54 protein-coding genes and 3 pseudogenes (1 of these 57 running past the window's edge) are annotated in these 56,656 nt (G+C 61.5%); 38 read left to right on the forward strand and 19 right to left on the reverse strand.

Annotated features, from left to right (window positions below; genetic code table 11):
• The 3 genes in view from BM133_RS31005 to BM133_RS31015 are tightly spaced (at most 26 nt apart) and all read left to right on the forward strand, a layout consistent with a single transcriptional unit that may run on beyond the window.
• Positions 1-107: the end of an NAD(P)/FAD-dependent oxidoreductase gene (locus BM133_RS31005; RefSeq protein WP_093442797.1), read on the forward strand. Its footprint begins 1,129 nt before the window's first position; only the last 107 of its 1,236 coding nucleotides appear in the window; the start codon falls outside the window, past its left edge; its stop codon occupies positions 105-107.
• A 26-nt stretch (positions 108-133) separates the two neighbouring features.
• Positions 134-1,597, forward strand: coding sequence for an N-acyl-D-amino-acid deacylase family protein (locus BM133_RS31010; protein WP_093442799.1), 1,464 nt, complete (start codon positions 134-136; stop codon positions 1,595-1,597).
• Positions 1,594-2,040 (forward strand): YybH family protein, encoded by a 447-nt coding sequence (locus BM133_RS31015; protein ID WP_093442801.1) that lies wholly within the window; start codon positions 1,594-1,596, stop codon positions 2,038-2,040. The genes BM133_RS31010 and BM133_RS31015 overlap by 4 nt, the downstream gene beginning before the upstream one ends.
• A 287-nt stretch (positions 2,041-2,327) precedes the next feature.
• Here the strand turns inward: BM133_RS31015 and BM133_RS35285 are convergent, their stop codons facing one another.
• Both BM133_RS35285 and BM133_RS31025 read right to left on the reverse strand, forming a co-directional pair.
• Entirely contained in the window at positions 2,328-2,567 is a 240-nt protein-coding gene (locus tag BM133_RS35285) for a hypothetical protein (RefSeq protein WP_093442803.1), read from the reverse strand.
• A 73-nt stretch (positions 2,568-2,640) separates the two neighbouring features.
• On the reverse strand, positions 2,641-3,618 hold the full coding sequence (locus BM133_RS31025) for a GlxA family transcriptional regulator (protein WP_093442805.1): 978 nt from the start codon (positions 3,616-3,618) through the stop codon (positions 2,641-2,643).
• 84 nt (positions 3,619-3,702) lie between these two features.
• Here BM133_RS31025 and BM133_RS31030 point away from each other — a divergent pair, with 84 nt between their 5' ends.
• From BM133_RS31030 to BM133_RS31050, 5 genes are read left to right on the forward strand one after another with little or no spacing between them, the layout of a single operon-like run.
• Entirely contained in the window at positions 3,703-4,398 is a 696-nt protein-coding gene (locus BM133_RS31030; RefSeq protein ID WP_093442807.1) for a DJ-1/PfpI family protein, read from the forward strand.
• 33 nt (positions 4,399-4,431) lie between these two features.
• Complete coding sequence (locus tag BM133_RS31035; RefSeq protein ID WP_093442809.1) at positions 4,432-5,658, forward strand: ABC transporter substrate-binding protein; 1,227 nt, start codon at positions 4,432-4,434, stop codon at positions 5,656-5,658.
• Complete coding sequence (locus tag BM133_RS31040) at positions 5,658-6,419, forward strand: ABC transporter ATP-binding protein (protein WP_093442810.1); 762 nt, start codon at positions 5,658-5,660, stop codon at positions 6,417-6,419. The genes BM133_RS31035 and BM133_RS31040 overlap by 1 nt, the downstream gene beginning before the upstream one ends.
• 2 nt (positions 6,420-6,421) lie before the next feature.
• Positions 6,422-7,132, forward strand: coding sequence for an ABC transporter ATP-binding protein (locus BM133_RS31045; RefSeq protein WP_093442812.1), 711 nt, complete (start codon positions 6,422-6,424; stop codon positions 7,130-7,132).
• Position 7,133: 1 nt separating this feature from the next.
• A complete protein-coding gene (locus BM133_RS31050; protein ID WP_093442814.1) occupies positions 7,134-9,059 on the forward strand; it encodes an ABC transporter permease in 1,926 nt (641 codons plus the stop codon).
• A gap of 716 nt (positions 9,060-9,775) precedes the next feature.
• Here the strand turns inward: BM133_RS31050 and BM133_RS31055 are convergent.
• A pseudogene (locus tag BM133_RS31055) lies at positions 9,776-10,918 on the reverse strand (2-isopropylmalate synthase); the annotation flags it as partial.
• Positions 10,919-11,856: 938 nt separating this feature from the next.
• Here BM133_RS31055 and BM133_RS31060 point away from each other — a divergent pair.
• Positions 11,857-13,227, forward strand: a complete 1,371-nt coding sequence (locus BM133_RS31060; RefSeq protein ID WP_143100250.1) for a hypothetical protein — start codon at positions 11,857-11,859, stop codon at positions 13,225-13,227.
• A gap of 228 nt (positions 13,228-13,455) precedes the next feature.
• Here BM133_RS31060 and BM133_RS31065 read toward each other — a convergent pair whose 3' ends face one another.
• From BM133_RS31065 to BM133_RS31075, 4 genes are all read right to left on the reverse strand, one after another.
• Entirely contained in the window at positions 13,456-13,704 is a 249-nt protein-coding gene (locus tag BM133_RS31065; protein ID WP_093442818.1) for a hypothetical protein, read from the reverse strand.
• Between the two features lie 149 nt (positions 13,705-13,853).
• Entirely contained in the window at positions 13,854-14,105 is a 252-nt protein-coding gene (locus BM133_RS35640; RefSeq protein WP_371286372.1) for a hypothetical protein, read from the reverse strand.
• A 167-nt stretch (positions 14,106-14,272) separates the two neighbouring features.
• The gene (locus tag BM133_RS35645) at positions 14,273-14,821 is read right to left on the reverse strand and encodes a thiolase family protein (protein ID WP_256219404.1); all 549 of its coding nucleotides are present in this window, start codon (positions 14,819-14,821) and stop codon (positions 14,273-14,275) included.
• A gap of 147 nt (positions 14,822-14,968) precedes the next feature.
• Positions 14,969-15,892, reverse strand: a complete 924-nt coding sequence (locus BM133_RS31075) for a LysR family transcriptional regulator (RefSeq protein ID WP_143100251.1) — start codon at positions 15,890-15,892, stop codon at positions 14,969-14,971.
• Between the two features lie 200 nt (positions 15,893-16,092).
• Between BM133_RS31075 and BM133_RS31080 the strand changes: the two genes are divergently transcribed.
• The 9 genes from BM133_RS31080 to BM133_RS31120 all read left to right on the forward strand — a co-directional run bounded on the left by BM133_RS31080 (position 16,093) and on the right by BM133_RS31120 (position 23,860).
• Positions 16,093-17,295: a pyridoxal phosphate-dependent aminotransferase gene (locus BM133_RS31080; RefSeq protein WP_093442822.1), complete on the forward strand. Its 1,203-nt coding sequence runs from the start codon at positions 16,093-16,095 to the stop codon at positions 17,293-17,295.
• A gap of 22 nt (positions 17,296-17,317) precedes the next feature.
• Positions 17,318-18,184 carry a serine O-acetyltransferase EpsC gene (epsC, locus tag BM133_RS31085; RefSeq protein ID WP_218158411.1) on the forward strand — a complete coding sequence of 289 codons (867 nt, stop codon included), beginning with the start codon at positions 17,318-17,320 and terminating at the stop codon, positions 18,182-18,184.
• Positions 18,181-19,080, forward strand: coding sequence for an amino acid ABC transporter substrate-binding protein (locus BM133_RS31090; protein WP_093442824.1), 900 nt, complete (start codon positions 18,181-18,183; stop codon positions 19,078-19,080). Before epsC ends, BM133_RS31090 begins: the two co-directional genes overlap by 4 nt.
• A gap of 94 nt (positions 19,081-19,174) precedes the next feature.
• Positions 19,175-19,900: an amino acid ABC transporter permease gene (locus tag BM133_RS31095; protein WP_256219405.1), complete on the forward strand. Its 726-nt coding sequence runs from the start codon at positions 19,175-19,177 to the stop codon at positions 19,898-19,900.
• A 1-nt stretch (position 19,901) separates the two neighbouring features.
• Complete coding sequence (locus BM133_RS31100; protein ID WP_093442826.1) at positions 19,902-20,585, forward strand: amino acid ABC transporter permease; 684 nt, start codon at positions 19,902-19,904, stop codon at positions 20,583-20,585.
• Between the two features lie 8 nt (positions 20,586-20,593).
• Positions 20,594-21,331 (forward strand): amino acid ABC transporter ATP-binding protein, encoded by a 738-nt coding sequence (locus BM133_RS31105; RefSeq protein ID WP_093442828.1) that lies wholly within the window; start codon positions 20,594-20,596, stop codon positions 21,329-21,331.
• A gap of 11 nt (positions 21,332-21,342) precedes the next feature.
• The gene (locus BM133_RS31110; protein ID WP_093442830.1) at positions 21,343-22,137 is read left to right on the forward strand and encodes a Bug family tripartite tricarboxylate transporter substrate binding protein; all 795 of its coding nucleotides are present in this window, start codon (positions 21,343-21,345) and stop codon (positions 22,135-22,137) included.
• 196 nt (positions 22,138-22,333) lie between these two features.
• The gene (locus BM133_RS31115) at positions 22,334-23,119 is read left to right on the forward strand and encodes an SDR family oxidoreductase (RefSeq protein ID WP_093442832.1); all 786 of its coding nucleotides are present in this window, start codon (positions 22,334-22,336) and stop codon (positions 23,117-23,119) included.
• 18 nt (positions 23,120-23,137) lie between these two features.
• Positions 23,138-23,860: a ribonuclease activity regulator RraA gene (locus BM133_RS31120; RefSeq protein ID WP_093442834.1), complete on the forward strand. Its 723-nt coding sequence runs from the start codon at positions 23,138-23,140 to the stop codon at positions 23,858-23,860.
• A gap of 218 nt (positions 23,861-24,078) precedes the next feature.
• Here BM133_RS31120 and BM133_RS31125 read toward each other — a convergent pair whose 3' ends face one another.
• Both BM133_RS31125 and BM133_RS31130 read right to left on the reverse strand, forming a co-directional pair.
• Entirely contained in the window at positions 24,079-25,125 is a 1,047-nt protein-coding gene (locus BM133_RS31125) for a LacI family DNA-binding transcriptional regulator (RefSeq protein WP_218158412.1), read from the reverse strand.
• 39 nt (positions 25,126-25,164) lie between these two features.
• Entirely contained in the window at positions 25,165-26,424 is a 1,260-nt protein-coding gene (locus BM133_RS31130; protein ID WP_093442838.1) for a M20/M25/M40 family metallo-hydrolase, read from the reverse strand.
• 282 nt (positions 26,425-26,706) lie between these two features.
• Here BM133_RS31130 and BM133_RS31135 point away from each other — a divergent pair, with 282 nt between their 5' ends.
• The 7 genes from BM133_RS31135 to BM133_RS31165 all read left to right on the forward strand — a co-directional run bounded on the left by BM133_RS31135 (position 26,707) and on the right by BM133_RS31165 (position 34,885).
• The gene (locus BM133_RS31135) at positions 26,707-27,588 is read left to right on the forward strand and encodes an amino acid ABC transporter permease (RefSeq protein ID WP_371286369.1); all 882 of its coding nucleotides are present in this window, start codon (positions 26,707-26,709) and stop codon (positions 27,586-27,588) included.
• An 11-nt stretch (positions 27,589-27,599) separates the two neighbouring features.
• The gene (locus BM133_RS31140) at positions 27,600-28,364 is read left to right on the forward strand and encodes an amino acid ABC transporter ATP-binding protein (RefSeq protein ID WP_093442842.1); all 765 of its coding nucleotides are present in this window, start codon (positions 27,600-27,602) and stop codon (positions 28,362-28,364) included.
• Positions 28,365-28,381: 17 nt separating this feature from the next.
• A complete protein-coding gene (locus tag BM133_RS31145) occupies positions 28,382-29,215 on the forward strand; it encodes an ABC transporter substrate-binding protein (protein ID WP_256219406.1) in 834 nt (277 codons plus the stop codon).
• An 11-nt stretch (positions 29,216-29,226) separates the two neighbouring features.
• Complete coding sequence (locus tag BM133_RS31150; RefSeq protein ID WP_256219407.1) at positions 29,227-30,462, forward strand: Zn-dependent hydrolase; 1,236 nt, start codon at positions 29,227-29,229, stop codon at positions 30,460-30,462.
• Positions 30,463-30,554: 92 nt separating this feature from the next.
• The gene (locus BM133_RS31155; RefSeq protein WP_093442846.1) at positions 30,555-31,949 is read left to right on the forward strand and encodes an aspartate aminotransferase family protein; all 1,395 of its coding nucleotides are present in this window, start codon (positions 30,555-30,557) and stop codon (positions 31,947-31,949) included.
• A gap of 14 nt (positions 31,950-31,963) precedes the next feature.
• A complete protein-coding gene (locus BM133_RS31160; RefSeq protein WP_093442848.1) occupies positions 31,964-33,457 on the forward strand; it encodes an aldehyde dehydrogenase family protein in 1,494 nt (497 codons plus the stop codon).
• 48 nt (positions 33,458-33,505) lie between these two features.
• The gene (locus BM133_RS31165) at positions 33,506-34,885 is read left to right on the forward strand and encodes a class-II fumarase/aspartase family protein (protein WP_093442850.1); all 1,380 of its coding nucleotides are present in this window, start codon (positions 33,506-33,508) and stop codon (positions 34,883-34,885) included.
• A 216-nt stretch (positions 34,886-35,101) separates the two neighbouring features.
• On the opposite strand, the pseudogene BM133_RS31170 reads toward BM133_RS31165, so the two are convergent.
• From BM133_RS31170 to metC, 4 genes and pseudogenes are all read right to left on the reverse strand, one after another.
• Positions 35,102-36,641, reverse strand: a pseudogene (locus BM133_RS31170) (IS3 family transposase).
• A 79-nt stretch (positions 36,642-36,720) separates the two neighbouring features.
• Positions 36,721-37,491: an amino acid ABC transporter ATP-binding protein gene (locus tag BM133_RS31175; protein ID WP_093442852.1), complete on the reverse strand. Its 771-nt coding sequence runs from the start codon at positions 37,489-37,491 to the stop codon at positions 36,721-36,723.
• A complete protein-coding gene (locus tag BM133_RS31180) occupies positions 37,488-38,138 on the reverse strand; it encodes an amino acid ABC transporter permease (RefSeq protein ID WP_093442854.1) in 651 nt (216 codons plus the stop codon). Before BM133_RS31180 ends, BM133_RS31175 begins: the two co-directional genes overlap by 4 nt.
• A 21-nt stretch (positions 38,139-38,159) precedes the next feature.
• Positions 38,160-39,326 carry a cystathionine beta-lyase gene (gene metC, locus BM133_RS31185; protein WP_093442856.1) on the reverse strand — a complete coding sequence of 389 codons (1,167 nt, stop codon included), beginning with the start codon at positions 39,324-39,326 and terminating at the stop codon, positions 38,160-38,162.
• Between the two features lie 112 nt (positions 39,327-39,438).
• On the opposite strand from metC, the gene BM133_RS31190 reads away from it, so the two are divergent.
• The 4 genes from BM133_RS31190 (at position 39,439) to BM133_RS31205 (ending at position 43,214) form a co-directional block, all read left to right on the forward strand.
• Complete coding sequence (locus BM133_RS31190) at positions 39,439-40,392, forward strand: LysR substrate-binding domain-containing protein (protein ID WP_093442858.1); 954 nt, start codon at positions 39,439-39,441, stop codon at positions 40,390-40,392.
• Between the two features lie 118 nt (positions 40,393-40,510).
• A complete protein-coding gene (locus BM133_RS31195; protein WP_256219408.1) occupies positions 40,511-41,362 on the forward strand; it encodes a transporter substrate-binding domain-containing protein in 852 nt (283 codons plus the stop codon).
• Positions 41,363-41,373: 11 nt separating this feature from the next.
• A complete protein-coding gene (locus BM133_RS31200; RefSeq protein WP_177224997.1) occupies positions 41,374-42,183 on the forward strand; it encodes a transporter substrate-binding domain-containing protein in 810 nt (269 codons plus the stop codon).
• Positions 42,180-43,214: a succinylglutamate desuccinylase/aspartoacylase family protein gene (locus tag BM133_RS31205; protein WP_093442862.1), complete on the forward strand. Its 1,035-nt coding sequence runs from the start codon at positions 42,180-42,182 to the stop codon at positions 43,212-43,214. The genes BM133_RS31200 and BM133_RS31205 overlap by 4 nt, the downstream gene beginning before the upstream one ends.
• A gap of 176 nt (positions 43,215-43,390) precedes the next feature.
• On the opposite strand, the gene BM133_RS31210 is transcribed toward BM133_RS31205, so the two are convergent.
• The 3 genes from BM133_RS31210 to BM133_RS35830 all read right to left on the reverse strand — a co-directional run bounded on the left by BM133_RS31210 (position 43,391) and on the right by BM133_RS35830 (position 45,509).
• Positions 43,391-44,101 carry a DsbC family protein gene (locus BM133_RS31210; RefSeq protein WP_177224998.1) on the reverse strand — a complete coding sequence of 237 codons (711 nt, stop codon included), beginning with the start codon at positions 44,099-44,101 and terminating at the stop codon, positions 43,391-43,393.
• 66 nt (positions 44,102-44,167) lie between these two features.
• Positions 44,168-45,217, reverse strand: a complete 1,050-nt coding sequence (locus BM133_RS31215) for a hypothetical protein (protein WP_177224999.1) — start codon at positions 45,215-45,217, stop codon at positions 44,168-44,170.
• A 28-nt stretch (positions 45,218-45,245) separates the two neighbouring features.
• Positions 45,246-45,509, reverse strand: coding sequence for a hypothetical protein (locus tag BM133_RS35830; protein ID WP_371286373.1), 264 nt, complete (start codon positions 45,507-45,509; stop codon positions 45,246-45,248).
• Here BM133_RS35830 and BM133_RS35650 point away from each other — a divergent pair.
• Both BM133_RS35650 and BM133_RS31225 read left to right on the forward strand, forming a co-directional pair.
• Positions 45,502-45,693 carry a hypothetical protein gene (locus BM133_RS35650; protein ID WP_256219409.1) on the forward strand — a complete coding sequence of 64 codons (192 nt, stop codon included), beginning with the start codon at positions 45,502-45,504 and terminating at the stop codon, positions 45,691-45,693. The genes BM133_RS35830 and BM133_RS35650 overlap by 8 nt on opposite strands.
• A 912-nt stretch (positions 45,694-46,605) precedes the next feature.
• Positions 46,606-46,995 carry a RidA family protein gene (locus BM133_RS31225; protein WP_371286370.1) on the forward strand — a complete coding sequence of 130 codons (390 nt, stop codon included), beginning with the start codon at positions 46,606-46,608 and terminating at the stop codon, positions 46,993-46,995.
• Positions 46,996-47,033: 38 nt separating this feature from the next.
• On the opposite strand, the gene BM133_RS31230 is transcribed toward BM133_RS31225, so the two are convergent.
• Positions 47,034-47,870, reverse strand: coding sequence for an IclR family transcriptional regulator (locus tag BM133_RS31230; RefSeq protein WP_093442872.1), 837 nt, complete (start codon positions 47,868-47,870; stop codon positions 47,034-47,036).
• A 62-nt stretch (positions 47,871-47,932) separates the two neighbouring features.
• Here BM133_RS31230 and BM133_RS31235 point away from each other — a divergent pair, with 62 nt between their 5' ends.
• The 3 genes and pseudogenes from BM133_RS31235 to BM133_RS31245 all read left to right on the forward strand — a co-directional run.
• The gene (locus tag BM133_RS31235) at positions 47,933-49,129 is read left to right on the forward strand and encodes an aminotransferase class V-fold PLP-dependent enzyme (RefSeq protein ID WP_256219410.1); all 1,197 of its coding nucleotides are present in this window, start codon (positions 47,933-47,935) and stop codon (positions 49,127-49,129) included.
• Between the two features lie 39 nt (positions 49,130-49,168).
• Positions 49,169-50,638, forward strand: a complete 1,470-nt coding sequence (locus tag BM133_RS31240; protein WP_093442876.1) for a M81 family metallopeptidase — start codon at positions 49,169-49,171, stop codon at positions 50,636-50,638.
• 352 nt (positions 50,639-50,990) lie between these two features.
• Positions 50,991-51,149, forward strand: a pseudogene (locus BM133_RS31245) (IS3 family transposase); the annotation flags it as partial.
• Between the two features lie 280 nt (positions 51,150-51,429).
• On the opposite strand, the gene BM133_RS31250 reads toward BM133_RS31245, so the two are convergent.
• Positions 51,430-52,668 carry an FAD-dependent monooxygenase gene (locus BM133_RS31250; RefSeq protein WP_093442878.1) on the reverse strand — a complete coding sequence of 413 codons (1,239 nt, stop codon included), beginning with the start codon at positions 52,666-52,668 and terminating at the stop codon, positions 51,430-51,432.
• 138 nt (positions 52,669-52,806) lie between these two features.
• Here BM133_RS31250 and BM133_RS34945 point away from each other — a divergent pair, with 138 nt between their 5' ends.
• From BM133_RS34945 to BM133_RS31270, 4 genes are all read left to right on the forward strand, one after another.
• On the forward strand, positions 52,807-53,436 hold the full coding sequence (locus BM133_RS34945) for a TetR/AcrR family transcriptional regulator (RefSeq protein ID WP_177225000.1): 630 nt from the start codon (positions 52,807-52,809) through the stop codon (positions 53,434-53,436).
• A 24-nt stretch (positions 53,437-53,460) separates the two neighbouring features.
• The gene (locus BM133_RS34950) at positions 53,461-53,667 is read left to right on the forward strand and encodes a tripartite tricarboxylate transporter substrate-binding protein (RefSeq protein ID WP_143100254.1); all 207 of its coding nucleotides are present in this window, start codon (positions 53,461-53,463) and stop codon (positions 53,665-53,667) included.
• Between the two features lie 604 nt (positions 53,668-54,271).
• Positions 54,272-54,742 carry a helix-turn-helix domain-containing protein gene (locus BM133_RS31265; RefSeq protein WP_093443059.1) on the forward strand — a complete coding sequence of 157 codons (471 nt, stop codon included), beginning with the start codon at positions 54,272-54,274 and terminating at the stop codon, positions 54,740-54,742.
• A 28-nt stretch (positions 54,743-54,770) separates the two neighbouring features.
• The gene (locus BM133_RS31270) at positions 54,771-55,469 is read left to right on the forward strand and encodes a nucleotidyl transferase AbiEii/AbiGii toxin family protein (protein ID WP_256219411.1); all 699 of its coding nucleotides are present in this window, start codon (positions 54,771-54,773) and stop codon (positions 55,467-55,469) included.
• 125 nt (positions 55,470-55,594) lie between these two features.
• Here BM133_RS31270 and BM133_RS31275 read toward each other — a convergent pair whose 3' ends face one another.
• A complete protein-coding gene (locus tag BM133_RS31275; RefSeq protein WP_093442884.1) occupies positions 55,595-56,224 on the reverse strand; it encodes a YkgJ family cysteine cluster protein in 630 nt (209 codons plus the stop codon).
• Positions 56,225-56,656: the final 432 nt, after the last annotated feature.

A 56,656-nucleotide genomic window follows, 5' to 3' on the forward strand; every position in this document is an offset into this window, starting at 1 on the left:
ACCAGGGCTTCACGCTGGGGCCGGCCAGCGGCCGGTTGATGGCGGAAATGATCGAAGGCACGACGCCCTTCGTCGATCCAGCGCCCTATTCGGCGCTGCGGTTCTGAGTGCCGACAAACAGAGGGGAACGGAAATGACCGAAAAGCTTGCGCACTACGACCTCCTAGTCTGTGGAGGCACCGTCATCGACGGGACCAAGGCGCCGCGCTTCCAGGCGGATATCGGCATCACCGACGGCCATATCGCTGCCATCGGAAGGCTCGACGGCCACGGTGCCGCCCGGACCATCGACGCCACGGGACTAATCGTCGCGCCGGGATTCATCGACTCGCACACGCACGACGACCAGGCGGTGCTGTCGCAGGCACTGATGCCTTTCAAGATCTCCCAGGGCGTGACGACAGTGATCACCGGCAACTGCGGCATCAGCGCCGCGCCGCTGCGCGCAGATATGGACCTGCCCATGCCGCTGAACCTGATCGACGCACCGGCAGAGGGTCGCTTCACGACCTTCGCGGCCTATCTCGATGCGCTGCGGCACGCGCCTTCTTCCGTGAACGTTGCAGCGATGGTGGGCCATTCGACCTTGCGCGGTGTCACGATGAGCTCGCTCGACAGGCCCGCCAGCGCGGCGGAAACGGCTGCGATGCGTGCCCACGTGGAAGAAGCGATGGCGGCCGGCGCCATCGGCATGTCCACCGGCACCTTCTACGCGACCGCCGCGAACGCGACGACCGAGGAGATCATCGAGGTCGGTCGACCGCTAAGTGCGCGTCGCGCGGTGTACGTAACCCACATGCGCGACGAGTCCGACAAGATCATGGAAGCACTGGAGGAGTCGTTCGCAATCGGCCGCGCGCTCGGTGTGCCGGTTGTGCTCTCGCACCACAAGGCCATGCACGCACCCAACTTTGGCAAGACCCGGGTGACGCTCCCGCTGATCGCGGAGACCATGAAGCACCAATGCGTGGCGCTCGACTGCTACCCCTATACGGCCGGCTCGACCATGATCCGCGCTGATCGCGGCATGCTCGACGGCCGCGTCCTCATCGCCAGCAGCGAGCCCCATCCGGCATGCGCGGGCCGCGATCTTGCCGATATCGCCGCGGAGTGGGGCATGTCGAAACACGACGCGGCGCTCCGGCTTCAGCCGGGCAGCGCGATCTATTTCATGATGGACGAAGAGGACGTACAGCGCGTGCTCGCGTTCGAAGAGACCATGATCGGCTCCGACGGCATTCCGCTCGGCGACAAGCCGCATCCCCGTCTGTGGGGTACCTTCCCGCGCGTGCTCGGCCACTACAGCCGCGATGTCGGCCTGTTCCCGCTCGAGACGGCCGTGTGGAAGATGACGGGGCTGACCGCGCGCAACTTCGGCCTTCATCGCCGCGGCACCTTGAAGGTCGGACAACACGCGGACGTGGTGATCTTCGACGCCGCATCGATTCGCGATGCAGCGAACTACGAAACTCCTGCCCGGCAGGCCGAGGGCATCGACACCGTGATCGTCAACGGTGCAGTCACCTGGCAGCAAGGCGCACACACCGGCGCGCGCAGCGGGCAGGTGATCACACGCATGGAGAAGGAAGCCGGATGAGTGCGCGGGAAGAAGCGAACGAACACAGGATTCGTGCGGCACGCGCGGCCTCCAACCTGGCGATCGCGAAGCAGGATATCGACGGGATCGCGAGCATGTGGATGGAGGACGTGCTAGTCCTGAGCTCGACCTCCGTGCAACTGCTGGGTGCAGAGGCGAATCGGCGCTACTACCAGGCCCAGTTCGCGCGCCGCCCCGATACGCTGTGGGTTCGCACACCCACGTCCGTCTCCGCCACGTCTTCGTGGCGCATTGCGCATGAAGAAGGCGACTGGACGGGCCAGTGGACCGAGCCCGACGGGCCCCTGCAACTGTGCGGGCGCTACATGGCGCAGTGGGTGCTCATCGGAGACGATTGGTGCATTCAAGGTGAGGTCTATGTGCCGACGTCGTGCATCGGCGGCGCGTACTGCGCCCGGCTTCAAGGCAGCGTGCACGCGTAGTTGGCACTGAAGCCGCCGCGGCGCCATCACCGGCCAGTCCGAAGTATCGCGGGTACTCGGGAAAGCGGCTGGCTGCCTTGGACCCCAGTCGGCGACCTTCGTGACGCTGTGCAGGTCCGTCCGGTCGACACCCGGGCCCGCCATCGCAATGGCCCATACCCGGCGCTATGTAGTAATGCATGAGTTCCTCCGTCGCATCCCGACCGCTCACGGCCGCCGTGACGGCTTGGTAGAAGTCGGTCGCGACCTTGGGACTCACGACGGATCGCTGCCGCTGTGCCAAAGAATCAACCTGGCGCTGCTGCGCTTGAATGGCGCAGGTCGGTGTTCGTCGCATCGTTGAGCGCCGGCAGGCCGTGCAGCGCGGCAAGGTTCGATTCGTAGGCATAGGCGGGCAAGTCTTGTTCCGGATCCCGTGCGAGGTAGTTCGTGACCGTGGTGTCCTGGAACAGGAAGTGGAGCGGGTTACGCTCGTTGCCGACGCTGGTGGCCCACATCTCCCAACCGGCGAAGAGATCGAAAGCCAATCTTGCGTTGAATTACGCCAAGTCAGATAGAGGGAAAAACGAGGCGGCCGAGCGATCCCGTTTCGCAAAAAAACTACTCGACGTCGCTGCGGCAATGCAGTTCCCTGAACAGCATCGGCGTCATGCCAAATCGCCGGCCGAAGGCTTTCGAGAGCTGGGTTCCTGTCGAGTAGCCCGTCCGCACTGCTATCTCCTTGAGCGTCATGCCGGCGGCGAGAAGGTTGCGGGCTAGGTCCAGCCGCAGGGTCTCCACGAAATGCGCAGGCGTCTCGCCGGTGCTCTTGGTGAACCTTCGAAGGAAGGTGCGCTCGGACATCGAGACTCGCTCCGCCAAACGGGGCACATCCAGCTGCTGCGAGAGGTTCTCGCGCATCCAGTAACTCAACGCAGCAAAAGGTGCATCGGCATCGGACTGCGCTCTCAGCACGGCGCTGAACTGCGACTGGTAGCAGGGGCGGCGCGCGTACAGCACCAAGCGCTTGGCGATAGTGTTCGCCACCGCGTTGCCCAGATCCGCAGCGACCATCTCCAAGCTCATGTCGATGCCGGTGGTCACGCCGGCCGATGTCCAAAGCCTGCCGTCGTTGACGAACAGCGCATTGGTGTCGACCTCGATGTCCGGGCATTTCTCCGCGAGGTTGGCACATGCAGACCAATGCGTGGCGACGCGTTTGCCGCCGAGCAATCCGAATTGGGCCAACGCGAATGTTCCGGTGCAGATGGAGCCGTACCGGCGCGCGTTCTTGCACACTCTCACGGCCCATTTGCGCACCGCCTCGTTGTCTGCCAGGAGCTTGAGCCCGGAGTCATCGCCACCGGCAATCAACAAGGTATCTATGGCGCTCGCAGGCAGATCCTCGATGGACTTGGTGACCAACGCCACTGCGCTGCTGGTCTGGATGACGCCGCCATTGCCGGAGCAGATGTGGACCCTGTAGTGAGCCTTTCCGAGCGCGTCGTTGCCTGCCTCGAACACCATCGCCGGTCCCGTGACGTCAAGCACCTGGCACCGCGGAAAGGCGAGTATCGCGACGTTGAGAGCCGTTGCCATTGGCGAATATTAGCTCGCGATTGTCATTTACGCCAAGTTCCGTGACTTCCACAATCACTCATCGACCGACCATTCACAGCCTCAATGAACGACATCATTCACATCGGATTCCTGATCTTCCCGAAGGTCACTCAACTCGACCTCACGGGTCCGGCGCAGGTGCTCAGCCGCGTGCCGGGCGCCAAGGTGCATCTGGTGTGGAAGGCGATCGAGCCGTTGATGACGGACGTGGGTTTCAGCATCAATCCGACCGTCGCATTCGAAGCGTGCCCGCAGCTCGATGTGCTCTGCGTGCCCGGTGGTTTCGGCGTGGTCGATCAGTTGAGCGACAGCGATACTCTGGCGTTTCTGCGCGCGCAGGGCAAGACCGCCCGCTATGTAACCTCGGTCTGCAACGGCTCGCTGCTTCTGGGAGCTGCAGGACTGATCACGGGCTACAAGTCTGCCTGTCACTGGATGTGGCGGCACTATCTTCCGCAGTTCGGCGCGGAGCCTGCGGCGGCTCGCGTCGTGCGCGATCGCAACCGCCTGTCGGGCGGCGGGGTGACTTCCGGCATCGATTTCGCTTTTACCTTGGCGGCTGAGCTGGCCGGGGAAGAAGCGGCGCGAATGATCCAACTGGGCCTCGAGTACGACCCGCAGCCACCGTTCGATTCGGGATCGCCCGAGAAGGCTGGCGCGGAGCGGGTGGCCCGCGCGCGTTCGGCGCAGGACGCCTGGCGGGAGGGCGTCGAGGCCCAGATCGCTCAGGCGGCACAACGCCTTTCGCTCCAGCGCTGAACACGATCCCTTCACTTCAATCGAGGAAGCACCATGAAACCCGGCATCTGCAAATTGACGCTCGCTGTGGCCTCTGCCGCGGCGTTCCCTGCCTTCGGCCAGATCTCCGACGGGGTCGTCCGATTGGGTGTCATCAACGATCAGTCGGGACCCTACGCCGCGTTGACCGGGCCCGGCTCCGCGCTCGCCGTGCAGATGGCGGTGGAAGACATGAAGCCGCAACTCGGCGCGATCAAGGTGGAGGTGCTGGTGGCCGACCATCAGAACAAGCCGGACATCGGCTTGACGATCGTGAAGCGTTGGTTCGATGTGGACAAGGTGGATGCGGTCCTGGACATCGCAAATTCCGCCGTGGCGCTGGGCGTTCAATCGGTCATCAAGGAGAAGAACAAGATCGCCCTGTACGGCATCGTCGGCACGACCGAGCTGACGGGCAAGCAATGCGCGAAGACCGGCTTCTCCTGGGTGCACGATGCCTATGCGCTGGTGTCCGGCCCGGTCAAGGCGTTGTCCAAGAGCGGGCTCGACACTTGGTACTTCGTCGGCGCCGACTTCGCGTTCGGCAAGAACATGGTGCAGGAAGCCAAGACGCTTGTGGCGGCCAGCGGCGGCAAGACCCTGGGCGAGGCCTTCCATCCCATGGGGACCTCGGACTACAGCTCGTACCTGCTGCAGGCCCAGAGCTCGGGCGCGAAGGTCGTCGCATTCGCCAACGGTGGCGGCCAGCTGGTGAACTCCATGAAGCAATGGAAGGAGTTCGGCATGCAGGACGGCAAGCAACGGCCGGTCGCGACGTTGCTGTCCGTAGCCGACGTGCATGCGGCGGGAATCGACGTGATGCAGGGCCTGTCGGCCACCACCGCGTGGTACTGGGATCTGAACGAAGAGACCCGCGCATTCTCGCGACGCTTCTTTGACCGCTTCAAGGCGATGCCGACCGAGTCGCAGGCCGGGATGTACTCGGCCACCAGCCACTACCTCAAGGCCGTCGTCGCAACCAAGACCGACGCCACGGAAGCGGTGGCGGCGAAGATGCGCAGCACGCCTGTGAACGACATGTTCGCCAAAAACGCGCTGCTGCGCGAAGACGGAAAGCTGGCGCACGACTTCCTACTGGTCACGGTCAAGACGAAGGCCGAATCCAAGGCGCCTTGGGACTACTACAAGGTCAACGGCGTGGTCTCCGCCAACGATGCGTTCACGCCCTTGAGCGCGAGCGATTGTCCGTTGGTCGCCAGCGCCGCTAGCAAAGCCAGGTGATGGGGTCTGCCATCGCGGGCGCTCCCGCCCTGCTCACTGCGCGTGGCCTCACGCGCAGCTTCTCGGGCTTTACGGCGGTCAGGAATGTCGACCTGACGGTTCGCCCGAACACGGTACATTCAGTGATCGGACCCAACGGCGCGGGAAAGAGCACGCTGTTCAATCTGCTCACCCGTTTTCTGGAGCCCCATGCCGGCAGCATCCTCTACAAGGACGTAGACGTCACGCGCATGCCGCCCGCGCAGCTGGCCCGGCAAGGGGTCGTGCGTTCGTTCCAAATCTCGGCCGTCTTTCCGCATCTGACCGTGGCGCAAAATGTGGCCGTGCCCCTGCAGCGGCTGTCGGGGCTGCAGAAAGTTTTCTGGCGTTCGACCGCGTGTCTGAGCGAACTCGATGACCGGGTGCATGCGTTGCTGCTCCAATTCGGCCTCGGTGAATGGGCTCACGTCGCGGCGGGGGCGCTGCCCTATGGGCGCAAGCGGGCACTGGAGCTGGCGACGACCTTCGCGCTGGAGCCGGAGCTGGTGCTGCTGGACGAACCGATGGCGGGCCTCGGCATCGAAGACGTGGCCCGGGTCGCCGATCTTATTGCCGGCCTTGCAAACGAGAAGACCATCGTCATGGTCGAGCACAACCTGAAGGTCGTCGAGCGGCTCTCGGACACCGTCACCGTGCTTTGCCGCGGCGAAGTCCTCGCAGAGGGTCCCTATGAAGAAGTCGCCGTCGATGCGCGCGTCCTCGAAGCCTACATCGGCCATTGACCATGAATGAAACGACCACAGTTCTTGCAGTCGAGCGCCTGAGCGCGGGTTACGGCGGCAACCAGGTCCTCGATGGTGTCAGCTTCGACCTGCGGCGCGGGGAAGTCGTCACGCTGCTCGGGCGAAACGGGGCGGGCAAGTCCACCACCCTGAAATGCCTCATGGGATTCATCACCGAGAAAACGGGCACCATCGACTTCGAAGGCACGCCGATCGCGCGGTGTCTCCCCGAGCAGATCGCTAGGTTGGGCATGGCGTACTGCCCGGAGGAGCGTGGCATCTTCTCGCAGCTGAATGTGCGCGAGAACCTGACCCTGCCGCCCGTGATCCGGGAGGGCGGGCTCACGCTGGACGAGGTCTACGCGCTCTTTCCGAATCTGCGTGAACGCGGCGCCAGCCAGGGCACGAAGTTGTCGGGCGGCGAGCAGCAGATGCTGGCGATCGGACGCATCCTCAGGAGCGGCGCGAAATGCCTCCTGCTGGACGAGCCGAGTGAAGGGCTGGCACCGGTGATTGTCAAGTTAATCGCCAAGACCGTTCACGAACTCAAGCGCCGCGGCTTCACCATTCTTCTGGTGGAGCAGAACCTGCGCTTCGCCACCGAACTGGCTGACCGGCACTACGTCATGGAGACCGGGCGCGTAGTCGACATGCTGACCCGCGACGACATGCGGCATGGCAACGATCGCGTCGAAGCCTACCTGGGAATTTGACATGCTCGAATCGCTGGGACTGCTGTCCCCCGCCCTGTTCGGACAGCTCCTGCTCGGGCTGATCAACGGCTCCTTCTACGCCATGATGAGCCTGGGGCTCGCCATCATTTTCGGGTTGTTGAACGTCGTCAACTTTATGCACGGCGCGCAGTACATGATGGGTGCGTTCACCGCATGGATGCTGCTGCAGTGGCTTGGCATCGACTACGGCTTCGCGCTGGTGTTGGCACCGCTCATCGTCGGCGTGAGCGGCATCCTGCTGGAGCGGCTCTTCGTGCGCCGGCTCTATCACCTGGACCACGTCTACGGGCTGCTGCTGACCTTCGGGCTCACGCTCATAGTCGAAGGCCTCTACCGAAAGTCTTTCGGGTCGGCCGGCTTGCCCTATGCGAACCCCATGCCCGGTGGCTTCCGGACGGCCCTGGGGTACCTGCCTTACTACCGACTGTGGGCCCTGTCCGCTTCGCTGGTGGTGTGCATCGCCACCTGGTACATGGTGGAGAAGACGAAGCTTGGCGCGTATCTGCGTGCCGCGATCGAGCGTCCCGACCTGGTGCGCGGCTTTGGCATCAAGGTGCCGCGGATGGTGACGCTGGTCTATGGGTTCGGTGTGGGGCTGGCCGGGCTAGCCGGCGTGTTCGCCGCGCCGATCTACAACGTCAGTCCGACGATGGGCTCCAACCTGATCATCGTGATCTTCGCGGTGGTGGTGATCGGCGGAATGGGCTCAATCAAGGGCGCAATCATCACCGGGTACCTGCTGGGCCTGGCGGAAGGCCTGATGCGCTATTACTACCCACCTCTGTCCGATACTGTCGTCTTCATCATCATGGCCGCAGTGCTGCTCATCAAGCCTGCAGGACTGTTCGGCAAGGGCGTCATCAGCCAGCACGTGGCCGTCGCTATGGAGAGCCGCGCCGGCGTCGCGCCGAGGAAGATGCGTGCGGGCCTGAGTTGGGTGCTTCTGTTCCTGTCCGTGGCCGCCCTCGTCATCGCGCCCTTCGTGATGTACCCGGTGTTCCTGATCAAAGTTCTGTGCTTCGCGGTCGCCGCCAGTGCGGTCAACCTCCTGCTGGGTTACATGGGGATGCTGTCGTTCGGCCATGCCATGTTCTTCGGCTTCTCGGCCTATGTGGCGGGACACTTGGCCAAGGTGGGGGGCGCGTCGCCCGAGTTGGCCATCCTGGGCGCGACCCTCGCATCGGTCGTGCTCAGCAGTGTCGTCGGCCTCATCGCTATTCGCCTGCAGGGAATCTACTTCGCGATGTCTACCCTCGCTCTGGCCCAGATGGTGTACTTCTTCTGCCTCCAGGTTCCGTTTACGAACGGCGAGGATGGCATCCAGAACATCCCACGCGGCATGGCCTTCGGCGTATGGGACTTGAAGAGCGACCTCTCTGCTTACTTCTTCGTGCTGCTGATCTGCGGCGCCGCCATTCTGGCAGTTGCACGGCTGGTGCATTCACCCTATGGCCGCATCGTCGCTGCAGTGCGTGACAGCGAACCCCGTGCGATCTCGCTCGGCTACAACGCCAATCGCTACAAGTTCGCGGTCTTCGTGTTCTCGGCGGGCATCACCGGGCTCGCGGGTGCGACCAAGGCCATCGCGGTGCAGATCGCCACGCTCACTGACGTGAGCTGGCACATGTCCGGCGAGTTTCTGCTGATGACACTGGTCGGCGGCCTGGGCACCATCACGGGCCCGATCTTCGGCGCGCTGGCCCTCATCAGCATGGAGACCTACATGTCCGAATTGCGGGACTGGGTCACCGTGGCACAGGGCGCGGTGTTCTTCGTGGTGGTGCTCGCCTTCCGGGAAGGCATCATCGGGAGCCTGTCCAGCATCTGGCGTAAGAGGGCGGTGGCGCGAGACGACGTGGCCCCCAAGCTCGAACCATCCGACGGACAGACAGCGCCACGCTACTAGTGTTGAATCTGTGGGAGCTTCGTAAGCGCGTGGTGATCGCGTCTTGACGGCAGTCGCAGATCAGGCTGGCGACAACACCCAGCGATGCGGCAGCAGTTCGACGAAGACTGGCTGGCAAGTCTTATATAGACGTACAGCATTGCGACGGATGCATCCCGCGTCACGCCCATGATCTCGCTCACCGGTATGCCAGCCGTCGCGCGGACTCCTTAAGCATTCCCGATCGGAGCAAATATGCAGCTACAGTCCAGAAATCTCGTTCTCTTCGCAGCCCGGACAGCAGCCCGGACCATTTGGGCCACGGCCTGCGGCGTAAGGCCCCTTTTTCACACGTCAGATAGTCGTGACAGCTCACCTGTCTAAAGAGAAGCCCAGCAGTGATGCCTACTAACTGCAACCACTCATGCAGTGCTAGCACGGGGCATCTGTCCTTCGACTTGGCCATCGGCGCAAACGCCGTCTGCGCGACCCATCGTCCCCCCCTGTCCGCGCGGCAAAGCGCTGCCGGTTCGACCATCGGCCGCGCCCTTGCGAGCAACCGAAGATTCATGAAGGCCGAAGACGTCAGTGTCGCAACGGAGCCAGTACCAACGCGAAAGATGGCGTTCTGAATGACTATCGACAAAGAACTTGAGCAACTACAAGAGCCGAAGCAACGCTTCAGCCTCATGTTCAGCGGCCTACACCTGGGGTTGGATATCTAACGCGGCTGGGTTAACGAGCATTCGGAGGTCTTCGTCCGTAATCTCGACCTTTCCATCAGCTAGCTGTTTGAAACGAAGGAAAGCGGCGTTTAGATCCGCTTCGCTTTGCATGGTTATACCCAGATCCTGGAGACGCTGCGTGAAGGCACTGCGACCACTGAGTTTGCCAAGCACGATTCTGTTCGCAGCCCAGCCTACGTCTTCGGCTCGCATGATCTCGTAGGTGTCGCGCGCCTTGAGCACGCCATCCTGGTGAATGCCAGAGGCGTGTGCGAAGGCGTTGGCACCCACGATGGCTTTGTTTGGCTGCACCGCGAAACCGGTGGTCTGGCTCACTAGGCGGCTGGCGGCGACCAAGTGCTGAGTGTCGATACTGAGATCGAGTCCGAAATAATCCCGGCGGGTTTTTACCGCCATGACCATTTCTTCGAGCGAGCAGTTCCCTGCGCGCTCGCCCAGCCCGTTGATCGTGCACTCCACCTGGCGCGCGCCGCCGATCTTCACGCCGGCCAGGGAGTTCGCCACGGCCATGCCTAGATCGTTGTGACAGTGAACGGACCAAATCGCCTTGTCGCTGTTAGGAATCCGTTCGCGAAGCGTCTTGATGAAACTGCCGTAGAGCTCCGGGATGGCGTAGCCGACCGTATCGGGTACGTTTATGGTGGTCGCGCCCTCATGAATCACCGCCTCCAGGACACGGCACAAGAAATCAACGTTGCTACGGTACCCGTCCTCCGGACTGAACTCGACATCGCTCACAAGGTTCCGGGCGAAGCGCACGGCTTTTTTTGCCTGCTCGCATACCTCATCAGGTGACATGCGCAGCTTTTTCTCCATATGCAGCGGCGAAGTTGCGATAAAGGTGTGGATTCGGCTGCTGGCCGCTCCCTTCAAAGCCTCTGCGGCACGGGAGATGTCGCGATCATTGGCCCGCGAAAGGCCACAGATGGTCGATTCCTTGATGGTCCTGGCGATCGCCGCGACGGCTTCAAAATCACCATTGGAACTGGCCGGGAAGCCAGCCTCAATGACGTCGACCCGCAGGCGCTCCAGTTGGCGAGCGATGAGCAACTTCTCGTCCCTGGTCATAGAAGCACCGGGCGACTGCTCGCCATCGCGCAGAGTGGTGTCGAAAATGATAAGTTTGTCAGCCATGTAGTTTGTTCCTTGATCTGGTCGTAGTGGCAGTCACATTTCCGAAACCTTGGCCGGGTTGCTTTTGTCCACACCGCAATTCTTCCCCTATTCATCTAGATTGAGCTTCAGAATTTCAACCTAACCGGAGGCCTTTGCAGGAGGATCTTTGGATAAATGGTCACTACTCGGAATATTTTTCGAGGACTGGGCGTCAGGAGGAATTGACCTTGACTCAATGTCACTGTGGCTTGGTTGATTGAACGTCAGTACAGGGACCGCCCGAAAGCCGCAGCCACGCTAGTGGGACCGGATAAGGACGGTGGCAAAGCCCGCAGCCCTGGACAGCGGCCCGTGCGCGCTATGCGTTGGTCAATGGGCGACCCCGAAGGCAGACGTCGATTGGCACACCCGGCAACCAGCGCAGAACTGGCCCCGCGCCGCCCAAGCGGCGCTCCCTTGACGCCGCTGCGAAGCACGCGCATCCACCTAAACACCAAGACCGCCCAACACAGGGCGGGCGGCATGATCGATCACTGCCGTGCAAGCACGGCCACTCGGTTCGATCTCAGAGCCGACAGCAGCGGCCCCTAGTGGCTTTATCCAGCTCTCCAGCCCGTTCGGCCGCCGCACGATGTTCTGGACGATCTCCCATTGAAATGGGGACCAATTCTTCGCGAAGTCGAGTTGGGCGGCGCATTGCGCCGCGTTTGTGATCGGGTAAAGCGACGTGGCAGGCGGTCTGTCGATGCCGCCGTAGGTCAGCTTATATTGAGTATCAGAGAAAGTTTCATGGACCCCTTTCATTCGATCAACGGGCTTTGTTAGTGTCTCGTGATCCGCTAGACCCAGGTTGACTGGGAACTTCGCCGAGAGAACTATTCCTTCGGCTGGGAGCACTTGGGTGTGGAGCACAACTGCTACGTTCGATCCTCAGTCCACTTGTAGTTCGCTGAGCCATGGTTGACAGTGTTTCCGGGCGTTCGACCTCGCCGACCATTTCGATGCGGCAGGCGAGCACGCCCAAGCGTGACCCCGATGGCGAAGTCGTATCGCCACGCGCAGAGAAACGGCCAGCGCATGCTTTGAGCGATGCGCTCGCTGCGGCGGGCTCGCGGCGTGGCGCAAATGCCGCGGCCGCGTCGCAGAGCGATCGCCGCGCCGACACCGGAATGTTGCAGGCGTTTTTCGCGCGCGAAGCGGGAGCCGTTGCGACGACCGGAGCGACGTTGCAGTCCACAGCCGCCGTGCACCGGTCCAGGACCCTCGGCGGTAAGCCACACGCCGCGTCGTCGCTGGCGGATAACCGATTCGTGCACGCGCTCAAGCCCGTCGCGGCGGCGCCCGAAGCTTTTCCCGCGGCTCAGGCAACGTTGCTGGAACCGCGCGCGCACTTAGACAGCATCCTCTCCGGCGTGCTGCAAGACGATCCGGCACGGATGGCGCAGATCCAGCAAAAGACACGCGATGCGTTCGCCGCTTTCGCGGCGTCTTCCCATCCGGATCGCGCAGAACTCACAGACGCGCTGATGGACTATGTCTCGCCGTCGACCGGCTATCACGTGCTAATGAACGCTGCGGCATGCGGCCACCGCAGCATTGACGACTTCGTGCACGCGATGAACCATAAGGACTATCGCGGTGCCGACGGCGTCGAGAAGTATTGCGCCGATTTCATCGGCTTCTATCGCTTGGACGGCGATGTGACGGACAGCGACTCCGATTCTGGCGACGAGGCGGAAAGATTCACGTCCTTCGATCTTGAGTCGGCCTACGACGACCTCACGGGTAGGACGCGCACGTTGCAGGACTTTCTTAGCGCCCACGCAGTCGACCTCTCGGGAGTGAAGCTGGTGCATGGCGTGGCCGCAGGAAATTCCGCACCGTATTCGGTGGCCGTGGATCCTCGCAGCTACCTCAAGGCTTTCATCGAGAAGAGCCCGATCGTTTACGACAGTTTCATTAGCACGACCAGTGACACGGCAACCGCGCTGGCCTTCACAGGCTACAGCAAGTTGCCGGGTGTCCCGGCGGGCGCCCTCGACCTGTCCGACACGTCGAGCGCGGCGAATGCTCATCGCCGAGCCTTGCTGGACCAATTGTCAAACCCAGCGACGGATCCCAACAAGGCGGCTATCCTGCTGGTAATGGACTGCGACGATGCTAAGGGCGTATACCTAGGCCCGGAAACGACCGGCCAACGCTTGGATGAGCAGGAACTACTGCTCGGCCCGAATCACGTCGTTCAACCGCAGAGCCTCGTGTATGGCGACGGCTTCTATGTGCTCTCCGCGAAACTGACAGCAGCTGACGACCGAGGAATCGCTTAATGGCGACCCACAGACAGGCATCGACCGATGCCGACTTCATCGCCGATGTGCCCAAAACAGGGACAGGGGTGTCGACTATGGCCGGCTTTGGTTAGCGAGATGATGCCGCAGGGGTAGTTGGCTTTCAAGTTTGGTTTGGCCTGCGATGCCTGACGGCGCCTGCTGCCCGAGCGTTCGATCAGGAGGCCCTGAGCTTCTTGCTTCACTCCGAAAAGGCGTCATGACCATTCATGCTCGGCGACGGATCGGCGCTCGATCACCAATCCAGCTATCGAGCTTGGCCGTCCCCTCCTCCGTGATGCAGATTACTGTCGCGGCCTGCGACGGGATATACCGTCCGATCGATTCGAGAGCGTGAATCTCCGCTTCGATCAGGCCGGTTGCCTTGAGCACCGACACGAGCCTGATCTCTTCAGGCGTGTTGACACGCAACGGCAGTTGAACGTGCTTGAGCTTCATCAAGAAATAGAGGGGCATAGATCCCTCTACGCTTCGGGCGGCCCTAGGGTTTCGCTATAGAGCGGTTAGCGCGACATATCGTGAACAAAGTCACGTTCGCTGCTTACGCGCCCCCGCCCAGCGCACCGTGAGCATCCAGCGACCATCTTGAACGACCAGACCGATCCTCAGAGCGGATTGATCTCGTCAGCGGGCTCGTCGGTCTCGTAGCACCTGCCGATCGCCCGGTCCAAGCGCTTGAGCAGAGAAGTGAGAGTTTCGCCCTCGCGGCTGACGAGCATGGCCATCGAGTTGTGGCTGTCAGCCGCTGTCGCCGCTCGTAGCCCCATCGCCTCATCCGTCAGCAACTCGGCGATGGTGATGCAGTCATGTACCTCGGCGAATGACAGGTCATGCACCGTCAACTGCGCTGCTTCCAGGGCCGCAGGCCATGCGCGGCGAGGCCCTTCGAATTCGGCGGCCTGTCGGCTTGCAAGCGGGAGATAGTCGTTGACCTGTGTGTGTGACGGAACGCCACGTACCGAGAGAAATTCCGCGCGGCGGCGGCGCGATCAATAGGTTCTTGTCCGAGACGCTGTTGCAGAATTCAAAGCCCAGGTCCTTGCGCATATGTGCCCACGGATTCAGGACCCCATTGGCATGGCTCTTGGCCGCATGCGGGCAAGCGCTTCGGACTTGTCCCCCATCTGCGGAAGTAATCCAGGGCCAATTGCGCGAAGATGCCGGGGAAGCCTGCCGGATAGAAGCCTGACTCCTTGACGTAGCCGCAGTCGCCGAGGATCCGGGTGGTTTCGGCGCCTGCGACCGCCGTCATTTTCTCGGCACCGACCACCAGCGCGATGTGGACACGTCCCGATTCGATGGCGTTACAGGCTGCGTAGATGGCGGCGGAACCGGACGCACAGGCGTTCTCCACCTGGGTCGCCGGCTTCCGTCTCAAAGCTGGATCGGCCTGGCTAACGAGCGAGGAGGCAAAAATGTCGCGGGTGAACCCGCCGTTCAGATTGCCAAGCCAGATTCCATCTACATCTTTCCTTCGATGCCCGAATGCGCGAGCCGCTCGCGCAGCATCGACGATGAGATCATCCAGGTCGCGGTCCCCGTGACGTCCAAACGGGTAAATGACATCAACCAACGATAGCTACTGGCACGGAGCGTGCTCCAAATGATGACGATTGAAAGATCCATTGGGCCAAGCCGCCGAAGATCGTCCTCTTCACCAGGTAGGAGGCGCGGTGGTTCCAGGCCTTAAGGCGCTTGCCGATCGTGCATACCTGGTAGGTTAGAACGTCATTCGTCCTGAAAAGTACGCGGGTAAGGTACGGGTGAAATCGCAGGTGTCGGTTGCAACAGCGGTGACGAAGCGCAGGAAGTCGTCAGCCTTCGATTTCTCGTAAAGCACCACGTACGGCACGCGAGGAATTGCCGGTGTGCTGCGAATCACGCGAAGCTGTCCCAGCGAGATCACGTCATCAAAGATGCGTCGCGGCAGGTAGCAGATACCTACGCCGGACAACGTCAGTGACGCCGAGGCCGTGAGGTTGCTGCTCGCGAGCGTGTTCTGGAACTTCACGTTGTGGTCGTTGAGCCAGTGCCCGATCATGTTGCCGAGTCCGGACGCATGCGATTGCTCGATGATGGTGTATTGCGCCATCGCTTTCAGCGGCAGGCGCTCCACATCGGCCAGGTATGACGGACTGCAGACCCACGAATATTCGACTGAGTCGAGCGGCACGATCTCGAAGTGCGATTCGCGAAATGCGTCGGGCACCACCACCAAGTCCAGCTCGTTCGCCTTCAGCTTGTTGACCAAGCTCACGCTGGTATCGACAACGGGCTCGAGCGTGACTTGTGGATGGCTGCCGCGAATGCGCTGCACCATGCTCGGCAACCATGTCATGGCGGTTAGTTCCGTCACGCCGAAGCGGAACGTGCGTGGAGCGAACTGCGCCGCCTTGCTCATGTCCATGATCCGCGTACGAAGACTCAGCATTTCCCAAGCTAGGGAACGGAGCTCCTCGCCGCGAGGCGTGACCTGCGCCTTGCGGCGGCTCCGGTCGAACAGGGCGAAACCCAAGGTGCCTTCCAGTTCTTGCAGGCGCTTGGAAACGGCCGATTGCGTGGTGTTGAGCCGTTCCGCGGCTGCTTCGAAGCCAGCCAGTTCCGTCGACCAATAGAAGGCCTCGAGTTGCTTGATGGTGATCAACGGATTCTTCGTTATGTCGCCTATGGCTGGCGGCGCCGAGCCGCCAGCGCGCTTTGGGAGCGACGGCGAACGATGTTGGTGCAGCCGCCACAAATAAACGAATTTTATTCGTATGAGGAAGGAAAACTATTCGTTTGTGGAATGTTACTGGCATTCCTAAGATCCCGACAGCCCTTCCATCTGCCGAAATCTTCTCGCACATGACCTTCATCGCCGACCGCATGGATCTGATCCAGCCATCCCCCAGCATCATGGCCATGGCGCGGGCCAAAGAACTGATCGCCGCCGGCGTCGATGTCTGCAACATGGCCGCCGGGGAGCCCGATTTCCCTACGCCGCCACACATCGTCGAAGCCGCCCACGCTGCGTTGCTCCGGGGTGAGACCCGCTACACGGCGGTCGACGGCACCGCAGCACTCAAGCGCGCGATCTGCGCCAAGTTCGAACGCGAGAACGGTCTGCCATACACGCCCGAACAGATTTCCGTGGGCGCGGGCGCCAAGCAGGTGCTTTTTAACGTGCTGAGCTGTACCGTCAATGCGGGCGACGAGGTCATCATCCCCGCGCCGTATTGGGTGTCCTATCCCGATATCGTTCGCCTTAACGGCGGTGTGCCGATAGTCATCGCGACAACAGCTGACGTCGGCTTCAGGATCACGCCAGCCCAGCTTGAAGCGGCGATAACGCCACGTACCAAGTGGTTGGTGCTGAATTCGCCAAACAACCCAAGTGGGGCCATCTACTCGGCGCAGGAACTCGTGGCGATCGGCGCGGTGGTGGGGCGCCATTCAGCGCTGCATGTGCTGACCGATGACATCTACGAGCACTTGATCTACGACGGTGCACGCTACACCTCGTTCGCGCAGGCCAACCCGTCGCTGTTCGAGCGCACCGTCACTGTCAACGGCGTCTCCAAGGCGTTCGCCATGACCGGCTGGCGCATTGGCTACGCCGGCGCGCCGAAGGCCCTGGTGAAGGCGATGGAGAAGCTTCAGTCGCAAACCAGTGGCAACCCCGCAGCTGTGAGCCAAGCCGCGGCGCTGGCCGCACTGTCGGGACCTATGGATTTCTTCGAGGCTTGGCGCCAAGAGTTCGAGGCACGGCGTAACCTGATCGTTTCGCGCCTGGACGGCCGCTTCGACTTGAAGTGTCCGGCACCGCAGGGCGCCTTCTATGTCTACGTTTCCTGCGCGGCACAGATCGGCAAGATCACGCCGGCCGGTCAGACAATCCGCGACGACAGCGACTTTGTGTTGTACCTGCTCGACGCCTACCAGGTCGCCACCGTGCAAGGAGCAGCGTATGGAGTGTCCCCCGCGTTCAGGATTTCGTTCGCCACATCGATCCCCACGATCGAGCTAGCTTGTGGGCGCATCCTCGCCGCCTGCGAGGCGCTGCAGTGAGGCATCTTCCCCGGAGTCGGCCATGATCGTGTCTCTCATTTCGCACCCCGGCATCGCCACGCAACGGTTGATGACGGCGCTGCAAGCGCAGGCGCAGCGGACGGCGCAAACCGAGCCAATCCTTGCACCGGTGCTCGATCGCCTGGTTCTGTCGCAGTCCACTTGGGGCGGTGTGCTCTCGGCCCTTCTTGCCACGCGACTGGCCTGCAACGATCTGCCGTTCGACACACTGGAATTGTTGTTCGGCGGCCTGCACGCATCGTCTGCCGTGCTCGGCGACATTGCCGCGCTCGACGTTGCCGCGGTGCTGCGACGCGATCCGGCGAGTGATGAGGCTCTGTCGGTCGTACTGCATCAGAAGGGCTTCCAAGCCATCCAGGCGCATCGCATTGCGCATGCGTTATGGGTAGCCGGCAGGAAAGAATTGGCGAGGTGCCTGCAAGCGCTCTCCAGCCTGGCCTTTGGCGTCGACATCCATCCCGGTTGCTCGCTCGGCCATAGCGCCATGTTCGACCATGCGACGGGCATCGTGATCGGCGAAACCTGCGTCATCGGCCATGGGGTCTCGCTCATGCAGGGCGTCACGCTGGGCGGCACCGGCAAGGCTGCGGGATTGCGGCATCCGCAAATCGCACAAGGGGTGTTGATCGGCGCGGGTGCCGTACTACTCGGGGCCATCCGCATAGGTGCACACGCCAAGGTCGGCGCCGGCAGCGTGGTGCTAGCCGACGTGCCGCCGCGCAGCACTGTGGTTGGCGTACCAGCGCGCGTGGTGGGCAAAGCAAACGCATCGAATCCCGCGGAAGAGATGGATCAACTGGTCCCATCCGATTCTCAGGCCCCTCAATCTCCGGTTCATCGTCCCCTTTCAGCAGGAGCTTCCCAATGAAAAAACAGCTTTCGGCGATCGCTATTGCACTTGTGTTCGCCGGCTCCGCAGCGGCACAGGCGAACGACACGCTCGCAAAAATCAAGGCGAGTGGCAGCGTCACCATGGGCGTGCGCGAATCGACGGCCATGTCGTACGCCTTAGGAGATGGCCGCTATACGGGCCTCCACTACGAGGTGTGCTCGAATATCATCCGCGACATCCAAAAAAGCCTGGGTTTAACGAAGCTGGACACCAAGTACCAGTTGGTGACTTCGCAGAACCGCATTCCGCTGGTGCAGAACGGCGGCGTCGACCTCGAGTGCGGCGCGACCACCAACAACGCTGCGCGCCAGCGCGATGTGGCTTTCGCCATGACGACGTACGTGGAAGAGGTCCGCATGGCCGTGCGCGCCAACTCGGGCATCAACTCGATCAAGGACCTCGCGGGCAAGACGGTTGTGACCACTACGGGCACGACCTCGGTGCAAACGCTGCGCAAGAACGAGCGCGCCGGCGGCATCGATTTCAAGGAGCTGTTTGGCAAGGACCACGCCGAGAGCTTCCTGCTGCTAGAACAGGCTCGCGCCGACGCCTACGTGATCGACGCCTCCACGCTGGCGGCGTTGATCGCCAAATCGAAGACGCCGAAGGACTTCAAGATCGTTGGCGAGCCGCTGAGCGTAGAACCAATTGCCATCATGATCCGCAAGGACGACCCGGCCTTCAAGAAGGCCGTGGACGACAGCATCAAGGCGCAGATCAAGTCGGGCGAACTGGTGCAGTTGTGGGACAAGTGGTTCATGAAGCCGATTCCGCCGAACAACGTGACCGTCGGTCTGCCGCTGTCACAGGCCACGAAGGACGCTTGGGCCAACCCCACAGACAAGCCCGCCGAGGACTACGCCCGCAAGTAGGCGTTCGCCACCATCCATCGCTGCGGCCCTGGCCATATAGACAGAGGCCCGCCCCCGGGCGTGGTTCGCTCATACTCCTCAAAGAGGCTTTTCCTTGAATGCATTCGACTGGCGGGTGTTCCTGCTGGACCCCGGTGGCGCGCACCCCTCTTACCTGCAGTGGATGCTGTCCGCTTGGGGCTGGACCGTCGGTGTAGCGTTGAGTGCGCTCGCTGTGGCGCTGGCGGCGGGGTTCGTGGTCGGAACACTTCGAACCTTGCCCGACCACCCGTGGATCGTGCATATCGGCGACGCTTGGGTCGAGCTGTTTCGCAACGTGCCTTTGCTTGTGCAACTATTTCTCTGGTACTACGTGGTGCCGGCGTTGGTGCCCACGATGAAGAACGTACCTGGGTTCGTCATGGTCGTGCTGGCGCTCGGGCTGTTCACATCAGCGCGCGTGGCCGAGCAGGTTCGCGCCGGCATCCAGGCGCTGCCGCGAGGTCAGCGGCTCGCGGGAATGGCGATGGGTTTCACCACGATGCAGTACTACCGACACGTGCTGCTCCCTATGGCGCTACGGCTCGTGCTCCCGCCGCTCACGAGCGAGACGATGAACATCTTCAAGAATTCGTCAGTCGCGTTCGCCGTGTCGGTGCCCGAGCTCACGATGTTCGCAATGCAGGCGCAGGAAGAAACCTCGCGCGGCATTGAGGTCTACCTCGCGGTGACGGTGCTGTATGTGCTGTCGGCGCTGGCGATCAATCGGCTGATGTCGTTGCTAGAACGGCGGACGCGCGTACCCGGCTTCATCGCGCAACAGACGGCAGGAGCGCACTGAGATGACGATCGACTGGTCTTTCTACAGCTGGGAGCTGATCCGCTCCTTCGTGTTGTCGGGCTTTCGCTTCAGCATCCAACTGACGGTGGTGGCCACGCTGGGTGGCGTGCTGTTGGGCACCTTGCTCGCATTGGTGCGACTGTCGGGTCCGCGTTTTCTGGCAATACCGGCCACGTTTTACGTCAACGGCATGCGCAGCATCCCCGGCGTGATGGTAATCCTCTGGTTCTTCTTGCTCGTGCCTTCAGGGTTCTACGCGCACCTGCCTGGCGGCATGGACCAGCGCGCGGAATATTCGGCCTACATCACCTTCATTGCGTTCGAGTCGGCTTACTTCAGCGAGATCACGCGCGCCGGCATCCAGTCGATCTCGCGTAGTCAGGTGAACGCGGGATTGGCTCTAGGCATGACCTACGGACAGAACATGCGGCTGGTGGTGCTGCCACAGGCGTTGCGCAACATGCTGCCGGTGCTGCTCACGCAGACGATCATTTTGTTCCAGGACACCTCGCTGGTCTACGCCATCGGTGCCTACGACATGCTCAAGGGCTTCGAGACGGCAGGGCGCAACTACGGTCGCCCGATCGAAGCCTACCTGCTCGCGGCAGTTGCGTACTTCGTCATCTGCTTCTCGCTGTCGAAGGTCGTGAAGCGGCTGAACCAGCGCATGGCCCTCATTCGCTGAGGCGCCCCATGATCGAACTCCATCAAGTTTCCAAGTGGTATGGCAAAACGCAGGTGCTAGACGCGTGCAGCACGCGCATTGCGAAGGGAGAGGTCGTGGTGGTCTGCGGCCCTTCGGGCTCGGGCAAGTCGACGCTTATCAAGACCATCAACGCGCTGGAGCCCTTTCAGCAAGGCGAGATCTTCGTGGACGGCATCCCTGTGCATGCGCAAGGCACCGATCTGCCCAAACTGCGCAGCCGGGTAGGCATGGTGTTTCAACACTTCGAGTTGTTCCCTCATCTGTCGGTCACTGAAAACCTGACTATCGCGCAGATCAAGGTGCTGGGACGTTCGGCCGACGAGGCCAAGACGCGCGGCTTGAAGATGCTCAACCGCGTGGGCCTAATGGCCCACAAGAACAAGTTCCCGGGCCAGCTCTCGGGCGGCCAGCAGCAGCGCGTGGCCATTGCGCGCGCGCTGTCGATGGATCCGATCGTGATGCTGTTCGATGAACCCACTTCGGCGCTCGACCCCGAAATGGTCGGGGAGGTGCTCGAGGTGATGATCGCCCTGGCTGCCGAGGGCATGACCATGGTGTGCGTCACGCACGAGATGGGCTTCGCCCGCAAGGTCGGCGATCGGGTGATCTTCATGGACGTGGGCGGCCGCATTCTCGAAGACTGTTCGCGTGACGAGTTCTTTGGCAATCCGGGCGCACGCTCTGCGCGTTGCCGCGACTTCCTCGACAAGATTCTTCAACACTGACGCAACAGACGATGAAAAGACGCGTGTTCCTGGCTGCTGCCTTAGCGTGCGGCACGCTGCCTTCGCTTTCGCAAGCGAACGGCTACCCCGACAAGCCGATCCGACTGATCGTGCTGTTTTCGCCCGGCGGCACCGCCGACATCGTCGCGCGGCTCGTATCGGACAAGATGTCTGCCGCGCTGGGCGTGACGGTGGTCGTCGACAACCGCGCCGGCGGCGCGGGTGGGAGCGTGGGCACCGGGGAAATCATGCGCGCCAAGCCCGATGGGTGCACGCTCGGCATGGCTACCGTGGGCACGCTGGGCACCGCACCCGCAGCGGCGCGGCACCCGGTATACGACCCTGGCAAGAGCTTCTCGTTCATCTCGAATCTGGGCCGGTCTCCGATGCATCTCGCGGTCGGGCCGGCCGCGACGGCAACGGATCTGGCGAAGCTGCTCGCACAGGTCAGAAAGCAGCCCGCAAACTCAATCTCCTTCGCCATTGGCGGCAGCGGCGGTGTCGCGCATCTGATGGGCGCACGCTTTCAGTTTGCGACAGGTACGCACCTCACACACGTGCCTTATCGGGGCGCCAGCCCCGCTATCAACGACGTGGCGGGCGGGCAGGTTCCAATCCTGTTCGATGCGTTGACATCGTCGACGCCGTTCATCGCAAGCGGTCGCCTGCATGCGCTTGCCGTGTCCGGCGATCACCGAACCGCTTCTTTGCTACAGGTGCCGACCTTCAAGGAGCTTGGGCTGCCCCAGGTGAGCACCCAAGCCTGGTACGGACTGATCGACCGGCGGGCCTTCCGGACTACGTGAGCGCGAAGCTGAGCGCGGCCGTCTCCGCCGCACTGGCCGATACGCAGGTGCAGCAGCCGGTTCCGGAAGCTGGGCACCGACATCGTGGGCAGCACGCCCGCCCTGTTTCAAAAGCAGGTGGTTGATGAACTGGCGCGATGGCGCCAGCTCGCGGCTTCACAAAATATCTTTTTGGATTGACAGGAAAGGCAACGCTATGGATCTGGGTTTGAAGGGGCGCACTGCGCTCGTGCTGGGCGCTGGTGGCGGACTGGGTAGCGTCATCGCGGCCACGTTGGCGGCCGAGGGCGCCAATGTGGCACTGGCTGACATGGATGCGCAGGCGCTCGCCGTGACGGCACAGACGATTCGATCGCACGGCGGTCGCGCCATCCAGCAGGTCTGGGACCTGTCGGACGTGTCGTCGATCGACGTTCGCATCCGTGCCATTGAGGATGAGTTCGGTGCGATCGACGTGCTCATCAACAACACCGGTGGTCCGCCGCCAACGCCCGCTGCGGGCCAAAGCGCCGAGCTGTGGGCGAAGAGCTTCCAGGCCATGGTGTTATCCGTGATCCAGATCTCCGACCGGGTGCTACCGAGCATGCGCGAGCGGCGTTGGGGTCGCATCGTCACCAGCACGTCGTCCGGCGTGCTCTCACCAATTCCGAACCTGGGCATCTCCAACGCGCTGCGCCTGACATTGGTGGGATGGTCAAAGACCCTGGCGCGCGAAATAGCGCCCGACGGCGTCACGGCCAATATCGTGGTGCCTGGCCGCATCGCGACGGCGCGCATTGCCTTCCTGGATCAAGCGAAGGCCAAGCGCGAGGGGCGAACGGTCGCGGAGGTCAGCGCTGAGAGCACCGGCTCAATCCCCATGAGGCGCTACGGCACGCCACAGGAGTACGCCAACGCGGTCGCGTTTCTGGCCAGCGACGCGGCGTCATACATCACGGGCTCGGTCGTGCGTGTTGACGGTGGCCTGATTGCCAGCATTTGACAACGAGGATTCATCACCATGGACGCTCTCCGAACCACTCCCGCCCCGTTGGCGCCAGACGCCGTCGCAACGCTTCAACAAATCACCACCGCCACGATCAGTACGGTGCTCTTCAAAAATGGCTTGCGCAATGTATGGATCCGCGGCGCGATGCCTTTGTCGCCCGGCCAGCCGCGCGTGGCGGGCCGGGCCTTCACGATGCGTTTCGTGCCGATGCGCGAAGACCTCGCAAACCCGCAGGCATGGTCGTCTCCGCGCTCGACCCGCGTGGCAGTCGAGCAGATGCCTCAGGGCTGCGTGGCCGTCGTCGACGCGATGGGCGTGACCGATGCTGGCGTCTTCGGCGACATCCTCTGCGCGCGCATGCGCGTGAGGGGGGTGGCGGGCCTGGTGACGGATGGAGTAGTGCGGGACATTCCTGGCGTTCGCGCCAGTGGCTTGCCGGTGTGGGCGCGCGGCACCGCAGCACCCGCCGCAGTGGCAAGCCTCACCTTTGTCAACTGGGACGAGCCGATCGCGTGCGGCGGCGTGGCCGTGTTCCCGGGTGACGTCGTGGTCATCGACGAAGACGGCGCGATCCTGATACCCGAGGCCTATCTCGACGAGGTGCTTGCGGCCGGGCCCGAACAGGAAAAGCTTGAGGCCTGGATATTGGCCGAGGTGGAGCAAGGCGCGGCACTACCTGGGCTGTACCCGCCAAATGCAGATAACCAGAAGCGGTATCTGTTAGGGCAAAAGTAATTGAGAACGCCTGGCAGACTTTGCCTTCACTCTCGTTGAGAGGAGACTGATGCGAAGTTCTCGACAGGCGCAAGATGAGCTGTCGCGCACCACCTGAGAATGCGACGGATTTCTCCCGGGCACCGGTTTGGCGCATCGCCTTGATAACTTTGTCCATCGCGCCACGCCCGCCGAAGTCGTTGAGCGCGCCACGCCGACATCACCTCAAGCCACAGTCATCATGTAAGTCTGTGAAAGGCGGCCGATGATTGCTGGTTAAGCGCAGAGGTAGATCCTCGCGACACGATCTTGTCATGAGCAATGGTGACGCTTCGGGTTCGCAACTCGATGCCCTCAATCAAGTCAACAAGCATTTGCGTGGACTCGTAACCCAACTTGTCGAGAGGAAACGCGACGGCTGTCAGTGCCGGATTCAGCAGTTCGGCGATGGGTCCGTCATAGAAGCTGGCAATCGACAAGTCCTGAGGAACACGCAGGCCGCGCTTCTGGGCGCCGACCAAAAGGCCAGCTGCAACCAAGTGGTTTGTCGCAAAAATGGCTGTAGGCGGATCTCCCGCCGCCATTAGCGTATGCAATGCCGCCTCGCCGCCTTGGCGGTCGTATCCCGATTCAACGGCCAAGGCTGGATCGAAGGCAATACTTGCCAATTCAAGCGCCAGCTTGTAACCCGCCACGCGCCGACCGCCGAGGAATCGGCTCAGCCCGCCGACGAATGCGATGCGCCTATGGCCCAAGCTCAGCAGGTACTCGGTAACCGCCATCGCTCCACGCAGGTCGTCGAGGACTACATGCGGGTGCTGCGCATCGAGGTAGCGGTTCACCAGGACGGAGGGAACCTCCAACTCACGTGCGGCTGCCAGTTGCTCGGCTTCGTTGCGTCCCGTCGAAATCAAGAAACCGTCGACATGGTTCGATGCCAGCATGCGGGAGGCGAGTTGTGGATCCTCGCCTTCCTCACCCAAACCTCCGAGGATCATCAAGTAGCCGCGATCGCGTGCAGCTTTTTGCGCGCCATAGATGATGGGCAAGAATGCGGGACTATTGATTTCAGGAACGATCATCGCGATCGTGCCCGAGCGAGCCATTCGCAAGCCGCGTGCGTGAGGATTGGGCGAATAGCTCAGATCCTTCATCGCCTGCATGACCTTCTGCTTGGTCTCGTCTCGGACTTTGATCGTTTCGTCATTGCGCAGAATGCGCGAGACGGCTCCGGGCGAAACCCCCGATGCGCGGGCAACATCGGCGATGGTGGCTCTGCGTGACACGACTTCCTCTCGATAGCGCAGCAGATTGCGCGCTTTGGCTTAAACGGGATCGCCGCCCAGAAACTCCCACGCAGCAAGCGCATGGGTCTTGATGACGGCCAAGAATTCTCCTATATCCACCGATTCATTCGGGGCGGCCATGTTCTTCGGTGTCGGACCGAAGATGAAGGCCGGTATGTGCTGGTAGCGCCAGAACTTGCAATCAGTGGCGCCCAACGAAGGGAGCGCTAGCGGTCGCACACCGGTCACGCTTTGCGCGTTGCGCGCGAGAATCCCTACCATCGGATGATCATGGGCCGAGGAGGCCGACGGATTGCTGGCCGCTTCCTGTACTGCAACACTCACCTGCGGATGTCGGGCGCACAGAGCGAGCACCTTGTCCATGACGTCCTGCGTGCTCAGCCCCATCGGGATGCGGATGTCCGCCTCGAATGCGCAGGAATCCGGAATCATGTTGACCTTCAGGCCGGCGTGAATCGTCCCAATGTTAAGTGTGGGGCGAGCGATGATGGCTGCGGCACCTGGACCCATGGCTGCATCTGCAGCGGCACAGACGTCTGGCTGCGCCAAGTAGTTCACCAACTCGGGAGGCAGCTTCGGCGACATGTCCTCGATGGCCGCCAGTTCGCAGATCAGGCTGGCCGCAATTCGGCTAGCACTCTCGCTCTTGTGCAGATAGGCGCCATGAGCACCCGCAGTCTTCACGGTGAACGTCAGTCGCAGCGTGCCCTTCTCGGCGAAACGGATTGTGCTGATGCCGCCGGGCTCTGCATTGATCATGCAGTCGCCATGCCAGCGAGTGTCGTTCTGCAGCAACCAGCGACTTCCCCAACATCCACCGGTCTCCTCGTCGGAGACCGCCGTCAAGCCCAAACTTCCATTCAGCGCCTGGCGCCGCTCGTGCAAGTAGGTATACGCAATGATGGATGCGGCAGTGCCGGCCTTCATGTCGGTAACGCCACGGCCGTGCATGTGTCCGTCCGCGATGTCGCCGGACCAGGGATCGCGCGTCCACCCATCCGCCGCTCCTACAGGAAACACGTCCATGTGACCGTTGAAGATCAGTCGAGGCCCCGGGTGCGCTCCCTCGAAATCGCTCACCACGTTCGGCAGATCCGCACGCGGCGCCACCACGCTTGCGGGGACGCCGCGGGCTGAAAGGTATCGCAGTACAACTTTTGCAGCCAGTTGGGTATCGCCCGGGGGATTCGGCGAAGGTGCGCGCACGAACTCTTGAAGAAAAGCAATGTGATGGGCTTGGTCAGCGTCAAGCGCTGCGAGCAAATCGGTACGTGTCATGACTATTTTCAGTAAAACGATTTAACGATGGAAGTCTATCGACCGGCTAGACCTTTCGTCAAGGCAGATTTCCTGCACCAATGAGGTGACTCCAAGCGAAGAATGTGCAGTTCAGATCTTTTATGTCCCGAAAAAGTTCGAGTTAGGGCCAAGGGTAAATCCCAGTATTGACGCGTATTTGCCGGGAAATATAAACTAAATAGTAAATCGATTTACTGTCGACGAACTATCCACGTCTTTTTGTGGTCCCGCCACGAACCAAGCCAAAAACCAGAGATGCACATGACCACACTTGCCGCGATCAGTCGCGTCCCAGTACGCGACGAAGACCCCGCAGACATGGCGAGACTGACGCATGTCCGACGTCACTACTACGGGCGCTATGCGGCTGCTGCCATCATGCTGGCCCTGCTGGCCTGGCTCGGAATCGCCTTCTCACGCGGCCAGATCGACTGGCACGTCGTGCTGCGCTTCATCACTTCTCCGTTGATCTTGCGCGGCTTGCTCAACACGGTTCTGATGACGGTCCTTGCCATGGCGCTGGGCATCGCACTCGGCATCGTCGCTGCGATCATGCGGATGTCGAGCAACCCCGTGCTTTCAGGCAGTTCGCGTCTCTACGTCTGGTTCTTTCGAGGAACGCCAGCGCTGCTGCAGTTGCTGCTGTGGTTCAACTTGGCACTGGTGTTTCCTGTGATCGGCATCCCAGGCTTTGTCGAGTTCAAAACGGTGGATGTGATGACGCCCTTCCTGGCTGCACTGTTAGCGCTGGGGATCAACCAGGGCGCCTATACGTCGGAGGTAGTCCGCGCAGGTCTGTTGTCGGTGGATGCGGGGCAGTACGAGGCCGCTAAGGCCATCGGTATGCCGGGGCTGCAGGCACTGCGACGGATCATCCTTCCCCAGGCGTTACGCGTGATCGTCCCCCCCATCGGCAACGAGCTCATCGGCATGGTCAAGCTGACATCGTTGGCAAGCGTTATTCAGTACGCCGAGATGATGCACAGCGCGGAAAACATCTATTTCGCCAACGCGCGGGTGATCGAGTTGCTGCTGGTCGGGGGCTTTTACTACCTCGTGTTGGTCACGCTGTTGTCTGCCGTGCAGTCGCGTCTTGAAAAGCGGCTTGCCCGCGGAGTCGCCGGCTTCGGCGGCAAGGTTTGAGGAGATCCGCAATGAACGCACTTGTAAGAGCCGTCGAAGTCAGAAAATCCTTCGGCACGTTCGAGGCCCTGCGTGGCATCAACCTAGACATTGAGCACGCAGAAGTGCTTTGCATCATCGGCCCGTCCGGCTCAGGAAAAAGCACCTTCCTGCGCTGCATCAACCAACTCGAAATCATCGATCAGGGCGCCCTGATGGTCGACGGAGAACTGGTCGGCTTTCGACGGTCCGGCGACAAGCTCCACCAGCTCTCGGAACGAGAAATTGCCCGGCAGCGTCTTGCCACCGGCATGGTGTTTCAACGCTTCAATCTTTTTCCGCATCTGACGGCACTTCAGAACGTCACCGAGGGCCCGGTGCAGGTTCTGCGCCGAGGCAAAGCAGAGGCGACCCAAGAGGCCATGGACCTGCTCGCCCGTGTGGGTCTTGCCGATAAGGCGGGCAACTATCCCTCGCAGCTCTCCGGCGGCCAGCAACAACGGGTGGCGATCGCCCGCGCATTGGCGATGAAGCCCAAGCTCATGCTCTTTGACGAGCCCACCTCGGCCCTTGACCCCGAACTCGTCGGAGAAGTGTTGGGTGTCATGAGAGACCTCGCAGCCAGTGGCATGACCATGGTCGTCGTAACGCATGAACTGGGCTTTGCTCGCGAAGTGGCCGGGCGCGTGGTTTTCATGGACCGCGGCGAAATAGTGGAGATGGGCGACCCTAACCAGGTTCTGGAAAAGCCGTCCCATCCGCGCACCCAAGAGTTCATATCCGCCGTCTTGGCCTAACTTTGAAGGAGCTATCCATGAAGAACTCATTTCGCGCCGTTGGCGCAGCACTGGCTGCCGTGGTCGGCCTCGCAATGATCCCGGTCCATGCACAGTCCCTAGCCGCGCCCGGAACCAAAACGCTGGTGGCCGGCACCACACCGAAGTACCCGCCGTTTGAATTCAAGGATCCGGACACTGGCAAGCTGACGGGCTTCGACATCGACTTGCTGGAAGCTCTGGCCGCCAAGCTCGATCTCAAAGTGACCTGGCAGGACGTGAGTTTCGACCAGATGATCAGCTCGCTCTCGACCAAGCGGCTGGATGTGTTTCTGGGCGGCTTCGCTGACACCGAGGAGCGGCAAAAGAGCATCGACATCTTGGATTACCTGATAACCGGGTCGCAGTTCTACACCATCAAGGCGCGCGCCGCTGACTTTCCCAACCAGCAGGCCGTTTGCGGCAAACGCATTGCAGCCGCCCGCAAGACCATCTGGCCACAGGCGATCGCTGCATGGAGCGTCGAGAACTGCGAAAAGGCCGGCAAGGCGGCCATTGTCGTGCTCGGCACCGACGGGTCCCCGGATACGCGCTTGCAGCTCAAACAAGGCAGAGCTGATGGCGGCGTTCAAGGCGCGGAGACGCTGCCCTACCAGAACACCCTCGAGAATGGCGTCTATGTGCCGATCGGCAAGCCATTCCTTGAAAACAGCCTCGGCATGGGGATCTCCAAGGACAACACTGCATTGACCGCCGCCTTACGTGGAGCCATGCGCCAGATCATGGTGGATGGTACGTACCAGAAGATTCTCGCCAAATGGGGCCTTCAGGACTATGCAGTCAAGAAGGCCACCGTCAACCTTAAAGACTGATGGAGCTCAACATGACCACAGTTAATGGCGAGCGCCTTTGGCAAAGCATCGAGCAAATGGGCGCAATAGGCGCGACGGCAAAGGGAGGCGTGCGCCGCCTTGCGTTGACAGCCGAGGAAAAGGCCGGCCGCGATCAGTTCGTGGCCTGGTGCCGCGAGGCGGACCTGATTGTGCGCATCGATGCGATAGGCAACATTTTCGGACGGCGTGAGGGCACGGATGCCACAGCCCATGCCGTTCTGTGCGGCAGCCACCTGGACACGCAGCCCGAGGGCGGCCGATTCGACGGCGCCTTCGGCGTGCTGGCAGCACTGGAAATCGTGCGCACCCTGAATGACGCAAACATTCGGACCCGACTTCCCATCGAAATCGTGTCGTGGACGAACGAGGAGGGCGCACGGTTCACCCCCTCATTGCTGGGCTCGGGTGTCTTCGCCAGTGTCATGCCCCTGAGTACGGCGCTCGACGTCGCAGACCAGCATGGGGTGACCGTCGGCGAAGCTCTCCGTGAATGCGGGTATGCAGGGGAGGCTCACTTCCCCGTCAAGGAAATCGACTCATATTTCGAAGCCCACATAGAACAAGGGCCAATCTTGGAGAACAACGGAACGACCATCGGCGTTGTGACTGGAGGCCAAGCCATCCGCTGGCTCGACGTCACAGTCCAAGGCTTCGGTTCCCACGCAGGCACAACGCCCATGGTCCGGCGAAAGGACGCCTTTTATGCGGTCTCGGAAATGGCGCTTGCGCTGGAGTCAATGGCGCAGGGAGATCCGTTGCTTGCCAGCCTCGCGACAGTGGGGCAATTGAACATTGCAAATGCCTCGCGCAACACGATCGCTGGGAATGTCTTCTTCAGCGTGGACCTGCGTCATCCGAAGGACGTCGGCATGGCAGATCTGCACGCAAAGCTGCTGCAGAACTTCAACGCAATTGCTGAGCGACGTTCGGTCTCCGTGGAGATCTCCACCTATCTGGACATTCCGGCGACGCCGTTCGATCCGGCGTGCCGCGCGCTGGTGCAGGACGCCGCGCAGGATCTAGGTTACTCGCACCAACCCATCATCAGCGGTGCTGGCCACGATGCTGTGCAACTGGCCAAGGCAATTCCCGTCGCCATGGTGTTCATCCCGTGCGTAGATGGCCTGTCCCACAACGAGGAAGAAGACGCCCTGCCCGAAGACGTCGTCGCGGGTGCAAATGTGCTCTTGCATGCCGTACTCAACAGGGCTGGCGTAGTGGGCTGACCACCGCTTCAAGCAAATTAAGCCGAGGCCGTGGACGGCGGCATGCACCGCCATCCCCAAACTCCTCCCAAAACATCCGAGATCCACCATTCATGAACTCTCTTCAGTCCCTGCTCGACATTGATCGGCAGCATTTCATGCATCCGTCTACCCACGCGCAGGATCACCAGAGCGGCGCACTCGCCGGCAAGATCGTGACGGGCGCCAACGGGATCCGCATCCACACCCATGACGGGCGCGAACTGCTCGATGCCTTTGCCGGCCTCTACTGCGTCAACGTCGGCTATGGGCGCCAGGCAATCGCTGACGCCATCCATGCCCAGGCAAGCCGGCTGGCTTACTACCACACGTACGTCGGCCACTCTACCGACACCATCATCGAACTATCGCGCCGCATCATTGGGTGGGCACCGGTAGGGATGAAAAAAGTCTATTACGGCATGTCGGGTTCCGACGCAAATGAGACCCAAATCAAGATCGTCTGGTACTACAACAACGTGCTCGGCCGACCAGCAAAGAAGAAGATCATCTCTCGGCATCGCGCCTACCACGGCTCGGGTTTGATGACCGGTAGTCTGACCGGCCTTCCCACTTTTCATGACATGTTTGACCTGCCGTTTTCGCAGGTGCGTCATACCGTCTGCCCACATTGGTATCGCCAGGCCGCGCCCGGCATGAACGAAGCCCAGTTCGTGGCCTATTGCGTCGACGAATTGGAAAAGCTGATTGCAGTTGAGGGCGCCGACACCATCGCCGCGTTCATCGGCGAACCTGTGATGGGTACCGGCGGGATCATCGTGCCGCCGGCGGGTTACTGGCCGGCGATCCAGCAGGTGCTCAAGCGCCACGACATCCTCTTGATTGCAGATGAAGTCGTCTGCGGCTTCGGCCGCATCGGTTCGCCGATGGGATCGCAGCATTTCGGCATCGAACCTGACTTGATCACCATCGCCAAGGGCCTCACAAGTGCCTACCTGCCGTTGTCAGGCGTGATCGTGGGTGAGAAGGTTTGGGACGGCATCGCCACAGGCTCGGTCGAGCACGGCCCCATGGGGCACGGCTGGACGTATTCGGGCCATCCGGTGTGCGCGGCGGCTGCGCTGGCGAACCTGGACATCCTGGAGCGGGAGAACCTACAGACCAACGCCGCCAACGTCGGCGCCTACATGCAGCAGCAACTGCAGGAGTCGTTTGCGGGTCATCCGCTGGTAGGTGAAGTACGTGGCCTCGGCATGCTCGCAGCGGTCGAGTTCATGGCCAATGGGCAAGAACGGCGAGCGTTCGATCCGGACCTGAAAGTCGGCGTACGGGTGGCCGCTGAATTGCTGGAGCGCGGTGTCATCGGTCGGGCCATGCCGCACGGCGACATTCTGGCATTTGCACCGCCGTTGGTCACTACGACCGACGATGTCGACACCATCGTGGCAGCTGCTCGCAGTGCCGTGGACGCCGTGACCGAAGCGCTGGGTTCAGCGGTGGTCGCCTGAGCGGGAGACAAACCATGGACCTCTTCGATCCATCACTCGTTCAGATCCCGCAGGGACACTTCATCGGCGGCGAGATTGTCAATGAAGGCGCCGAAAGACTTGCCGTGTTGCGCCCTTCGGACGGTGCCCCACAGGGCGAAATCCCACTGGCGGACGCGGCTATGGTTGACCGAGCGGTCGAAAACGCCTGGCAGGCTTTTCGTCTCAGCCCCTGGGCGCGGATGGCACCCCGCGAACGCGCAGCCATCCTGCGCCGGTTCGCCGATCTGGTAGCGGCGGATGTAGCCCAACTGGCGCCGCTGGAGGCCATCGGCTCGAGCCGGCACGTTTCGGCTGCTGCCTCGTGGGATGTGCCGTTCACCGCAGAGGGCATACGTTTCTATGCCGAGTTCGCGGACAAGGTAGGAGGCGATGTCGCCGCGACGGACCACGACCACCTGGGGATGACGATCACCGAACCCTATGGCGTCATCGGCGCCATTGCTCCCTGGAACTTCCCTTTGGTCATGGCGTCCTGGAAGATCGCCCCTGCCCTGGCAGCTGGCAACGCCGTCGTGCTCAAGCCCTCTGAGCTGACACCGTTCTCCGTCGTGCGGTTGGCGCAGCTCGCCATCGAGGCCGGAATCCCCAAGGGCATTTTCAATATAGTGCAGGGCAATGGCCGGACCACGGGCGATGCGCTCGTTCGTCATCCCCGCATCGCCAAAGTGACCTTCACCGGCTCCACCAGCACGGGTGCGGCAATCATGGCTGCTTGCGCCGAGTCGGGCACCAAGCCGGTCACACTGGAGCTGGGCGGTAAGAGTCCCCATATCGTGTTTGCGGATGCGCCAGGCCTTATTGCCGGCCGCGTCGCACAGCGCATCGCAGCCGGTATCACCAGCAACGCGGGTCAGGTATGTGTCGCGGGATCTCGTCTGCTGGTCCATGCCTCTGTAGCCGAAGGGCTGATCGAACAAATCGCAAGCGCGTTCTCCACCCTGCGGGCTGGACCTACCTGGACGGACGGAACCACACTGTCGCCGATCATTTCCAGGCAGCAGGCTGCACGCATTGACGGCTTGGTGGGCCGCGCTTTGGAAACCGGCGCCTCGCTGCAATGCGGAGGGAGGTTCCTCGATGTCGGCAGCGAGGGTTCCTATTACGCCCCAACGCTACTGACGGATATGGATACAAGCAACGATGCCGTGCGGTGTGAAATCTTCGGCCCGGTGCTTACCGTGCAAACATTCGAGTCGGAAGAACAGGCGCTGCAGCTTGCGCAACATCCCGAGTACGGGCTTGCCGCTGGCGTGCACACGTCCGACATCAGTCGGGCATTGCGCTTCGCAAGGAAATTGGAGGTTGGCACCGTATGGATCAATCGCTACGGCAGGACGCCCGACTTCGTGCTACCCACGGGCGGCTACAAGCGTTCCGGCATCGGCAAAGATCTCGGCCGCCAAGCCTATGAGGCGAACCTGCGATCCAAGGCCGTGCTCATCGACATCGCCGACCACCACGACTGAGCGCAAGCGCGCTGTCTTCCGTTGTTTCCGCACAAGCCATACCCGTCCATGTCCTCATCTCCTGCATCCGCGGCCAGCACCGTGTTCGACTCCGTATTGTTTCGCGACGCCTTCGGCACCGCGGAGATGCGCGCATTGTTTTCCGACCATGCCCTGATACAGCGTTATATCGACGCCGAGATCGCGCTGGCTCGTGCGGAGGCCTTGGAGGGCATCATTCCCTCCGATGCTGCGGATGTCATTGCACGTGAATCGCAGCTCGAGCGCATAGATCTCGACCGAATGCGTCAAGAAACCGACATCGTGGGCTATCCCATCTTGCCTCTGGTGCATCAGCTTGCAGAGATGTGCGGGGAGGCCGGCCGCTACATTCATTGGGGCGCGACCACTCAGGACATCATGGACACGGCCGTGGCGCTGCAGGTGCGTGACGGCCTTGCGATTGTCGAAAGAGACATCCGGGCACTGCGCGCCGTGCTGGTCGACCTCGCCCGTAAGCACCGTGACACACCAATGGCGGGTCGCACTCATCTGCAGCAAGCGCTGCCGATCACGTTTGGCTACAAAGTCTCCATTTGGCTGGCCATGTTCGACCGGCATCAGGAGCGACTTTGCGAACTGCGAGGGCGTGTCGCGGTCGTGGAATTCGCCGGCGCGGCCGGTACGCTGGCTTCTTTAGGCTACAAAGGTCTCGCAGTGCAGGCTTCGATGGCACAAGCCCTCAATCTCGGCGTGCCGCAGACAACCTGGCACGTAGCGCGCGACGGCTTGGCCGAGGCCATCAACTTTCTCGCACTCGTAACGGGATCGCTCGGCAAGATTGGACTGGACATCATGCTTCTTGCAAGCACCGAGTTTGGCGAAGTCTATGAGCCCTTTGTCCCAGGCCGAGGCGCCAGCAGCACTATGCCGCAGAAGCGCAATCCCATTTCCTCAGAACTCATGCTTGCGGCATCCAAAGCCGTTCGTCAGCACGCTGGTTTGATGCTCGACGCCATGGTGCAGGATCTTGAGCGCGCCACGGGACCGTGGCACGCCGAGTGGATTGCCGTTCCCGAGAGCTTCATCCTCACGGCCGGGGCTTTACGTCAAGCTCTGTTCGCACTGTCAGGTTTGATCGTGGATGAAGCCCGAATGGCGCGAAACCTCGGCATGACGCGCGGTCTGATTGTTGCCGAGGCGGTCATGATGGGCTTGGCCCCATTCCTTGGCCGCCAGGTTGCTCACGACGTGGTCTACGACGCGTGCCGTCTCGTCAATTTAAAGGGTGGGACCCTCGCCGAGGCGCTCAAGGCCTCACCCACTGTCACTGCGCATGTTTCGATCGCGGACATCGAACGCCTAACTGACCCTACTCGTTACTTGGGCCTCGCGCCCCAGATGGTTGACAGAGCGCTTGAATTGTCCGCGCGTCGTCAGTCGCATTAAATTTTTAGTCCGAAGAACTGCGGACGCTTTGAAGCTTGTAGCGACCCGTTCCTTCGTACTTTTGATGAGTGGGCACGCTTCGAATGAGGCTTACGACGGCGAAGGAATTACATCGGAGACTCTCGATCTGTTCGCAGCGCCAGCAATTCCTGACTGCCTGTTTATTGCCGCCAAAAACCGACCCGGTGGGGATGCGGATAAAAACTTGGACTGGTTTTATGCAGCAAGTCCAAGGCTCACCCGGTATTCGATAGGGCTGAGAGAGCCAAGAGATATCTTGATCCGCTTCTCGCGGTACCAGCGGATGTACGAGTCGACCGCCTTGATGAATTGCGCAATGGTGGCGTTCTTCCAGTCTCGGGGATGGAACAGCTCGTTCTTCAGCCGACCGAAGAAGCCTTCGCAAGCTGCGTTATCAGGTGAGCATGCCTTGCGAGACATCGAGCGGGTGAAGTTCGCGTCGCTCATTCTTGATAGCCAGCCTGGCCAGCAGTAGTGGCCGCCCCGATCGGAGTGAACCACAGGCCGCGATCAGTAGTTTCGGCCACTGTCTCGATGGCTGCATCCAGCATCGTGTTGACCAACTCAGCGTCCGGACTGGTCCCAATGGTCCAGCTGACGACCATTCCATCGAAGCAGTCGATGATGGACGAGAGGTACACCTTGCCAGCCGGGATCTGGAACTCCGTGATGTCCGTGAGCCATTTCTCGGTGGGGACCGCGGCCTGGAAGTCGCGGTTGATGAGGTTCTCAGGCGCTGGACTGATCTCGCCAAGGTATGACGCATACCTGCGCTTCCTGGGCTTTGGAACAACCAGGCTTTCCTGCTTCATCAACCGCTGCACGACCTTCTCGGAGATCGCGACGTCCTGTCTAGTGAGCGAAGCTTGTAGCCTGCGGTAGCCATAGCAGCGGTGGTTCGACTCAAAGACGTCGGTGATGGATTGCCGCACCTCCAAGTACTTGTCGCCCACCGCTGCACGGGCCCGATGGTAGAAGTACGAACTACGCGCAAGATCCAACTGTGCAAGGAGCTCTGGCAGGCCAGAGTGCTCCCTGAGGGCGTCAATCAGCAGTGTCTTCTCCCGGTTGGGCAGGAGTTGCAGGTCGACGCCCAGGCCTTTTTTTAACAGTTCATTGGCCTTGTTCAAGAGGTCCTGCTCAAGGCGAAGTTGCCTGACTTCGCGGCGCAGTGACTCAATCTGGAGCTCGAGCTCATCGCGCTCTTGCGACGGCGGAGATTGATTGGTGCTTTCATGGATGCGGGTGCCTTACGTCCCAGAAGTTGGTTCTTCCAGTTGTACAGCGTTGGCCGGCACACGCCGAACTTGTCGGCTACAGCCTGCGCACTTTCCTCACGCGCGCAAAGCTCCATGACTCCCGCTTGCATCAGCTTCCCGGAATACCTTCATCGCCCCACACTGCCAACGACAGCCCTTCTGGCCTCAGGAATGGCCTCGCGAACCCATGAGGTCAGTGTCCCTCTGCCGGGGTAGCCCAATGCCCTCATGGCGGCAGCAATGCAGCGGTCGTGAGTGAGGTAGTGCTCGATAGCTGCCGCTTTTTGCTTGTGCGAGAACTTGGGTCTTCGGCCCGCATAGCCCGCTGGTAAGTCGAGCTTCTGCTGGTATTCGTTGTACCAGCCCTTCAGAGAATTCTTTGTTGGATAACCCAGCTGACGGATAGTGGGTCTGACGCGTTTGCCAAGCTTGATGTAGAGCTCAACGGCTCGAATCCGATCTTCGTAGGAATACATGAACTACCTCCTGGTAGTCCAAGTTTTCGTCCGCACACCCCTAGGGTCAGAGATCGATGGGGGTCACTCCAAGGAGCAGTCAGTCCTGTATCAGCCCCAGGAAATCCCTCGACCGCTGGCTCGCGGCGGCACCGAAGAAATGGTCGGGCGCCGCGTCTTCCACGATCACGCCGCCTTCCATGAAGATGATGCGGTCCGCCGCGTCCTTGGCGAAGCGCGTCTCGTGCGTCACCACGAGCATCGTCATGCCCTTGTCGGCCAGGTCGCGCATCACCTTGAGCACCTCGCCGCGCAGCTCGGGGTCCAGCGCCGAGGTGGGCTCGTCGAACAGGATCACCTCGGGGTTCATGGCGAGCGCGCGCGCAATCGCCACGCGCTGCTTCTGCCCGCCCGACAGGCGCCCCGGGTACTCGTTCGCCTTCTCCAGCAGCCCGACTTGGCCAAGCAGCTCGCGCCCGCGCGGCAATGCGTCGGCCTTGCGGATGCCCTGCACCGAGACCATGCCCTCGATCACGTTGTCCAGCGCGGTCATGTGCGCGAAGAGGTTGAACGACTGGAACACCATCGCGGTCTTCTTGCGGATCTCGCGCATCTTGCGGCGCGTCTCGCCCGAGGGCCTGGGCCCCGCGTCGGCGATCTCGATGCCGCACATGCGGATGCTGCCGCGGTCGGGCATCTCCAGGAAGTTGAGCGAGCGGATCAGCGTGGTCTTGCCCGAGCCCGAGGGCCCCATGATCACCACGACCTCGCCGCGCGCGACTGAGAAGTCGATGTGCCTGAGCACCTGGTTGGCGCCGAAGCTCTTGGCAAGCCCGCGGACCTGTACGGGAGGGTTGAGCGTGTCGTTCATGCGTAGCGCTTCGAGAGGCGGCTTTCGAGCCAGGTCTGCAGGATGGTGAGGATCTGGTTGATGAACCAGTAGATGGCCCCGACGATCAGGAACATTTCCATGTACCGAAAGGTGGTCGCGCCCATCTGCTCGGCCACGCGCGTGAGCTCCACCACGGTGACGGTCGAGGCGAGCGAGGTGTCCTTCATGAGGCCGATGAGGCGGCTCCCCACCGGCGGCAGCGCGATGCGAAAGGCCTGCGGCAGCACGATGCGCACCAGCGTCTTCCAGTAGCCCATGCCCATGGCCCAGGCGGCCTCCCACTGGCCCTTGTCCACCGCCATGATCCCGGAGCGGAAGTTCTCGCTCAGGTAGGCCGCCGCGAAGAGGCTGAGCGCGAGCAGCGCCGAGGGAATCGGCGGAATCACGATGCCCCAGGTCGGCAGCCCGAAGTAGATCAAGAGGATCTGGATCAGCAGCGGCGTGCCGCGAAACACAGACACGTAGGAGAACGCAAACCAGCGCAGCGGCCGGAACGGCGAGATGCGCGCCAGCGCGATTAGAAGGCCCAGCACGCAGCCGAAGAAGAACGCCGAGAACCCAAGGCCCAGCGTGACCAGCACGGCCTTCTCGAGCAGGGGCAGCGCCCTCAGAAACAGATCCATCATCGTGGGGCTCCTTGGGATTCTTCAGCGCGCGGCCGCTGCACTGCCGTGCGAGCTGTAGCCGGCAAGCGCCGCCTTCAGATCGGCGATCAGATCGTCCGTGTCTTCCAGGCCGATCGACAGCCGCACCACCGGCTGGTCGGTGGCCGGGAAGACGCGGTCGGCCTGCAGCGCCGCGGGGTAGTACGCGGCCAGGCTGTGCACGCCGCCCCAACTCGCGCCGATGACGAAGTGCCGCAGCGCATCGAAGAAGCCGTGGAACGCGCCTTCGGGCGCGGGCTTGAGCACCAGCGAGAAGAGGCACCCGTTGGTGCGAAAGTCGCGCTTCCACAGCGCGTGGCCCGGGTCCGATTCGAGTGGTGGGTACAAGAGGCGCTCGACGGCCGGCTGCGCCTGGAGCCATTGCGCGATGTGCAGCGTCGAGGCGCTCTGCGCGGCCAGTCGCACCTTGAGCGTCTCCAGCCCGCGCAGCACCAGGAAGCAGTCGTCGGGGCTCACCTGCTGGCCCAGGATGCTCTGCGTTTCGCGCAGCACCTCGTAGTGCGCGTGGTCGTTCGTGCTGATGCTGCCCATCAGGAGGTCGGAGTGCCCTCCCATGAACTTGGTCGCCGCCTCGATGCTGAAATCCACCCCGTTCGCGAGCGGCTGGAACCCGAGCGGGCTCGCCCAGGTGTTGTCCATCATCGTGAGCACGCCATGGCGCCGGGCCACGGCCGCGATGGCGGGCGTGTCCTGCATTTCCATGGTCACCGTGCCGGGCGATTCCATGCAGATCATTCGCGTGTTCGGACGGATGAGCGCCTCGATCTCCGCGCCGATGGCCGGCGGATAGAACTCCACGTCGACGTTCATCGCGGCGAGCCATTTCTGCGCGAAGGTCTTCAGCGCCCCGTAGCAGGCGGCCGACACCAAAAGGTGCTCGCCGCCCCGCACGAAGCCCATCACCGTGGTCATGAGCGCGGACTGCCCCGAGGGCGTGACCACGCAGTGCCGCCCGCCCTCGAGCTCCGCGATTTTGCGCTCGAGCCCGCGCGCCGTGGGCGTGCCGGTGATGCCGTAGCTGAAGCCGTCGGGCTGGCGGCTCTTGCGGTTCACGAAGTCGGCGAAGGTGTCGAACACCACCGTGGAGCCGCGCATCACCGGGGGCGAAAGGCTCTCGAACGCCACATTAGTTGGGTCTATAGATTGCATTTATGCTATTCGTTCAGGTTAGGTGGTCCTCGACCGGTGCCATGGAAGTATTCGCCTTCCGCCCTATCGGCTCAACAGGCTGCAAGAGTCGCTCAATAAGCAGAGGTTATGGATGGAAAAACGCGACATCGAGGTGTTCCGCGCGGTCATGCGCGCCGGCACAACCAGCCAGGCGGCCAACCTGCTGGGGGTGTCGCAGCCCGCGGTGAGCCAGTCGCTGCGCAAGTTCGAAACCGCCTGCGAACTGCGCCTGTTCGAGCGGGTGCGCGGGCGCCTGGTGCCCACGCAGGAGGCGCTCGCGCTCATGGTCGAGGTAGACCGCTACTTCACCGGCCTGGAGATGATCGAGCACCGCATCCGCAGCTTGAAGTCCTTCGGCCTGGGGCGCCTGGCCATCGGCTCGCTGCCCGCGCTGGGCACCGGCTTCATGCCGCGCGCGATCGCCGCGTTCGGGCTGCACGAGCGCCAGATCCAGCTGTCGTTCCAGGTCATGAGTTCGCGCGAGGTCTACCAGCAGGTGTCGGCCGGCCAGCTGGACTTCGGGCTCATGGCCGAGGAGCTGTCGGTCACGGGCCTGGAGCACTCGCCCTTCGCCGCGGTGTGCGGCGTCATCGTGATGAACGCGAAGCACCCGCTCGCGCGCAAGAAGATCCTGGACGCGGACGACCTGGCGAGCCACCCGTTCATCGCCCTGAACCCCGAAGACGTGGGCCGCCGCGCGCTCGACCAAGCGCTGGCCGAGGAAGGCAAGACCTTGCGGCCGGTGATCGAGACGCCCTACTCCATCTCGGTGTGCGAGTTCGCGCTGCAGGGCGTGGGCATGGGCATGGCGCATCCGGTGATGGCGCTGGACTACATCTCGCGCGGCCTCCTGCTCAAGCCGATGGTGTTCGACATTCCGGCCACCTCGCTCCTGGTCTTTCGGCCCGGCATGCCGCTGTCGGACAACGCCAAGGAGCTGCTGCGCGTGATGCGCATCCAACTCGATGCGGACTTGAAGCGCGTGCGCGAGGTGCTGGGCCGCTCGGCCGTGTCTTCGGTGAAGCGGGCACCTAAAAGGGGATAGTGGTTTCCCTGATTGGTGCATAAGCTCAGGTTATTGAGCAACTACCGGCGCCCGATTGTGGCGGACGGATGACGCCGACAAGATCGCGCTCATTCACACCTTCTTGCAGGACAGCGCCATGAACCGGACACCTCTTCGCCGAACACTGCTGTGCAGCCTGATGGGCGCTTGCGCATCGCTCGCACTCCTCAGCTCCGCCGCCTGGGCCCAGCAGCCGCGCGACCTCCTTGCCGCCGCGCGCAGCAGCGGCGTGATCCGCATCGCCAACACGCAGGCCAGCCCGCCGTGGAGCATGCTGGACGACAAGAACCAGCCTGCCGGCTACGACGTCGAAGTGGCCAAGGAAGTGGCCAGGCGCATCGGCGTGGCGAAGGTGGAGTTCGTGGCCGACCTCTTCAAGAACTTCGTCGAGAGTCTGAAAGCCGGCAAGTACGACCTCGTGATGAACGACCTCACGCCGACCGTGGAGCGCGAGAAGCAGGTCGACTTCAGCGCGGCCTACGGGCTGGAGGACTTCCGCATCTTCGTTCGCAACGCCAACAACGACATCAAGGACCGCCCCGACCTCAAGGGCAAGCGCATCGGCGTGACCGCGGGCACGAGCAACGAGTCGTGGTCGCGCGCGAACCTCGCCGATTCGGAGATCGTCACCTACGACAACGGCGGCCTCGTGTTCAACGACATCGCCATCGGCCGCATCGATGCGGTCATCAGCTCGCACTTCGGCGGCATGAAGTACGCGACGGTGAACAAGCTGCCGATCAAGGAAGTCGGCCCCATCCTCACCTACCAGCTGTCGGCCGCGGCCATGACCAAGAACCAGCCCGCGCTGCGCGAGGCGGTGAGCAAGGCCGTGCGGGACATGCGCGCGGACGGCACCATCGACCGCCTCTCCACACGTTGGCTCGGCGTGAGCTACCAGATGACGGTGGAGATCGCGAAGGCCGAGAAGCAGGCGGAAAAACAATGAAGCGCCAAGCCATGAAGCGCCGCCTTCTCTTTCGCACAGCGGGCGCGATCGCGCTCGCGGCAGCCGGCCTCTGCGGCCCATCGCTCGCCGCCGCGCAAGCGGACGACTCCCTCTCGCGCCTGCAGAAAGCCGGCGTCGTCAAGGTCGCCAACACGCAGGAGAGCCCGCCCTGGAGCTACCTCGGCGCGGACAACCTGCCCGCGGGCTACGACGTGGCCGTGGCGCGCGAGATCTTCCGCCGCCTGGGCGTTGCGAAGGTCGATTTCGTCGCGGACAAGTTCAAGCACTTCATCGACGGCGTGAACGCGAAGAAGTACGACGTGGTCGTCAACAGCCTCGCGCGCACCAGCGAGCGCGCGAAGGTGGTCGACTTCACCGTGCCCTACACCGTGCAGGACTTTCGCCTCTGGGTGCATGAGCGCAACACCGACATCCAGGACGCGGCCACCCTCAAGGGCAAGACCGTGGGCGTGAGCGCGGGCACCACCAACGAAATGTGGGCGCGCAACAACCTGCCCTCTTCCGAGATCAAGGCCTACGACGGCGGTGGCTTCGTTTTCAACGACCTGGTGAACGGGCGCATCGACAGCATCGTGGACTCGTACTTCAACGGCTACAAGATGAAGACCGTCAACAAGCTGCCCATCAAGTCGGTCGGCGCGGCCGTGGTGCCCAAGAACTCGCCCGCGCTGCTCGCGGCCATGGACAAGGCCATCGGCGACATGATCGCGGACGGCACCCTGCAGAAGCTCGCCGACCAGTACGTCGCGCCCGGCTTCGACATGGTGGGCAACATGAAGAAGGGCTCGGCCTGGAAATGAGCGCGGCAACGACAACGACAACAACGGCCAACCCCATCCAGTGCGACATCGACCTCGATGCTGACGGCAAGCACATCGGGTTCCTGCGCCTGCCGCACTCGGTGCACCGCTCGGCCTACGGGTGGCTGCCGATTCCCATCGCATCGATCCGCAACGGCGAAGGCCCCGTGGTGCTCGTGTCCGCGGGCACGCACGGCGACGAGTACGAGGGGCAGATCATCGTCTCGCGCCTCATTCGCGAGATCGACCCCGCGATGGTGAAAGGCCAGTTCATCCTCATGCCGATGGCCAACGCGCCCGCGGCCGAGGCGGGCCTCCGCACCTCGCCGCTGGACGACGGCAACCTCAACCGCCTGTACCCCGGCAACCCGCAGGGCACGCCCTCGCAGGTGATCGCGCACTACATCGAGCACACGCTGCTCGCGCGCGCACAGTACATGATCGACCTGCACTCGGGCGGCACCTCGCTCGTGTACGACGGCGCCAACATGATGGGCCTGGAGCCGCGCGATGCCGAAGAAGAAGCGCGCGTCACGGGCCTTTTGAAAGCCTTCGGCCTGCCGCGCGCCTTTCTCTACCAGCCCAACCCGGTGAACGTGACGGCGGCCGCGCGGCCGCAAGGCGCCATCTGCTTTCTCACCGAGCTGGGGGGCGGCGGTGGCGTGGATGCGGCGCTCGTCGAGCAGGGCCGCCACGGCCTCTTGCACCTGCTGGGTTACATCGGCCTGCTGCACGGCGCGTTGGTACCGGCCGCGCCGCCGGCGACCGCGCGCCTCATGCAGATCGACCGCAAGCTGCACTACGTGTACGCGATGGACGACGGCGTGCACGAGCCGCTGGTGGGCCTGGGCGCGGTGGTGCGCAAGGGCGATCCCGCCTCGCTGGTGCACTTTCCGGCGCACCCGAAGCGCGAACCCGAGACGGTGTACTTCCCCGGCGACGGCGAAGTGATCTGCAAGCGCGCGATCGCGATGGTCAAGCGCGGCGACTGCATCTTCCAGTTGGCGAGCGAGCGCCGCGCACGCGTTTGAGCCGATCACGAGTCTTGAGTTCGAGCGCACCAATGTTCGAGTAAGGTGCATGTAGCGTCCCACGCTATGAACGAGCTGCGACTCATTTTGGGCATACTGGGAGCTGAAGCCGCTGGTGCCGGAAAGCCTGCGTTAGATCGTTCGGCGGGGGGAGCGACGCCGGCTCGCGCCACAGCCTATTTCGCATCCGCAAAGTATTTCTCGATTTCCTTTGTGCCGACCGCGCCGGGAATGCGGGTGCCGCCCGCGAAAATCAGAGTTGGTGTGGCGGCGATCCCATGCTTTTTTCCATATTCGATGTTTCGCGTCAGTGCACCGGTATCGCAGGTGGCTGCCGGCGCGGCCTGCTCGCGCAGCATCCAGTCGTTCCAGGCCCTGGCCGTGTCTTTGGCACACCAGATGTTGTGCGACTTGTCGACGGAGTCAGCCCCCAGCACGGGATAGAGGAACATGTGGATGGTGACGTTGTCGACCTTCTGAAGCTCGTGCTCGAAGTGCTTGCAATAGCCGCAATTCGGGTCCACGAATACCGCGAGCTTGCGCTTGCCGTCACCACGCACGACGGTAAAGGCGTCATCGACGGGCAGCGCAGAAAATTGGATGGCGGTGAGCTTGGCAATCCGCTCTTCGGTCAAATCACGTTTGAGCGTGGTATCGACCAGATGCCCCTGTATCAGGAATTTCCCGGCCTTGTCCGTATAAACCACATCGGTGCCGGTTCGTACTTCGAAAACTCCAGGGATGGGTGTTTTGCTCACCTCGTCGATTTTTCCAAGGAGAGGAACGCGGATTTCCAGATTCTTGCGGATGACGCTTTCCTGCGCCCGGGCGTTGATGGAAAGCACGAAAACCAGCATCAATAAAGGAAACTTTTTGTTTGGCTTCATTTTTTTTGGCGATGAAACGGCGCGATGGGACTTTGAACTTCCCCGACCATTGAGAGAGATAGGAGTTTATTTTCCGAAGGGAGAAAAAATCGCACCACCCGCTCTTGGAGCACTCGTGATTTCCGGTGAAGTTCGATCCAGAACGGAATTCAAATATCCGGCATTCAATGCTGCATCGGACTGGCTATACGTAGCATATTCCGCATCGGTCATCGGAAATCTCTCCACCGCGCGCAAGGCCATGAATCGAGAGTCCGGAGTTTCTCCGGTGTCGCGAAGCAAATTGATCAGTGCTGTTTTGATGCGGTCGGACTTCAATTGACTGCCGGCAATGGCGAAAAGCGCGTCAGTGCGAAGATCCGGATTTTGATCCGTCAGCATCTGATACACGCTCGGCTCTGCGATGTCCCCGGCCTTGTCCAATTGCGCCAATGCGCGCAAGCTTTCGCTGCGGACAATGGGATCGGAATCTCTGGTCAGTGTGCCTAGTCTTGCCAGAATGGCCTGGTTTTGCACCGGCTCGGCCACCGAGGTCGATTTCAATGCCGCCACAGCACGACTCAAAGCGGCCGGATCTTTTTCGGTTTCCAGAGCTTGCCGGATTGCCAGAGATGCCCTCGCGTCCGCACTCGGCAGTTTTCCCAACAAGTCGTAGGCATCCTTGCGCTGTGCGGCGTCGCCCCGGGCGAGTTTCAGCGCCGAATCCGTCACTTCCAAGGAGGGAAAGCTCGACAGCAGGGACGCGAGCGCAGCTTTTGTCGCCTCGTCGGTCTGGCTGCTGTGGCGGCGGATGAGATCTTTGAGCGCCGCCGGGTCGGATCGCGCTAGCTCATTCAATTTGGCAAACGCGATCGCCGTACTCGCAGTCGATTCAGCGTTGGGCGACCTGATTTGGCCCATCAGATCGTCGATCGATGCAGCAGATGGCGCCGCTCCCGGGGGCGCCTCCGGATGCGGGGTTGCTGCGTAAACTATAGGCGCGCATGCCCGGCTGGATCCAACGTCGATGCCGTTCTTTGCTGCCGAAAGAAGAACTGGCTCTTCTTTTTTCGGGAAGGTCATCAAAGCAATTCCGAAGCCAAAAATAACTCCAAAACCGGTGCCGATCAAGACCATTGGCGATGGATAGCGTACAGCCATTTTTTCAGAGCGGGCAAGCCAACTGCCCGTTCTGATTGCTGAGATCGTCTAGGTTGATTGGGGCATTAATAGCTTCATTGGGCCATCCCCCATCGCGTCTCTTGCAGTTGCACGCAAAAGGCCGTGTCGATCCTGCGTCGCGATCGGCGCCGACGAAACAATTTCTGCAGCTTCGATCAAAGAAGCCGTTTCGCACCCATTGAAGCTGAAGTCCAGGCCCTTTTTCACCCATGTTTGCGAGACAACCAGGGAGCCACACTGTGCTCACGACCCAATTGCCAGCAGAGTTTTTGCAGGTTGCTCCAACGCTGTTAGCTCCCCCGTTGGGGCCGCTGCCCGTGGGGAAAAAATCCTTGCATGTCTTGAGCGCGCCACTCGCCGAGGCCTCTCCGGATGGCATTGCGACCATGATCAGAAAACAGAAGGTGGCAAGCACCGCCATCAAGCACTGATGAAAGGTTTTCATGTTTGATCCTTAAAGAGTCGGATCGTAAGAGGGCGTTCCTTATCCTTCTGATAGTTTTCTTGCTGATTTGAATGCAAATGAAGTTGTTGGCTAGAACTTATTCCTGAAGTTCTGAATACCTTGGTAATAGAAATTACGACCTTTGAGCCGCAACTTGTGCATTTTCACGCTCGTTTGACCCCCTTCCCCAACGGGTGCCAACCCGCACCTGCGTACCGTTGTACTGGATCGCAGATATGCGCTCTGAGGTATGGGCGGTTCGAGCGTCAGCGGAAACGCGGGGCACTTCTCTGCGGAAATCAACACGCTAAAGCACCGGCGCACGCTGCAATCACCATCAGACCGCTCAAGGATGGGCCGCGGAGTGCACCTTCACCAGTTTGGTATTTCCAAAATCTTCTTGGTTGATGTCTTAGGGATTTCGTCGCCTCGGGCCTTGCCAGCCGCGGGTGCGGAAGCCGCAGTGATTGCCGGGAACCGATAAATAGGGGTTGCACCTGCTTCCAGCTAGGTGCAAACATTTTTCTTCGCCGCCCTCAGCGCGAGTCAGAAGTCGGAGAGCAACAACGCGCATGAACCGCTTGCAACGCAAAACTCGCTGCGTTAGCATATTCCATAATAAATATCTTTATTCCATAATAATGGAATATTTCGTATTTGGTTGCTTGGTTCGACTTCACAGGAGATTGCATGGGATTGCTCCTTGCCAAGTGGCCCCGTCTAGCCGATCTGGCCTGAACACTCGTCTGGAGTCTCTTTGAACACAGTATCGGCGTCTGCGCCCTCCCAACTCCCTGCCACATCCGATTCCCTGACGTCACCGAACGGCTCAAGGTATGAACGTCTTACGTCGATGGGACTGGTGCTTCCGCCGCCTCCCCCGCCAGTCGCCAACTTCGTGACCCACGTCATCAACGGCGACGTACTCTATCTATCCGGGCAAGGTCCGCGGACCGCTGACGGTGTACTTTCGACCGGCAAGGTCGGCCGCGATGTTACGGTCGAGCAGGCTTACCGGGATGCCCGGCTTGTGGGACTGAATCTTTTGGCGGTAATGCAGGAGGCACTCGGCGATCTTGGGCGCGTCACTCGCATCGTCAAGCTCCTGGGGATGGTCAACGCAATGCCCGATTTCATCGACCATCCGCGTGTGATCAATGGATGCTCGGATCTCTTCGTCGAGTTGTTCGGCAGTGCCGGTGCTCACGCACGTTCGGCTGTGGGCTTTGGTTCGCTGCCTGGAAACATCACAGTCGAGATCGAGGCCATTGTGGCCATCCGGCATTGAAATGAAGAGATTGACCGCCCCTTCAGCCGTGGGCAAGCCTACTGAGCTGACTGAGTTTGCGCCGCAGGCCAACCTAGGGTGGCCTGCACCTGCAGCGATGCCTTCTTTACGGCGTTGATGTAATGCGCCCGATTCTCTTCTGCGCGCTGCTCGGGCAGCACGATCGAGATGGTTGCGACACAGGCACCGGAAGCGTCGCAGACTGGCGAAGCGATGCACGCCACCGAATAATCGGACTCCCCAAGCTGTACCGACAGGCGTGCAAGCAGCGAATCGCCAGCCATGCGCGCGAGATGCGCGGGGTCAGTATCTGCGCGCCCGGTATGCGATTGCTTTGCGCCTCGCTTGAAGAGCGAGAGCCTTTCGCGTTCCGGCAGATGCCCGACCAGAAGCCGACCGGACGCCGTCCAGTTCAGCGGCACACGCGATCCCACACGCGTGTTGACCCGGAAGTACCCGGATCCTGGCCCCTCGGCCATGCCGATGACCACCATCTCGTCGCCGTCGCGTGTACAGATTTGAACGGTCTCACCGACTTCATCGCGCAACCGATGCATCTCATGGGTCGCGACTTCGAGAAAGTCGAGCGAATGCGCATAGCTCAGGCCATAGCGGTAGAGCCTCGCACCCAGCCACAAGGTTCCATCGGCCCGGCGTGCCAAAAGGTTGCGCTCGACCAGCCCCTCAATGAGGGCGTAGGCGGTCGACAGCGGAAGCCCCAAGGCTTTTGCCATCGCATACGGTGCGGCGGGAATGCCCGTCTGCTGCAAATAGTCAAGCACCTGCAAGGCGCGGTCGATGCCGCTCACACGCGAGCGCGTTTGCGCAGCTTCATCGGCGTTGTCGTGAATCGCTTTGGGCTTCGCTGCAGGCATGTGGCTTTCTTCAATGAACGTTTGCTGGAGGCTCTGTCTTCTGGCGCCAAGGATAGTGAATCATGAACGATATTCGCACCGATCTCGGCCTGCGGCTCGTCATCAACGCGGCGGGAACGATGACTGCGCTGGGCGCATCGATCGCTGTGCCACAGGCCATCGACGCGGCCTCGGCCATCCTCGGGCAGTTCGTCGAGATCGGCGAGCTGCAAAAGCTCGCAAGTCGTACGATCTCGGACGTATGCGACACCGAAGCTGGTTTCGTGACGGCCTCCAGTGCGGCGGGCCTCACGCTGGCGGTTGCCGGCACGATGACCGGTATCGACTTGGGTGCGGTCGAGCGCCTGCCCGACACGTCGGCTTTCTCGAAATCGCAGGTACTGATCCAGAGCGGGCACCTTATCAACTATGGCGCGCCGATCGAGCAAAGCATCCGGCTCGCCGGGGCCTCCGTAGTGCCGGTGGGGCAGGCCACCACCGCGCGCAGGTATCACCTCGAGTCAGCAATTACCGAGCGTACCGCAGCAGCCGTCTACGTGGTCTCGCACCACACGGTGCAGTACGGATTGATCGAGCTCGCTGAGTTTGTCGAGGTAAGCCACGCCCATGGTGTGCCGGTGATCGTGGACGCCGCTTCAGAATATGACCTGAAGAGTTTCCTCGCAGCGGGCGCGGACATCTGCCTTTACTCCGCACACAAGTTCATGGGAGGCCTCACCGCCGGTATCGTAGCCGGACGCGTTGTGCCTGTCCGCCACGCCTATGCTCAAAACATCGGCATTGGCCGAGGCATGAAGGTCGGCAAGGAAAGCATATACGGCGCCATCGCTGCGATGCGTGCGTGGGCGCGACGCGACCATGCACCCGACCGGGCGCGCCAGGAATCTCATCTGGCGCTCTGGGCTCGCGTGCTGGCGGAGCGCCCAGGAGTGCGCGCCGAGATCCTGCCTGATCCGACGGGCAATCCGCTGCGCCGGCTCCGCGTCTTTGTTTCCCCAGACACTGCCCGAATCACCGCCTGGGATTTGGCCGACAGCCTGTCGACGGGTGAACGCCCCATCATCGTGCGCGATGACGAAATCGACGAAGGCTACTTCGATCTCGATCCATGCAATCTGCAAGAGGAAGAAGAGCACGTCGTTGCGAGTCGCCTCGGCGAAACGCTGGATGCGGCTCTCAAAGCCAATTTACCGCGGCACACGCCGGTGTCGGACAGGCACAACAGAACAGCGATGGCGCTGAGCCATTGGCCGGACTAAGCGCCCTGCACTCCATTCACTACGACCTTGTATACAGCAATGCGACTATTTGCAGCGTCCCTCGCGACCGAGACGAACACATTCTCACCTCTACTCACCTCGCTTGACGACTACAGGGCCGGCGTTTACCTGCGCCCTGGCGATCACCCTGTCGAGAACCCGGAGTTCTGTACGGCGCCGCTGTGGGTTGCGCGCCGTCGCGCAGCGCTGGACGGCTTTACGCTCATCGAAGGCAGCTGTTTTGGGGCATCCCCTGCCGGGACCACCAATCGGATAGCCTACGAAACGATGCGCGACGAAATCCTGGCGCAAGTTCGAGCTGCTTTGCCGTTGGATGGTGTTCTCTTGGGGCTGCATGGCGCCATGGTCGCAGACGGGTACGACGATGTGGAGGGCGACATCGTGAGCCGCGTGCGTTCGATCGTGGGCGTCGACTGCGTGATCGGGGTCGAGTTGGATCCCCATTGCCACATCACACTGCAACGCATTAAAGAAGCCAACATCACGATTCTCTACAAGGAGTTCCCGCACACCGACGTCGTGGAGCGTGCGGAAGAGGTCCTGACCCTGGTTCTGCGAACGATTCGGGGCGAGGTCAGGCCAGTGTCATCGGTCTTTGACTGCCAGCAGCTCGGAAGCTACCGCACCACACTGCCTTTGATGCGTGCGCTGGTCGATGACATCATCGCGTTGGAAGGACAGGACAACGTGTTATCCATTTCGATCGGACATTCATTTCCATATGGGGATGTGCCTGAACTCGGCGTACGAGTGCTTGTCATCACGGACAACGACAAGGTCGCAGGCGACAGGACCGCCACGTCGCTCGGCGCGCGCCTCGTGGCGATGCGTGGCAAGACGATGCCCGAGTACTTCGAGGTGGAGGACGGCGTGACTCAGGCTCTGACTGCGACGGCTTGGCCGGTAGTGGTGGCAGACCCCGCGGACAATGCCGGAGGCGGCGCCGGCAGCGACAACACGACCATTCTGCGTTCCCTCATCGCACACGATGCACAGGATGCTGTGATTGGACCTTTGTGGGATCCGATCGCTGTGCAGATGTGTTTCACGGCAGAGGTCGGAGGCCGCTTTCAATTGCGTTTTGGAGGAAAGACCAGCGCCGCCTCGGGCGTGCCTGTCGATGCCTGGGTCGAGGTGGTGGGCCTTGCGCGAGATTGTTATCAGACATTAGGGATCACAAGAGACAGCCTGGGTGACTGCGCGGCTATCCGCATCGGCGGGATAGAAGTGGTCATGACGACACATCGCACCCAGGCTTTGGGGCTGGAACTGTTCACGAATGTCGGCATCGACCCTAGGCAACGCAAGATTGTGGTGCTCAAGTCGAACAACCATTTCGCTGCGGCGTATGAGCCCATCGCCGCGCGCGTGATGTTTATCGACGCTGACGGACCGATGGTGAGCGACTTCTCAAAGATTCCGTACACCAAAGTTGGCAGGCCGCTTTGGCCGCTAGACGCGGAGACCTCGCCAAAATTGATTCTCTGAATGCTCGAAGAAGTTTGAAGGATCGAACATTCGAGTACGAACTTGTCTGCAGTGGCGCTCGACGCCCTCGGTGTTCAGTTCACTCAGAATCCGCGCATGAAATCGCCGCCTGCCATGGTCTATTGAACAGGTTTACAACGCCAAGCGCCTGCACTCGACACTCGGCTACAGGTCACCCTACAAGTTCGAAGATCAACTGTGTTGGCGCCAGATGAAACGCAACAGCAACGCTCCGCCAGTGCCAGTGCCAGTGCCAGTGCCAGTGCGAGAGGAATTGGAGTGCCAGTTCGAATCTCTACAGCGCGACATCCAGCAACTGCAGCTCGAGCGCGACCTCTTTAAAAAGGCCAACGAAATGTTTTACCCTCGGGACTGAAAGGCCGCCTCGCTCGAGCAATTCATCAAAGAAGTTGATTCCTACCTCCGCTGGTACAACGAGAAGTGGATCAAGATCTCTCTGGGCTCTCTGAGCCCCATCGAATACCGGGAAGGTCTTGGACTTACGGCATAAACCCAGTCCAAGTTTTATCCGCACCCCCCGAAGGGTCAGAGATCAGCGGAATTCAACAAGGGTGGTCGCCCATGATTCTCGGCCTCAACAAATCGTCTCTGGCTTGTTCGGCCGTGCGTCGCCGAACGCTCCACGCGCCGAGCCCACGCTTGAGCAATTGGGTGCTCAGCTATCACCCATCGTCGTGAAGGAGAGGCACGGGAGAGTTAACCTGACTGCTTGGCTGTTGATCCGGACATGCGTCATGACGCCCTGCTTCCTGGCACGGCTAGGTTGTTATTCAGTGCTTACCGTTCAACGTCCGCTCGTAGTCCGGCAACTTGAGCGAACTATGCACCGCTCGCGAAATCTCGCCAGGCATTGCCTCGGCGTCGGAAGAGTTCAAGCTGGCCAGCATCCGGTTGCGCATCTCGGTTTCCTCTTGGGTTCGCGGCAGCAGGAAGGCGCCTCCATCACCAGCAAGGTTCTGATTGGCCTCGGCGAAGGGCCGCATCAGCTTTTCGTAGCTCACGAACGCATCGGTGGGGTCGTCGCGGGTCGCGAGTTCACCAGCGAGAATGTATGCGCCGATCATTGCGAGGCTTGAACCTTGGCCGGACAAGAACGAAGGCGCAAACGCGGAATCGCCGACCAGTACTACGCGACCCTTGGACCAGCGATCGAGTCGTATCTGACTCACGACATCGTAATAAAGATCGTCTGCGTGCTGCATCGCTTGGACCAGCCTCGACACTTCCCACCCGATCCCGTCGAATTTTTCCGCCGTCAGTCGACGCTGGCCCGCAGGGTCCCGGTGCTCGATGATGGGCGGTTCTTCGGAGGCAAAGATCAGGAAGGCGTGTAGCGTGGGACTGTTCTTCACTGCCGATAAAACCGCATAGCGGCCTGGCGTCGTGTAAGTCAGCGACTCATGTGACAGCCCGAGGAAGTTCGGCATTGTGAAGCCGTTGTAGCAATAGCCCAGGTAGTGGCTGAATGGTTCCTCCGGCCCGAAGATTAGACGTCGCGTGCGCGAATGTATGCCATCGGTGCCTATGACCAGGTCGTAATACTCGGTCGCGCCGCTTTCGAAGGTAACGCTCACGCCCGCACCATCGTCGCTGAGTGAAGCGATCGAATTGTTGAACATATAGCGGATCGATCGGTCCCCAGTCAGACGACTGAGAAGATCGGTGAGTTCGCCTCGGGGCAACTCGATGTCGCGTTTTTCTTCGCCGCCCGTCAGTTCTTCCGGGCGTATGGCGCCGGCGACGCCGCCGTCCGGATGCAGGAAGGTGATGCGCTTCGATTGGATATGCGCGTCTTGCAGCATCGGCAGGATGCCCATCCTCTCGGCTACGTCAACCGCGGGGCCGCGCACGTCGATCGGATAGCCGCCGCCCCGCATAGTCGCAGCACGCTCGACCACGCTGACGTCGAATCCGAAACGATCCAGCCAGTAGGCGATTGTCGGACCCGCGATACTTGCACCTGATACGAGGATCCGACGTCGTTGGCGAGTCGGCGAATGTTCGTTCATGGGACCACCTTCATTACAATAAGATGCGCAATGTATCTTATTCATTTGGTCTTGGTCAATAGGATGCCTAATGGATCTTATTTTTGGATGGCGAGGTGGATATCGGGCTACCGTTTAGCCGCATGCTATGGTGAGCAGATGAGTGATATCTGCAAGACTCCCTCCGGCGCCTTAACGCAGCGTCGTCGCGGAGCGGCGCTCAATGAGGCGTTGTTGGAGGCTGCGTGGGCCGAGCTGGAAAAGCATGGCTATGCCAGTTTCACTATGGAGGGTGTTGCGCAGCGTGCCGGCACCAGCAGACCTGTTTTGTCACGGCGCTGGGTGAACCGTGCCGAGTTGGCGGTAGCCGCGATCGGCCACTATTTCGCCCTCCATCCTGTTGACGTGCCGGATTTGGGCAGTGTGCGCGACGAACTGGCGTTGTTGCTGCGAAAGTGGTCGCAGCGGGCGACCCCCGCACCGGTCAGATTCATGCTCGACCTGCGCAACGATCTCGCGCCGATACCCGGCGACTTGAGCGGTGTACGCCGTAATCTTGCCGAACAGATCGGCGAAACCGACATGATCGGACAAATACTGCGACGCGGTATCGTGCGTGGTGAAGTGGATGCCGAAAAATTATCGCCGCGTGTGATGGGGGTTCCACTCGATCTGGCCCGCAACGAAATCTTCCTGACACTCGCAGGGCTCCCGGATGAAGTGATTTACGAGATTCTGGATTTAGTGTTCCTGCCGTTAGTGCGAAAGAATTACTGCAAGCAGGTCTAGGCACGGTGCCCTAGCGCCTGGAACTTGCACCGCTTCCGCCACGCCCCTCGTGGTGAAACTGCTCGCGATGACCGGTTCGGCACGCAATTCTTCGCACCCTACGTTCCCACGTTCAAGGAACAAAGCATCGGTGTGATGGAAGGCGTGGATGCCTGGTATGGCGTGATGGCGCCGGGACGCACGCCGCCGGCGCTCGTGGCGCAATTGAACCGTGATTTAACGACCTGCTGAACTCACCGGAAGTTGTGGAGAGTCTCGCGAAGCAGCGGCTGATCTTTCGGACGGGAACGTCGGCCCAGTTCGCGGTCTCATCAAGGGTGACTTCACGCGCTGGCACAAAGTGATCACGGCGCGAAAATTTCCACTGACTGAACTCACGCTTGTCGCGATTCAGAAAGCCGCCGCCGAGGAATGCTCGGCGATCCGGCGACCGACCAGCCGCTTCATGCCAGTCGGGCGCAGGGGTGAACGAAAAGCGCGGTATTCCACGCCTCTGCCGCGGCGAAGAATGGCTCGAAGCGCGGATTGCCGCCATTCAAGCCGCTGTCGAATTCCACCCCCAACGGATGCACGACGTTGACGGCGTAGTCCCGTCGGAAATGGCCAGGTCGATGTCCTGCAGCGGCACGGCGGCTAGCGCGCGGGGACATCGGCCACCATTGCAGCCAGCGCCTCGTTGAGGAATCGAGCAAGCGCCGCACCAGCGTCTGCGTCGAGCCAATACGACGGCAATTCAGGGATTCGTTGACGCCACGTGGCGCTCGACGTCAGTGCTCGGCAAACCAGTACCCCATATTAGACAAAATAAGCACATATGTCTAAAATGGGATACATCATGCCTTCTTCCTCCCCCTTGCCCACCTTTGCCGCGGATCGCCGGTTGGCAGCGCTTGGACAGCGAATTCACGCACACCGAAAAGCATTGAAGGTGAGCGCCACGACGGCTGCGGAAGCTGCAGGCATGTCCCGAATGACGCTACATCGCATCGAGCGTGGCGAACCTTCAGTCACGATGGGGGCCTATATGAATGCGTTGGGTGCTCTTGGGCTGGATGTCGATGTGATCACGCCGACTGCGCAACCGTTGCCTGAGCGGCTTCCAGGGGGGATTCGGATTGCTGACTACGCGCAACTGCGACGCATCGCGTGGCAGTTGTCTCCTTCCACGGAACTCACGCCCGAGGAGGCCTGGGGGACCTACGAACGGAACTGGCGCCACGTCGACACATCCGCACTCGATGCCAATGAGCGCAAGTTGCTCGACGACTTGGCGCGTACCCTCGGTAGAAAGTCCATGAATGTTTGAAAGACCGCACCATGCAAGGATCGCACAGGTGCTAAGCGCACTCGACTCAGATCTGCTTGCAGCGAATCGCTGCCTCTTCGGCGGCGGCACAGCCATTGCGCTGCGCTATGGTGAGTACCGCGAATCGGTCGACATCGACTTCCTGGTCTCCGACATCGGGGGATACCGCCAATTGCGCCAGTTGCTGACGTCGAGACAAGGTCTTCAAGCGCTGGCCCGCAGCGGTGGTGAAGTACGGCAGGCAGCAGACCTTCGCGCCGATCAGTACGGCATCAGATCGGCCGTGAGCGTGGACGGCATCGACATAAAGTTCGAGGTCGTTCTGGAGGCGCGTATCGAACTGGCGATGGCGGGTCCTGAAGATCAGATCTGCGGTATTGCAACGCTGACGCCGACAGACATGGCTGCAAGCAAGTTGCTCGCGAACTCGGACCGCTGGGCTGACGACAGCGTTTTCAGTCGCGATCTCATCGACCTGGCCATGATGAGGCCGCGCACGGAGCTGTTGAATCGAGCGGCGACCAAGGCCAGGACAGCTTATGGGGACAGCATCGATGCCGATCTCATCAAAGCGATTGAAGCACTGCTCGGACGCCCGAACCAGCTAGACCGCTGCATGGAGGTGCTGAAGATGAAGCCGGCCGTGGCACCGGCTTCGCTTCGCCAATACATCAAGGCCTTGCTTCCCAGAACTCCGCGCATCAAGGACAGCGGCGTCTCCTCTTGACCGGGAGCACCTTCGTAGCGATCCTGCGTGCCGAGCGCGGGAACCACCGGGCAGGAAGGCACTGTTCCCATCCGGACCGAGCGGGCCGACCGCATCAATGTCTTCGCAGCACGCACAGCTCTACGCTACGGAGCAACTTCGGCCGGGAAAAAGTGTCGGATGTCGGCGAGCACACCTGCGGGTTGCAATGCCACGTAGTGCGCCTTGAGCACCATTGCGTCGGCGTAGGGAACCGGTACATCGACGCCGTCGACCTTCCTGCAAAGCAGTTCGTCATCGTCGAGGTTGATGAGGACCCTGCACGCCAGAGGCCGGCTCTCGTAGATGCTGCAGGCGTGGTTCACAAGGAAGGGGCAAGGTGTGTCGGGCGCCGCAGCTTGTAGCTCAGCTTCGGCCTTCTGCCACGCAGCTGTGTCATGGTCGAGATCGGCGAGTCGCACCGCCGTGGTTGGTGTCTGAGGCGAGCGGCCAGTCGCCTTGCCGATCACTTCCGCCTCAACCTTGGAGATCGTCAGCGGGATGTGGCAGCAGTGGTCACAGCCTTTGCGGCAGGCGGCGACTTCCTGCAGTGGCTTTGCCCAGGCGGATGCGGTGCGTTGCAGCCACATCACGCGCTGGGTTGCGCTCCCCGCTTTTCTGGCCGTGTTCAGCAACCTGGAGGCGGCGGGGTCCCACGGGAGCTTGGCGAGCTTCTCCTCGGCTCTGCGCATGGCGAGCGGCACACGTTCGCTTTGTTGTGGAGGTAGCTGTGCCATGCGGGGATTTTCTCAGAAGAGAGAAAGTGTTCGGATACAGGCGCGCCCGCCTGCTCTCTCTGTCTGCCGTCGGGGTGCATGGCCGACTTCGTCGGCCGCTATGTCGTGCTGTGCATCGAGCCTGCGCGGCTGCTTGTCTCGACCCTGTTGGCTTGCGTCGCTGATGCCTTCGCACTTGGCGGTGCTGCGCCCGCAGTTGCCTGCCGGAATGCGGCCGGGGGCGATAGACGGGGAAGCCGTCCTTCATAGCAGCCGTCATGCCCTGGGTTGCCTGCGGCGTCGGCTGAAGCCCCTGCAGGTAGCGCATCGTCTCGTAGTAGAGCTCACTCACGGGGTCCGCGGACTTGTAGTTTCCGGCAGTCCCTGTGCGGCCGAACTGGTTGAGATAGTTGATGGCGCCGCTTCTGCCTTCTTCGCCTCCGAATGAGTTGG

The organism is Variovorax sp. 770b2 (assembly GCF_900115685.1).
Classification (GTDB): domain Bacteria; phylum Pseudomonadota; class Gammaproteobacteria; order Burkholderiales; family Burkholderiaceae_C; genus Variovorax.

Excerpts from the sequence above, each read along its gene's own strand:
- BM133_RS31010 (WP_093442799.1), top strand. The coding sequence starts at position 134 with ATGACCGAAAAGCTTGCGCACTACGACCTCCTAGTCTGTGGAGGCACC.
- BM133_RS31015 (WP_093442801.1), top strand. The coding sequence starts at position 1,594 with ATGAGTGCGCGGGAAGAAGCGAACGAACACAGGATTCGTGCGGCACGC.
- BM133_RS31025 (WP_093442805.1), bottom strand. The coding sequence starts at position 3,618 with ATGGCAACGGCTCTCAACGTCGCGATACTCGCCTTTCCGCGGTGCCAG.
- BM133_RS31030 (WP_093442807.1), top strand. The coding sequence starts at position 3,703 with ATGAACGACATCATTCACATCGGATTCCTGATCTTCCCGAAGGTCACT.
- BM133_RS31035 (WP_093442809.1), top strand. The coding sequence starts at position 4,432 with ATGAAACCCGGCATCTGCAAATTGACGCTCGCTGTGGCCTCTGCCGCG.
- BM133_RS31040 (WP_093442810.1), top strand. The coding sequence starts at position 5,658 with ATGGGGTCTGCCATCGCGGGCGCTCCCGCCCTGCTCACTGCGCGTGGC.
- BM133_RS31045 (WP_093442812.1), top strand. The coding sequence starts at position 6,422 with ATGAATGAAACGACCACAGTTCTTGCAGTCGAGCGCCTGAGCGCGGGT.
- BM133_RS31050 (WP_093442814.1), top strand. The coding sequence starts at position 7,134 with ATGCTCGAATCGCTGGGACTGCTGTCCCCCGCCCTGTTCGGACAGCTC.
- BM133_RS31060 (WP_143100250.1), top strand. The coding sequence starts at position 11,857 with ATGGTTGACAGTGTTTCCGGGCGTTCGACCTCGCCGACCATTTCGATG.
- BM133_RS31065 (WP_093442818.1), bottom strand. The coding sequence starts at position 13,704 with ATGCCCCTCTATTTCTTGATGAAGCTCAAGCACGTTCAACTGCCGTTG.
- BM133_RS31080 (WP_093442822.1), top strand. The coding sequence starts at position 16,093 with ATGACCTTCATCGCCGACCGCATGGATCTGATCCAGCCATCCCCCAGC.
- epsC (WP_218158411.1), top strand. The coding sequence starts at position 17,318 with ATGATCGTGTCTCTCATTTCGCACCCCGGCATCGCCACGCAACGGTTG.
- BM133_RS31090 (WP_093442824.1), top strand. The coding sequence starts at position 18,181 with ATGAAAAAACAGCTTTCGGCGATCGCTATTGCACTTGTGTTCGCCGGC.
- BM133_RS31100 (WP_093442826.1), top strand. The coding sequence starts at position 19,902 with ATGACGATCGACTGGTCTTTCTACAGCTGGGAGCTGATCCGCTCCTTC.
- BM133_RS31105 (WP_093442828.1), top strand. The coding sequence starts at position 20,594 with ATGATCGAACTCCATCAAGTTTCCAAGTGGTATGGCAAAACGCAGGTG.
- BM133_RS31110 (WP_093442830.1), top strand. The coding sequence starts at position 21,343 with ATGAAAAGACGCGTGTTCCTGGCTGCTGCCTTAGCGTGCGGCACGCTG.
- BM133_RS31115 (WP_093442832.1), top strand. The coding sequence starts at position 22,334 with ATGGATCTGGGTTTGAAGGGGCGCACTGCGCTCGTGCTGGGCGCTGGT.
- BM133_RS31120 (WP_093442834.1), top strand. The coding sequence starts at position 23,138 with ATGGACGCTCTCCGAACCACTCCCGCCCCGTTGGCGCCAGACGCCGTC.
- BM133_RS31130 (WP_093442838.1), bottom strand. The coding sequence starts at position 26,424 with ATGACACGTACCGATTTGCTCGCAGCGCTTGACGCTGACCAAGCCCAT.
- BM133_RS31135 (WP_371286369.1), top strand. The coding sequence starts at position 26,707 with ATGACCACACTTGCCGCGATCAGTCGCGTCCCAGTACGCGACGAAGAC.
- BM133_RS31140 (WP_093442842.1), top strand. The coding sequence starts at position 27,600 with ATGAACGCACTTGTAAGAGCCGTCGAAGTCAGAAAATCCTTCGGCACG.
- BM133_RS31145 (WP_256219406.1), top strand. The coding sequence starts at position 28,382 with ATGAAGAACTCATTTCGCGCCGTTGGCGCAGCACTGGCTGCCGTGGTC.
- BM133_RS31150 (WP_256219407.1), top strand. The coding sequence starts at position 29,227 with ATGACCACAGTTAATGGCGAGCGCCTTTGGCAAAGCATCGAGCAAATG.
- BM133_RS31155 (WP_093442846.1), top strand. The coding sequence starts at position 30,555 with ATGAACTCTCTTCAGTCCCTGCTCGACATTGATCGGCAGCATTTCATG.
- BM133_RS31160 (WP_093442848.1), top strand. The coding sequence starts at position 31,964 with ATGGACCTCTTCGATCCATCACTCGTTCAGATCCCGCAGGGACACTTC.
- BM133_RS31165 (WP_093442850.1), top strand. The coding sequence starts at position 33,506 with ATGTCCTCATCTCCTGCATCCGCGGCCAGCACCGTGTTCGACTCCGTA.
- BM133_RS31175 (WP_093442852.1), bottom strand. The coding sequence starts at position 37,491 with ATGAACGACACGCTCAACCCTCCCGTACAGGTCCGCGGGCTTGCCAAG.
- BM133_RS31180 (WP_093442854.1), bottom strand. The coding sequence starts at position 38,138 with ATGATGGATCTGTTTCTGAGGGCGCTGCCCCTGCTCGAGAAGGCCGTG.
- metC (WP_093442856.1), bottom strand. The coding sequence starts at position 39,326 with ATGCAATCTATAGACCCAACTAATGTGGCGTTCGAGAGCCTTTCGCCC.
- BM133_RS31190 (WP_093442858.1), top strand. The coding sequence starts at position 39,439 with ATGGAAAAACGCGACATCGAGGTGTTCCGCGCGGTCATGCGCGCCGGC.
- BM133_RS31195 (WP_256219408.1), top strand. The coding sequence starts at position 40,511 with ATGAACCGGACACCTCTTCGCCGAACACTGCTGTGCAGCCTGATGGGC.
- BM133_RS31200 (WP_177224997.1), top strand. The coding sequence starts at position 41,374 with ATGAAGCGCCGCCTTCTCTTTCGCACAGCGGGCGCGATCGCGCTCGCG.
- BM133_RS31205 (WP_093442862.1), top strand. The coding sequence starts at position 42,180 with ATGAGCGCGGCAACGACAACGACAACAACGGCCAACCCCATCCAGTGC.
- BM133_RS31210 (WP_177224998.1), bottom strand. The coding sequence starts at position 44,101 with ATGAAGCCAAACAAAAAGTTTCCTTTATTGATGCTGGTTTTCGTGCTT.
- BM133_RS31215 (WP_177224999.1), bottom strand. The coding sequence starts at position 45,217 with ATGGTCTTGATCGGCACCGGTTTTGGAGTTATTTTTGGCTTCGGAATT.
- BM133_RS31230 (WP_093442872.1), bottom strand. The coding sequence starts at position 47,870 with ATGCCTGCAGCGAAGCCCAAAGCGATTCACGACAACGCCGATGAAGCT.
- BM133_RS31235 (WP_256219410.1), top strand. The coding sequence starts at position 47,933 with ATGAACGATATTCGCACCGATCTCGGCCTGCGGCTCGTCATCAACGCG.
- BM133_RS31240 (WP_093442876.1), top strand. The coding sequence starts at position 49,169 with ATGCGACTATTTGCAGCGTCCCTCGCGACCGAGACGAACACATTCTCA.
- BM133_RS31250 (WP_093442878.1), bottom strand. The coding sequence starts at position 52,668 with ATGAACGAACATTCGCCGACTCGCCAACGACGTCGGATCCTCGTATCA.
- BM133_RS34945 (WP_177225000.1), top strand. The coding sequence starts at position 52,807 with ATGAGTGATATCTGCAAGACTCCCTCCGGCGCCTTAACGCAGCGTCGT.
- BM133_RS31265 (WP_093443059.1), top strand. The coding sequence starts at position 54,272 with ATGCCTTCTTCCTCCCCCTTGCCCACCTTTGCCGCGGATCGCCGGTTG.
- BM133_RS31275 (WP_093442884.1), bottom strand. The coding sequence starts at position 56,224 with ATGGCACAGCTACCTCCACAACAAAGCGAACGTGTGCCGCTCGCCATG.